Below are 56,993 nucleotides of genomic sequence, written 5' to 3'. Positions count from 1 at the left end.
GCCTTTGCGTTTTCCGCCTCTTAGGGTCGCGCTAGCAGTAGCGTTCGACCGATTTCCACTGGTCTTCGGAATAGCGGTCGCCGTGGGCAAAGCCTGCGGGCAGGACGGATTCGATCCGGGCCATGTCCTCGGCTGAAAGGTTTATCCTATCCGCATCGGCCCAGTCTGACAGGTGTTCGGCGGTGCGTGTGCCGGGGATCGGAATCACCCGGTCGCTGCGCGACAAGAGCCAGGCCAGCGCCAGTGCCGAAGGGGTCTGTCCCATCTCTTTGGCAAGGGTGCGGAACCGCTGGATATGGGCAAGGTTGGCAGGGTAGTTCGCGGGCGAAAACCGGGGAATGTCGCGCCGGAGGTCGTTTTCTCCCATGGTCGCCGGGTCTGGCGCGACCCGCCCGAGCATGCCCCGCGCCAGCGGGGCAAAGGCCACAAGACTGATCCCCAGCGTCTCGCAGGTCTGAAGCACGCCCAGTTCCGGCAGGCGGGTCCACAGCGAATATTCGCTTTGCACCGCCAGGCAGGGGTGGATGGCATGGGCGGCGCGGATGGTGTGTGGGGCCACCTCGGACAGGCCATAGCCGCCGATTTTGCCCTCGGCCACAAGGTTGGCCAGCCCGCCGATCGTGTCTTCCAGCGGCACCGACGGGTCGCGCCGGTGGACGTAATACAGGTCCACCCGGTCCACGCCCAACCTGGACAACGATCCCTCCAGTTCAGCCCGGAGGTAGGCGGGGTCGTTGTTGGTGGGCCGAGCCGGGTCGCGGGTAATGCCGCCCTTGGTGGCCAGCGTGACCCGTGCCCCTGTGGATTTCAGCCAGCGACCCAGAACCTCTTCTGACCGGCCCGCGCCATAGATATTGGCCGTGTCCAGAAAGGTGATCCCGGCATCGACAGCGGCGTCCAGACAGTGAAAGCTGTCCTCGTCCCGCGCCGCGCCGAAGGCCCCGGCAAAGCTCATGCAGCCCAGCCCGATGGCGGGGATAGTCGGCCCGTTCTGGCCCAGTGTCCGGGTTTGCATGGCGTGTCCTTTCGTTGGGTCAGGCGTAGCGGCGGTTGGGGGCAAAGCCTGCGATGGGCAGGTTCGGCTGCCGACCTTCGGCAAGGTCCGCGACGATCCGCCCGGTGATCCCGCCCAGCGTCAGCCCAAGGTGCTGATGCCCGAAGGCGTGGATGATCCTGTCGCTGTGCGGCGCGTGGCCGATGACCGGCAAGCTGTCCGGCATGGTCGGCCGAAAGCCCAGCCAATGGCTGGTCGGTTCGGGCAGGGGGCCAAGCATCTCGGCCCCCTTGCGGGCGATATATGCCAGCCGGCCCTGATTGACCCGCTTGCGCAGCGATGCGATTTCAACCGTTCCGGCAAGGCGCAGCCCCTGCGCCATGGGCACCGCGTAGAACCCGCCTTCGGCCCAGCCGACGGGCCGGGTCACGCGATGTTTTTCGCCCTCAAAGATCAGGTGATAGCCCCGCTCGGTCCCCAACGGCAGATGTTCGGCCCCGGACCCGCGCACCGATTTCGCATGGGCCCCGGCGGCGATCACCACATGGGCGGCGTCAATCCGATCCTCGCCGCAGGTCACTTCGACGCCGCCGGTGTAGGCGCGGGTTTCGGTGACAGCGGCCTGTTTCCACTGCCCGCCAAGGGCAAGGAACCGGCGGTGCATTCGGGCGATCATCTCTTGGGGGTCTTCGATGGACCGGGCGGCGTGATAGTGAACCGCCGAATGGATTGGCAGTTTCAGCCCGGGTTCGAGGGCTAGGGCCTCTTCCGGTCCGAGTTCGTGAAACGGAATGCCCTGCGACTTGCGGAACTCCAGCCCGGCGCGGTCCCCTTCTGCCGCCGCGCGGGTGGACCAGACCGACATCTGGCCGCGGGTGTGGATCAGGTCCTCGGCCCCGGCTTCAGTGATCAGGGGGTTTAGCCCCGCCTCGGCATGGCCCATGATATCCGCCAGCTGCCGGGCGATATGGTCGGCGCGGGCGGGGCGGCAATTGGCCAAAAAGGTCAGCATCCAAAGGGGATTGCGCATCGCATGCAGGTAGTCGACCGACAGCGGGCTGTCCGATCCGAACATCAGTTTCGGCAGGTTGCGCAGGATGGACGGGTTGTTGACCGGCATCACCGCATAGGTCGCGAGCGTGCAGGCATTGCCGAAACTGGTGCCCGATCCGGGCGGGTTCGGGTCACATAACAGGACCGACAGCCCCCGCTTGCGTGCCCATAGGGCCGAGGCCGTGCCGACGATCCCGGCGCCCACGACAACAAGGTCAAAGTCCTGCATTTGCGTCCCCTTTGCTGGCGGCAGAACTGGCCACGGGGCGGGGAGCTTGTCAATTGGCCTTGGTTGACTTGGCTTCGGGCGACCCGCATAGGTTTGGCCGAGTGTTCAACGGGGCTTGGCGCATGGGACTTCGTCGCCGGATCGAGAATTCCGATCTGCTGGCCGGGCTGATTGCCCGCGGGCTGGCGGGATACCTGCGCCTGTCGTTTCGCAGCATGTCGTGGCGGATCGAAGGGCGGGATGCCTTTGAACGGGCGGCCCGCTCGGGTCCGGTGGTTCTGGTCATGTGGCATTCGCGCATCCTGCTGGCCCCGGCGATCGTGAAACCCACGGGCGCGCGGCTGATCACCCTGCGTGATCCGTCGCCCATGGGCCGGGTGTCGGGGGCGGTGCAGCAGCGGTTCGGCTTCCTGTCGCTGGCCATGTCCGCGGCGGCGTCGAACCGGGCCACGTCCAAGGCGATCATGCGCCAGTTGAGGGATGGGTATGGGATCGCCCTGACCGCCGACGGGCCGACTGGCCCGGCGCGGGTGCTGAAGGCGCCGCCGCTGGAATGGGCGCGGATCAGCGGCGCGCCGGTCTTCACCTTTGCCTTTTCGACCACGCGGCAGCGGCGGTTGAACAGTTGGGACCGGATGCTGTTTCCACGTCTGTTCGGTCGCGGTTCGGCGGTGTTTACCCGCTGGGACCGCGAAGTGCCGCGCAAACCGTCCGAGGCGGAGCTGGCCTACCTGACCGAGGCGCTGACCGGGGCGCTGAACCAGACGCAGGCGCGGGCCGACACGCTGTTGGACCTGCCGCCGGGGCCTTAGGTGGTTTTCTTTTTTGCCGGGTCGCGCAGCGGCCCGGCACACGCCCGCCCGCCCCCAAGGCGGGCGTGTTCCACGCCCACCCGGTCGGGCGCGTGCCGTTTGTGTTTCGACCGTTTCGGGCGCTAGTGGAAATCCCGGCTTTTGGGGATGATCCTTGCGTTGCGCGGGTGCCGGTGGGTCGGGCCGGGGATCGGTTTGACCACCTCGTCGGCATGGGACAGGGGCGGCGCGATCCCTTCGGGGGCCAGCCGCATCAGCGCATCGGTCCGGTCTTCCAGATGCTGGGCGATGACATGGATGATCTCGGCATCGCGCTGCACATAGCCTTCGATCATCAGGAGGCGCGACTGCATCACCACCTTGCGATACCCCTCCATCACCTTGGGCCAGACCACAAGGTTGGCGACGCCCACCTCGTCCTCGATGGTGATGAAACAGACGCCCTTGGCGGTGCCGGGGCGCTGCCGGATCAGGACCAGCCCGGCCATGCGCACCTTTTGCCAGTTCTGCGTGGATTTCAGCGCGGCGGTGTCGATGAACCCCTGCTTGCGCATGCTTTGACGCAGGAAGGACATCGGGTGCGCCTTCAGGGACAGGCGCAGGGTCTGGTAATCGGCAACCACCTGTTCGCAGACCGGCATGACGGGCAGGGGGACGGGCACCTCGTCCCCTTCATCGCGGGAGGTGCGGAACAGGGGCAGGTCGGGGGCATCGCGCAGGGCCTTCGCCTCCCACAGGGCCTGACGGCGGTCGATGAACAGGGACCGCATCGCGTCGGCCTCGGCCAGCCGGCGGATATGGGGGGCGGACAGCCCGCCCCGGTCCTGCAGATCCTTCACGTCGCGATAGGGCGCGTCGCGGGCGGCGATCAGCCGGGCGGCGGCCTCTTCCCGGAACCCGCCGATCTGCCGCAGCCCCAGCCGCAGGGCAAACCGGGGCGGGCCGGCCGCCCGGCGCGGGGTGGTGTCGTAACGGTCGGCGATGGGTTCCAGCGTATTGTCCCAGTCGGAATAATTCACATCCGGCGCGCGCACCTCGACCCCGTGGTCCTGCGCGTCGCGGACGATCTGGGCCGGGGCGTAAAACCCCATCGGCTGGGAATTGAGAAGGGCACAGGCAAAGGCCGCCGGGTAATGCCGTTTCAGCCAGCTTGAGACATAGACCAGATGGGCGAAACTGGCGGCGTGGCTTTCGGGAAATCCGTATTCGCCAAAGCCCTTGATCTGGTCGAAACAGCGGCGGGCGAAATCGGGGTCATAGCCGCGGGCAACCATGCGGCCGACCATTTTGTCTTCCAGCAGGCCAATCGTGCCCTTGGACCGGAAGGTCGCCATGGCCTTGCGCAACTCGTTCGCCTCAGCCGGGGAAAACTTGGCCGCGTCGATGGCGATCTTCATCGCCTGTTCCTGAAAGATCGGCACGCCAAGGGTGCGGCCAAGGATGTTCTTCAGTTCCAGCGGGTCGTGCGGCGGCGCGGGCGCGGGGTATTCGACCGCCTCTTCGCCGTTCCGGCGGCGCAGGTAAGGGTGGACCATGTCGCCCTGGATCGGGCCGGGGCGGACGATGGCGACCTCGATCACAAGGTCGTAAAACTCGCGCGGGCGCAGCCGGGGCAGCATGTTGATCTGGGCCCGGCTTTCCACCTGAAACACGCCCACGCTGTCACCCTTGCACAGCATGTCATAGACGCGCGGGTCCTCGCGCGGGGTATCGGCCAGCGTCAGCGGGCGGTGGTAATGGGCCTTTAGCAGGTCAAAGGCCTTGCGGATGCAGGTCAGCATCCCCAGTGCCAGAATATCGACCTTGAGTATCCCCAGCGCGTCGATGTCATCCTTGTCCCATTCGATGAAGGACCGGTCGGCCATGGCCCCGTTGCCGATGGGCACGGTTTCGGTCAGCGGGCGTTCGGTCAGGATGAAGCCGCCCACGTGCTGGGACAGGTGGCGGGGCATCCCGATCAACTGGCGGGCGACGATCAGGGTGCGGCGCAGGGTCCGGTCGGACAGGTCCACGCCCGCCTCTTTCGCGTGGCTTTCATCGACGGTGGTGCCCCAGCTGCCCCAGACGGTTTTCGCCAGCGCCCCGGTCACATCCTCGGACAGGCCCATGACCTTGCCCACCTCGCGGATCGCCGAGCGGGGGCGGTAATGGATCACCGTGGCGCAGAGCCCCGCCCGGTCGCGTCCGTATTTCTGGTAGATGTGCTGGATCACTTCCTCGCGCCGTTCATGTTCGAAATCCACGTCGATGTCGGGCGGCTCTTTCCGTTCCTCGCTGATGAAACGTTCGAACAAAAGCTGGTGCTGGGCCGGGTCCACGGCGGTGATCCCAAGGACAAAGCAGACGGCGGAATTTGCCGCAGACCCGCGCCCCTGGCACAGGATCGGCGGGGTCGCCTCGTGCCTGGCATAGCGGATGATGTCATGGATGGTCAGGAAATAGCGGGCGATGTCGAGTTTCGCGATCATCGCCAGTTCCTTTTCCAGAACCGCGCGGGTGGGCAGGGGGATGCCTTCCGGGTAGCGTTCTGCCGCGCCATCCCATGTGAGCTGCTCCAGATAGGCCTGCGGGGTCATGTCCGCGGGCGTCACCTCGCGCGGGTATTCATAGGACAGGTCGGACAGATCGAACGTGATCCGGTCGGCGATTTCGCGGCTGGCGCGGATCGCGTGGGGCCATTCGGCGAACAGGCGGACCATTTCGGCGGGCGGGCGCAGGTGGCGTTCGGCGTTGGGTTCAAGCAGGCGGCCGGCGCGGGCCAGCGTGGTCTTTTCGCGGATGCAGGTCATCACGTCCTGAAGCGGGCGGCGGTCGGGCGCGTGATACAGGACATCGCCGGTGGCCAGCAGGGCCAGCCCGTGGCGGGTGGCCAGCCGGTCCAGCCGGGTGATCCGGGCCCGGTCTTCGCCCCGGAACCGGTGGGCGGCGGCGATATGGGACAGGGTCGGCAGGCGGCGGATCAGCCGGGGCAGGGCGCGGGCGAACCCTTCCAGATCCTCGGGTGGAACCGCGATCAGGATCAGCCCCTCGGCATGGGCGGCCAGATCCTTCAGCGTCAGGTCGCAGACCCCCTTGGCCTGCCAGGTGCCGTCGGGATCGTGCCGCTTGCCCTTGGTCAGCAGGCGGGACAGGCGGCCATAGGCCTCCCGGTCGGTGGGATAGGCAAGGAATTCCTCGCCCCCCAGAAGCCGCAGGCGGCAGCCGGTCAGCGGGCGCAGGCTGGCCTTGCGGGCCTCGGACCACAGGCGCACCACCCCGGCCAGCGTGTTCAGGTCGGCGCAGCCGATCGCGTCATAGCCCTGCGCCCAGGCCTCCTGCGCGATGTCCACCGCGTCCGAGGCGCCGCGCAGGAAGGAAAAACAGGTGGCCAGTCCCAGCTCGACAAAGGGCGCGCGCGGGTTGGGGGGGAAGTTGCCGTCCTCGGGCAGGGTGCGGCGGGGGATCGCATGGTCATTTTCCGGCATCACGGCCCCCACCGGCGGGCCATGGGTTGAAACCCATGGTGACTGGGTGCGCAGCGGTCGGGATGGCGCAGGTCGGCGGGCCGGGCAGGGGGGCGCTGCCCCCCGTCCGCGTGCCGCGGCCTCCCCCCGGGATATTTGTAACCCAAAGAAGACAGGGGACAGGTCCAGCCCCCCGTGCAGGTCAACGCTGCCGGGGGGCCTTCTCCGGGTGCGGCCATCGGCGTCCCCGCCTGTTCCGCACCTTCTTCATGGCCCATTAAGGTTAATGGTTCCTTGCTTCTTTGGGTCAATAAATATCCCGGGGGTGAATTCGCGTAGCGAAGAGGGGGCAGAGCCCCCTTTTCTCCGGTGCCGTCCTGCCGCCCGCGGGTCATCGGAACACCCCATGCACGAACCATTGCGGCATGTGTCCCCGCTGGTCCCCCAATACCCCGTCCCGGTAAATCCAGAGCCGCAGCCCATGGTCGCTTTCGATCTTGTAGTAGTCCCGCAGCCGGGTGCCGGGGCTGTCGGCCCACCATTCCGGGGCGATCCGTTCGGGTCCGGAAAACCGCGCCACCCGGCGCGGCACCCGGCGCCAGACGAACTGCGCGGGCGGCCCTTCGGGCACGGCGTAGAGCACCCGGATTTCCTCGGGCGTGTCGAACAGGTGCAGCGGCCGGTCCGGCCCGGCGGGGGCGGTGGGGGTGGCCCGCCCGGCGGGGGCATGAGGCCAGCGTTCGGCCCGTTCGGGGATATGGCTGTGCGACAGCGCCGGAGACCGCAGCGTGCCCGGCCCCAGCCGCGCGCCGATCCGGTCCATCAGCCGCGCCACCTCGGTCCCGTCGTCGCTGCCGCCCTCGATCCGGGTCTGCACCCGGTCCACCGGTTCGGTCAGCCCGGCCTCGAGTGTGATCAGATCAAAGCCGAAGCCGGGGTCGATCCGGTCCAGCCGCCCGTCGAACAGCCGCGCCATATGCGCCCCATCCCGGCTGGCCTGCGCCAGCCGCAGGCTGACCGAGGAGACCTCTCCATCCGTGCGGTAGACCGTCAGCCGGACCTGCCGCGCGCCCATCCCCGCCGCCGCCAGCCCGCCGCATAATTCGTCGCACAGCCCCGGCACCCAGTCCGAGGGGTCGGCCACGGGATCGGCCAGCCGCGATTGCACGGCAAAGCGGGGCGGCTCTTCGGGCGGGCTGACCGGTTCGGCCAGCCGTCCCATCATCTGGTCCAGCCGCAACAGGGGATTGTCGGGCAGTTCTGCCCGGTTGAATCGCCGCGCCAGCGACAGCCGGGGCACGGCGGCAAGGTCGCCCACCGTTTTCAGCCCCAGCCGGTTGAGGAGTTGCACCGCATCGCCTCGCAGCCGCAGCGCCCGGACCGGCATCGGCCCCATCCGCAGGGCCAGCCGGTCCGGGGCGCAGACCTCGCGCACCCGGCCGAACCGCGCCAGCGCCCAGGCCGCCCCATGGGTGGGCGCCACCGCCAGCGCGGCGCTGAGCCCCAGCCGCGACAGCTCCTCCTCCATCCCGCGCAGCATCGCCGCCTCGCCGCCCATCAGGTGATCCGACCCGGTGGTGTCCAGCACCAGCCCGTCATCGCCGTCCACCGCCGTCCAGGGGCACCAGCGCCGCGCCCAGAGCATCAGCCGTTCCAGCGCGGCCCGGTCCCCGGCGAGATCGGCGTAATCGACCCGCAGGTCGGGGCAGAGCGCGCGCATGTCCACCACCCGCGCGCCCCGGTGCACCCCGGCCTGTTCGGCGGGCCGGTTGGTGGCATGGATCACCGGCCCGTGCGGCCCTTCCACGGCCAGCGCGACGGGCAGGTCATCGGGCGGGGCATCGTTGCGTCCGGCGGCCCATTTCTGCCAGCGTTCCATCGCGAAGCGGGGCAGGTGGATCGCGGTGATACGCCGCCCCAGCGGATTGCGTTCGTCCCGGTCCCGGCCTTCGCGCTGGGCGGGGGTGGCGGCCCCGGCCCGGTCGGCGCGGGCCTTGCCGGGATCGCCCCCGGCCCGCCAGGCGGGGCGCGCGGCGGGGCTGTCCTGCCGGGGCAGTTGGTGCAGGTCCGCCACCAGCGCGTCGCGCAGCACGGACAGCGCCTCTTCAAAGGCGCTTTTGTCGCCCGTCTGCGGGGCCTGCTGGGCAGTCTGCGAGAGGACGGGCAGCTTGTCCTCGTGTTTCATCGGGTTCGTGTCCTGCGTTAACCTGTCCGTTCTTCGGGTGGGGCGGCGTTCTGTTCCATGCCGTGGTCAAGGTGCAGCCCGCCGTCCTGCATCGGCCGGGCCACCCATTGTCCCGGGGCCCGCCAGCGGGCGCGGAACAGGTCGGCCTGCCAGACCGGCGCGCCGGGGGCGCGGCTGTCGTCGGGGTGTGTCAGCGATTGCAGCGATCCGACCCGCCAGCGTTCCCGCGCCGCCGACAGGTTTGCCTGCCCGCCCCGCCGGATCAGCCAGCAGGGCACGCCATGCGCCTCGGCCCGCATCGCCAGCCGTTTCGTGGCGGTGAAATCCAGCGCGGGCGGATCGCCCCAAAGCTCTCCGATCACGGCGCCAAGGCCGGGGCAGCCGACCCCCTGTTCCAGCACCCATAAAAGATCGGCGGCCTTGCCGACGCAGGCATAGAGGATCGGCCGGTCGTGCCCGGCCTGCGCCAGCCCGTGCAGATAGGGGCGGCCCATGTCGCGCCGGGTCACCCGGTCCTGCACCCAGAGGATCGGCTTGTCCGCCGCGCCCTTGCGCCCGGTCTGATCGGCGCGCAGCCGGGCCAGCACGAATCCCGTCGCCGCCCCGTCCATCGGGCTGTCGGCAAAAACCTCGGCCAGGGTGGGGGCAGAGATGGGGGCCTCGTCCGTCCTGTCCGTCTGTCCGGGGCGCGTGGCGCGCCCCCGCAACAGCTGGGTCGCGGTTTTCGGAGGGGGAGGGGCGCTGTGCATGAGTCTCCTCGCCGGTTTATGTTCTCTTTTTGTTCTAGCCCGGAAGGAGGGGTTGGTCAAGAAAAGGGAGGGGCGATCTGACCGGAGCGGGTGTGGCCCTCAACAGCGCGGGCAGTTCGCTTCTCAGGCTGCGACGGCCTTGCGCACGAGGTTGAGGTAGATCTCTTCGATCTCGGCAAGGTCAAGGCGGCCGCCCTTGCGATACCAGTTCGTCACCCCGGTCAACAGGGCGATCACCGCCATAGTGGTCACCCGCAGATCGGTGACGCTGAAATCGCCGGTTCCGACGCCGGCCTGCAAAATGGCCTCCAGCCGGTCCTCGTAGGCGCGGCGCATCGCTTCGACACGGGCAAAATTACCGGGCTCCAGATTGCGCAATTCCATATAGGCGATGAACACCTGATCGGCCCGGTCCATGTGAAACCCGATATGGTGGCGCACGAAATGGTCCAGCCGGGCTGGGGGCGGGGCAGAAGGATCGGCCGTGCCATCGAAAGCGGTCAGGAGTTCCGACAGGTGCTCTTCCATAAGGTCGAACAGCAGGCTTTGTTTGTCGGGGGTGTAGTTATACAGCGCCCCGGCCTGCACCCCGACCTCTGCCGCGATCTGGCGCATCGACACGGCGGCATAGCCGTGGCGGGCGAACAAGTGCCGGGCGGCCTCGCGCACCTTGGGGCCGGTGATGTCAGAATGGGAACCGCGTTTCCGTGCCATACCCCCATCTAACTGAACGAATGTTCATTTGAAAAGGGGGCGGTGTCGGCGGGCGGGCCTTGCGGGAGGGGGCGGGCTGACTGTATCGTCGGGCCAAACCACGGGGCCGTCACGCCGGATGAAATTCAAGTATCTGATACCATTGGCACTTCTTGCCGCTTGCGCCGAATTTCCGGCCCTCGACCGGGTCGATGTCACATCGGCAGAGCGGGCCCCCTATCCGGCGATCATTCCGCTGGGTCCGGTTCTGGCCGGGCTGGACCAGACCAGCGGCCAAAGCCCGCTGACGCCGGAGTTTGCCGCGAGCCTGACCGCCCGGCTGCGGGCGTTGCAGGCACGGGCGGCGCGGCTGCGGGGTCCGGTGATCGACGGCACCACCCGCGCCCGAATGCGGGCCGGGGTGAACAGCACCGCGTTGCAGTAGGGCCGACTTCCGGGTAACAGCCTTTCGAACTTCAAAGAAACCTACGGGAATCCCCATGTCCGAACCCCTTCGTCTTGGTATCGCCGGTCTTGGCACTGTCGGCGTGGGCGTCGTCAAGATCGTCCGAAAACACGCCGCCCTGCTGGAGGCCCGCGCGGGCCGTCCGGTGACCATTTCGGCGGTCTCGGCCCGGTCGCGCGGCAAGGATCGTGGCGTGTCGATTTCCGACTTCGCATGGGAAGACGACCCTGTTGCGCTGGCCAAGCGGGACGACGTGGATGTCTTTGTCGAACTGATGGGCGGGGAAAACGGCCCGGCCAAGGCCGCGACCGAGGCGGCGCTGGCGGCGGGCAAGGACGTGGTCACCGCCAACAAGGCGCTTCTGGCCCATCACGGGCAGGCGCTGGCCGAACAGGCCGAGGCCGCAGGCCGGTCGATCCGCTACGAGGCCGCCGTCGCGGGGGGCATCCCGGTGATCAAATCCCTGCTGGAAGGGTTGGCCGGGAACCAGATTTCCCGCGTCATGGGCGTGATGAATGGCACCTGCAATTACATCCTGACCCGGATGGAAAGCGCGGGTCTGACCTACGATCAGGCCTTTGCCGAAGCTGACGGGCTGGGCTACCTAGAGGCGGATCCGCAGCTGGACGTGGGCGGCATCGACGCGGGCCACAAGCTGTCGATCCTGTCGGCCATCGCCTTTGGGACGCAGGTGGATTTCGACGCGGTCGAGTTGGAGGGGATTGGCGCGATCACCATCGAAGACATCCGCGCTGCCGCCGACATGGAATACAAGATCAAGCTTCTGGGCGTGGCACAGATGACGGGCCGGGGGCTGGAACAGCGCATGTCGCCCTGTCTTGTGCCCGACAGTTCGCCGCTGGGCCAGTTGCAGGGCGGGACCAATATGGTCGTGCTGGAAGGTGACAGCGTGGGCCAGATCGTGTTGCGCGGCGCGGGCGCGGGCGAAGGTCCGACCGCCAGCGCGGTGATGGGCGACATCGTCGATATCGCGCGTGGGATCCGGTTGCCGGTCTTCGGCCAGCCCGCGACCGGGCTGCGCAATGTGCCCGCCGCCCGCGCCGCCGTGCCCGCCCCCTATTACCTGCGTATCCAATTGCAGGACAAACCCGGCGCACTGGCCAAAATCGCGCGGGTTCTGGGCGAAAGCGGCATCTCGATCGACCGGATGCGCCAATATGGGCATGAAGACACCACCGCCCCGGTTCTGATCGTCACGCATAAGACCACGCGGTCGGCATTGGAACAGGCGCTTGCCGGGTTCCGCGAAACTGGCGTGGTCGAGGGCGAACCGGTCGCGATCCGCATCGAAGCGGTCTGATCGCGGCCCCGGACCGGTCTGTTAACGTTATCATCGGCTTGAGGGCCATGCCGGGCTTGTCAGTCGGACGCGCGGGGCGCTAGGTGACCCTGAACGCATTCCAGAACGAGGGACATCCCATGGCAAAGGCCTCTGAATTTCACGACCGCATGTTGTCCCTGGGCCTGGCCCGCGTGTCCGAGGCGGCGGCGCTTGCCTCTGCCGGGCTGATCGGGCGGGGCGACGAAAAGGCGGCGGATCAGGCGGCGGTCAACGCCATGCGCGAACAGCTGAACCTGCTGGACATCGCCGGTGTCGTGGTGATCGGCGAAGGCGAACGGGACGAGGCACCGATGCTGTTCATCGGCGAAGAGGTTGGCACCGGCAACGGCCCGGCGGTGGATATTGCGCTGGACCCGCTGGAAGGGACCACCCTGACCGCCAAGGACATGCCCAACGCGCTGACCGTCATTGCCATGGGGCCGCGCGGTTCTATGCTGCATGCGCCCGACACCTATATGGACAAGCTGGCCATCGGGCCGGGGCTGAAGCCGGGCACTGTGACCCTTGCCATGTCGCCGTCGGAACGGGTGTCGGCACTTGCCGCCGCCAAGGGCTGCTCGACGGAAGACATCACCGTCTGCGTCCTTGACCGCCCCCGCCACGAAGAGATGATCGCGGAAATCCGGTCCACCGGCGCGGCGATCCGTCTGATCACCGACGGCGATGTGGCCGGCGTGATGCATTGTGCCGAACCGACCACGGGCATCGACATGTACATGGGGCAGGGCGGCGCGCCCGAGGGCGTTCTGGCTGCCGCCGCGCTGAAATGCATGGGCGGGCAGATGTTCGGCAAGCTGGTCTTCCGCAACGACGATGAAAAGGCCCGCGCCGCCAAGGCCGGGATCACCAATTTCGACCGGGTCTATACCCGCGACGATATGGTGACGGGCGATGTGATCTTTGCCGCGACCGGCGTGACCGATGGGTCGATCCTGCATGGGATCAAGCGCGATCCGGGACTTTTGACCGCCGAAACCATCCTGATGCGGTCCAAGACCGGGTCGGTGCGGCGGATGACCTACCAGCACCCCACCGGGAAATGACAGCGCCCGCGCTGATCCTGATTGACATCCAGACCGGTTTCGACAGCCCGGTCTGGGGCGACCGGAACAACCCGGACGCCGAGGAGAAGGCGGGCGATCTTCTGGCCCGCTGGCGAAGGGCTGGCGCGCCGGTTGTCCACATCCGCCACGTCAGCATCGAACCGGGCAGCCCGTTGGGCCCCGCGACAGGCGGCACCGCGTTCAAACCGCAGGTCGCGCCTGAGGCCGGAGAGGTGATTTTTGACAAATCGGTCAATTCTGCCTTCATCGGAACCGGGCTAGAGGCGCATTTGCGCGACATCGGCGCGACGGATCTTTTGATCTGCGGTCTGACCACGCCGCATTGCGTGTCGACCACCTGCCGGATGGCGGCGAACCTTGGGTTCCGGGTCCGCCTTACCCATGATGCCTGCGCCGCCTTTACCGGCAATGCGAATGGCGGCTGGGCCAACCTGCCCGCGATGACGGCGACAGAGATTCACGCCAGCGCCGTGTCGCATCTGCATGGCGAGTTCGTGACGGCGGTACGGGCAGAAGACGCGCAACCCTAGGCCCTATTCCGCCGCCAGCGCATCGGGCAGGTATTGGGCCACGATATGGCGGACAAGTCGGCGGACGATGAATTGCGACACATGCACCTTGTCCGCGTCATAGGCCACGATCCCGGCGGTGCGCACCGTTTCGTAGATCGGGACATAATCCAGATGGGAATGCGCCTGCCAAAGCTCCTCGGCCACGATGCGCAGCACCGATTTCGAATATTCATTGGCAGTGACGCAATCCATCCCGGTAAAGCTGTTGCCGATGGGGACGGGGGACACCGTCAAGATCACATTCACCCCCAGATCGCCCAGACGTCCGATTGCGGGGTCGAGGAGCGAGAGCGCCGCGTCTGGCCCAAGACGGCGAAAGGTGAACCGGGTCGGGTCACGCTCGGCGATGCGCGGGTCCGGCAATCGGTTCAGGTAGCATTGGGTCAGATGGTCGAACCAACTTTCGACATGACCCAACGTGATGATCGCGGTCGAGGATTGCGGCAACCAACGATACAGCTGGGCGACCTCCGCGCGCCGGGTCAGCGCGCGTTCGCGCGTCACGGTCTGGCCCCCGGCCAAAAGCAGGTCGGAAAACGCCGCCGGTTCGACCTCGACAATGGTTTCTGCCGGAAATTCAGTGCCCTGCACCGCCCAGTTGATCCGTTGCGCCATGGTGCCGGGGGTGAATTCGTTCAGGATTCCATTGGCGCGGGGCCATGGCCATTCCGATTTCGGAACGGCGTATCCGGCAACCGGGACATTGGCGCCGTGCTGTTCCAATTCGGTTTCCACATTCCGTGCAAAGCAGGACCCGAGGGTAAAGACCGGACGTCCATCGGTCAGGTTCATCGTAAACCTTGGCGACAGTTTCGGCAGGATCAAACCATCCAGTTCCCGCGGGTCATTGCGGCCCGGATACTTGCGAGCCGCTCCGATTTGACGCATCCGCGCCATGGCGGTTTCGAATGAAACCTCGGGGATTCTGGTGGGGCTGCTCACGAGATCCTGTGTCTTGTTGCTTTGGGTCACCCTCAGGATTTGTGGCCTTTATGTCAACGTGCACAATAGGTGGTAGGCGCGTGGCGCAGGTCGTGCCGCGCCAAGCCGGACCTCATCCAAAGCGTCAAGGTTGCGACCTAAGCCCCCCGGATATCAAAACTTTCCAAAATCGAACATTTGGATGCACAAGAATTAACCATCTGTGGGTAACTCGGGGGAGGAATCGGCGGACCCTGCACTTAGGGTCAGGGTCAACAGATTTTTCCTACATCTAGTCTAAAAATAACCGTTGACCCCCTAGGGGTAGATACGCCAGTTTGTGCGAGCCGGCCGATACGATACAACATTTAGTGGCAGGGACGGCGCAAACAGAACGAAAAAAGGGTTGCCCCGACGACGGGTGATTCACACTGACGCGGTTCGTCTGCTGGGGCGGGCCGCGACCGGGATCGGTTTGCGCGGACGCCACCTGATATCGCATCGGCCACGAGAGAGGGCGGCATCTGGGTGTCGCAGGATGAGGGATCAGCCGCAACGTCGGCAACCAAGGGGCAAGGCGCGATGAAGATCGAACGCAACTTCACGAAGGCAGGCAAGGACGCATATGCAGAGGTCGAATTCCGGACCACGTCGTCCGAGATTCGCAACCCGGACGGCACCGTCGTCTTCAAGCTGGACAACTGCGAAGTCCCGGTGAAATGGAGCCAGGTGGCCTCTGACGTCATCGCGCAGAAGTATTTCCGCAAGGCGGGCGTCCCGTCCGAGATGAAGAAGGTCAAGGAAAAGGGCGTGCCCGAATTCCTGTGGCGGTCGGAGCCGGTCGAAGGCGCGACCTTCTCGGGTGAAACATCGGCCAAGCAGGTGTTCGACCGTCTGGCCGGGGCCTGGGCCTACTGGGGCTGGAAGGGTGGCTATTTCTCGACCGAGGAAGACGCCCGCGCCTATTACGACGAAATGCGCTACATGCTGGCCACCCAGCGCGCCGCGCCCAACAGCCCGCAGTGGTTCAACACCGGCCTGCATTGGGCCTACGGCATCGACGGCCCGGCGCAGGGTCACCACTATGTCGACTACAAGACCGGCAAGCTGACGAAATCGACCTCGTCCTACGAGCATCCGCAGCCGCACGCCTGCTTCATCCAGTCGGTCAGCGATGACCTGGTGAACGATGGCGGCATCATGGACCTTTGGGTGCGCGAGGCGCGCCTGTTCAAATACGGCTCTGGCACCGGCACCAACTTCTCGTCCCTGCGGGCCGAGGGCGAGGGCCTGTCCGGCGGCGGCAAGTCGTCCGGCCTGATGGGCTTCCTCAAGATCGGCGACCGCGCCGCGGGCGCGATCAAGTCCGGCGGCACCACCCGCCGCGCCGCCAAGATGGTGATCGTCGACGCCGACCACCCGGATATCGAGGATTTCATCGACTGGAAGGTTCTGGAAGAACAGAAGGTCGCCAGCATCGTCGCCGGATCAAAGATGCACGAGCAGAAGCTGAACGGCATCTTCAAGGCGATCAAGACATGGGACGGCAAGGCCGATGACGCCTATGATCCCTCGGTGAACGACGCGCTGAAAGAAGCCGTCCGCGATGCCAAGCGGGTCGCCATTCCGGAAACCTACATCAAGCGGGTGCTGGATTACGCCAAGCAGGGCTATGACAGCATCGAATTCCCGACCTACGACACCGATTGGGACAGCGAGGCCTACAACTCTGTCTCCGGTCAGAACTCGAACAACTCGATCCGCGTGACGGATGCCTTCCTTCAGGCCGTCCGGGATGACGCCGATTGGGACCTGATCAACCGCACCAACGGCAAGGTCGCCAAGACCGTCAAGGCCCGCGACCTGTGGGAAAAGGTCGGCCACGCCGCCTGGGCCTGTGCCGATCCGGGCATCCAGTTCCACGACACCGTCAACGCCTGGCACACCTGCCCCGAAGACGGGCAGATCCGCGGGTCGAACCCCTGTTCGGAATACATGTTCCTTGACGACACGGCCTGTAACCTTGCGTCGATGAACCTGCTGACCTTCTACAAGAACGGCGAATTCCAGGTCGAAGACTACATGCACGCGACCCGCCTGTGGACCGTGACGCTGGAAATCTCGGTCATGATGGCGCAGTTCCCGTCGAAGGAAATCGCGCAGCGGTCCTATGATTTCCGGACCCTTGGTCTTGGCTATGCCAACATCGGCGGCCTGCTGATGAACATGGGCTTTGGCTATGACAGCGACGAGGGCCGTGCGCTGGCCGGTGCCCTGACCGCGATCATGACTGGTGTGGCCTATGCCACCTCGGCCGAGATGGCGGGCGAGCTGGGGGCCTTTGCCCAGTATGAAAAGAACAGCGCCCACATGCTGCGGGTGATCCGCAACCACCGCAACGCGGCCTATGGCAAAACCGAGGGCTATGAACAGCTTGCGGTCAAGCCGGTCGCGCTGGATCACGCCAACTGCCCCGACCAGCGTCTGGTCAAGCTGGCCATGGAAGCCTGGGACGAGGCGCTGAGCCTTGGGGAAAAGCACGGCTACCGCAACGCCCAGACCAGCGTGATCGCCCCCACCGGCACCATTGGTCTGGTGATGGACTGCGATACCACCGGGATCGAACCGGACTTTGCGCTGGTGAAGTTCAAGAAGCTGGCCGGTGGCGGCTACTTCAAGATCATCAACCAATCGGTGCCCGCCGCGCTTGAAAAACTCGGCTATGGCAGCGCCCAGATCGAAGAGATCATCGCCTATGCGGTCGGCCACGGCTCCATCGGGCAGGCCCCGGCGATCAACCACACCTCGCTGATTGGGCATGGCTTCGGTCAGGCTGAACTGGACAAGGTCGAGGCGGCGCTGAAGTCCGCCTTCGACATCCGCTTTGTCTTCAACCAGTGGACCCTGGGCGAGGCGTTCTGCCAGAAGACGCTGGGTATCCCGGCCGAAAAGCTGAACGACCCGACCTTCGACCTTCTGCGCCACCTTGGCTACTCCAAGGCCGAAATCGACGCCGCCAACGATCACGTCTGCGGGACGATGACGCTGGAAGGGGCGCCGCACCTGAAGGAAGAGCACCTGAACGTGTTCGACTGCGCCAACCCCTGCGGCAAGAAGGGCAAGCGGTATCTGTCGGTCAACAGCCACATCTACATGATGGCCGCCGCGCAGTCCTTCATCTCGGGCGCGATCTCCAAAACGATCAACATGGCCAACCATGCCTCGATCGAAGACTGCCAGAAGGCCTACGAGCTGTCCTGGTCGCTGGGGATCAAGGCCAACGCGCTCTATCGGGACGGCTCCAAGCTGTCGCAGCCGCTGGCCGCCGCGCTGGTCGAGGATGACGACGAAGCCGCCGAGACCCTCGCAACCGGGTCCGCACAGGAAAAGGCCGCCGTTCTGGCCGAAAAGGTGGTCGAAAAGATCATCGTCAAGGAAGTCCTTCGCACCCAGCGCGAAAAGATGCCGGAACGCCGCAAGGGCTATACCCAGAAGGCGATCGTCGGGGGCCACAAGGTCTATCTGCGGACGGGCGAATATCAGGACGGCAGCCTTGGCGAGATCTTCATCGACATGCACAAGGAAGGCGCCGGGTTCCGGGCGATGATGAACAACTTCGCCATCGCGGTGTCCGTGGGCCTGCAATACGGGGTGCCGCTGGAAGAATTCGTTGACGCCTTCACCTTCACCAAGTTCGAACCGGCCGGGATGGTGCAGGGCAACGACTCGATCAAGTCGGCGACCTCGATCCTCGACTATATCTTCCGCGAACTGGCAGTGTCCTATCTGGACCGGACCGATCTGGCCCATGTGAAGCCCGAAGGCGCCTCCTTCGACGATCTGGGCCGGGGCGAGGAAGAGGGCGTGTCGAACGTGGCCGCCCCGTCCGAAAGCGCCGCCTCCAAGTCGCTGGAAGTGCTCAAGCAGATCAGCTCCACCGGCTACCTGCGCAAGCGTCTTCCGCAGGAACTGGTCGTGCTGCAAGGCGGGATCGGGGCCACGGCATTCGCCGGGGCAGCCGATGCATCCGCCGCGCTGCAAACGCTGGTGCCCGAAGTGGCCACGGCACAGGTCGCCGTTGGCGGCAGCACCGCGCTCTCGACCGGGTCGGTCAGCATTTCGGCCCGCGACAAGGCCAAGATGCAGGGCTACGAAGGCGATCCCTGCGGCGAATGCGGCAACTACACGCTGGTGCGCAACGGCACCTGCATGAAGTGCAACACCTGCGGCGGGACCAGCGGGTGTAGCTAAGAAGATTGGCGGGGCGGACTCCAGTCTGCCCCGTCGGAACGCCTTGTGCGTTCCAACGTGGTCCGGCGCGGGTGCGCCCGCGCCGCCGACGTTCAGGCCGCAGGCAGAAACCGGGCGGTACACGAAAATGAGCCTGAACGGCGAAACTTTCAGAGGGGCTTCGGCCCCTCTTTTTTCTTGTTTCACAGCGAGTTGCCGGGCGTTGTTCAGGTGGCGCTCACGGCCCCGTCGATCCCTTCGAAGACCTTCAGGAAGCTGTCGGGCAGCGGCATCTTTCCCGACCCGTCAGGATACATCGCAACCATGATCCCGCGGAACCGGCTACACAGCCTGCCGCCCGCCCAAAGCTCGTTTTCAAGGGTAAAGCTGGAGGTGCGGAAACCGACGCAGCGGCAGGTGATGACATAGTCCTGTTCCGCGAAGAGCTCTGCCAGATAGTCGATCTCGGCCCGGAAGATGACAAGGCGTGGCTCGTCCGGGCCAAAGCTGGTCAGCCCATGATGCCGCAGATATCGAACCCGCGCGGTTTCATACCAGACCGTGTAGGCGGCATTGTTCGCGTGCCCCAGCGCGTCGATCTCGTTAAAGCGGACCCTGTCGGCAAGTGCATAGGCGGCGGGGGTCGCCACCCCGGCGGCGCGCTGTTCTTCTTGGCTCAGGCAATCGTGGTAGCGCATGGTCAGCTGTCCTGGATGGGAATGTCAAAGTCGGGCGGGGCCAGTTCAAAGCCACTGAACTGAAAGCCGGGCGACACGGTGCAGCCGACCAGCGTGTAGTCGCCGGTTGTCTGCGCGGACTGCCAGAACCCTTCGGGAACAATGGCTTGTGGCCCGATGTTTATCCCGATCTCAGGGGAAAGCCGGTGCCGCGTGGCAGGCCCCGCCGCTGTTTCCGCGATGAACAGGTCCAGCGGCGCGCCTGCGTAGAAATGCCAGATCTCGACCGCGTCGACCCGGTGCCAATGGCTGCGCTCGCCCGCCTTCAGCAGGAAGTAGATGCAGGTGCCGGCGGGGCGGCCCGATCCCCCAGCAACCCATGTCTGGCGATAATGGCCGCCTTCTGGATGCGGCTCCAGCCCCAATTGGGCGATGATATCATCTGCCGTGCTCAAACCTTGTCCGCCAGGTCATTGAAATCATGTGCAATAACGTCCCAGTCGGCATCGGCGGACAGGTCGGTGGTCTGGGCCGGGCCGTATTCCGTCGGGCGTGGAATGAACCCGGTTTTCAGCCCCGTGGCCCGGGCCGCGTGCAGGTCGCCATTGTGGGCGGCGACCATCATCACCTCGGACGGGTCAAGGCGCAGTGCGGCGCAGGCAGCTAGGTAGACCGCCGGTTTCGGTTTGTAATCGCGGGCAATCTCGGCCCCAAGAATGCAGTCCGATGGCAGCCCCGCATAGCGCGCAAGGCGGGTCATCAGGGCGATGGAGCCGTTGGAGCACGGTGCGATGATTGCCTTTTGTTTCAAACGGCTAAGGCCCGAAGTTACATCGCTCCACGGGTCGAGCCTTTCCCATGCCGCGTTCAGGTTGTCCGGGGCCACCACCCCAAACCGCGCAGCCACAGTCTTCAGGTTTTCAAGGTGCAGATCGTCGAGCGCGATATAGCCCCGGTTCCCCTCGCGCACCCGCGCCATCGCCGGGTCGTATTCCGCGCGCCAGGCATCGGCAAAGGCCAGCGCGTCAACCTGCGGCAGCACGGCCGCGACCTCGCGCGCGACGGAGGTGCGCCAGTCCACGCAGGTGCCGAAAACATCGAAGATGAACGCCTTGATCATGGGGGCAGAGTGCCTGCGCACCCGGCCCCCTTCAAGGTGAAAAGATCAGCCGCGCAGGATCGAACGGCCGGCAAATTCGGCCGAAGCGCCGAGCATTTCTTCGATCCGGATCAGCTGGTTGTACTTGGCCAACCGGTCGGAGCGGGCAAGCGAGCCGGTCTTGATCTGGCCGCAGTTGGTGGCAACTGCGAGATCCGCGATGGTCGCATCCTCGGTTTCGCCCGAGCGGTGGGACATGACGTTGGTCATGCGGGCGCGGTGGGCCATTTCGACGGCCTTCAGCGTCTCGGTCAGGGTGCCGATCTGGTTGACCTTTACCAGCATGGAGTTGGCGCAGCCGCGCGCGATTCCGTCGGCCAGACGGGCGGGATTGGTCACGAAGAGGTCGTCGCCGACCAGCTGCACCTTGTCACCCAGACGGTCGGTCAGGGCCTTCCAGCCGTCCCAGTCGTCCTCGCTCATCCCGTCTTCGATCGAGATGATCGGATAGTCGTTCACCAGCGCGGCGAGGTAGTCGACGTTTTCGTCGGAGGAGAGGGTTTTTCCTTCGCCTGCAAGGACATACTTTCCGTCCTTGAAGTATTCGGTCGCCGCGCAATCAAGAGCGAGGAAGATCTCTTCGCCCGGCTTGTAGCCAGCCTTTTCAATGGACTTCAGGATGAAATCCAGCGCGTCGCGGGTGGACGACAGGTTCGGCGCAAAGCCGCCTTCGTCGCCGATCCCGGTGGAAAGGCCCGCGGCAGAGAGTTCTTTTTTCAGGGTGTGGAACACTTCGGAGCCCATGCGCACGGCCTCGCGGATGTTTTCCGCAGCCACCGGCATGATCATGAATTCCTGAATGTCGATCGGGTTGTCGGCATGTTCGCCGCCGTTGATGATGTTCATCATCGGCACCGGCAGGACGCGGGCCGAGGTGCCGCCGATGTAGCGGTAGAGCGGCTGGGCGGTGTAATCGGCGGCGGCCTTGGCCACGGCCATCGACACACCGAGGATCGCGTTGGCGCCCAGCCGGCCCTTGTTCGGAGTGCCGTCCAGTTCGATCATCAGCTCGTCGATCTCGACCTGATCGGTGGCGTCCGCGCCGATGACGTTCTCGGCAATCTCGCCATTCACGGCGGCCACGGCCTCGAGCACGCCTTTGCCCATGTAACGGGCCTTGTCCCCGTCGCGGCGCTCGACCGCTTCGTAGGCGCCGGTGGAGGCGCCGGACGGCACAGCGGCGCGGCCCATGGTGCCGTCTTCCAGCGTCACGTCCACCTCAACAGTGGGGTTGCCGCGGCTGTCGAGGATTTCGCGGGCGTGAATGTCGATGATGGTGCTCATGGGATGCTCCTATCGGGCAGGGGTGTTAGCGATAACGGGCGCTCTATAGCGTCTCGGGATTGGAAAGGGAAGCGCGGCGCTTTGCCTGGGTTTCGCGCCAGAAACTGTAAAGGCCAGAACCGACGATGATGGCAGCCCCCAAAAGGGTCCAGCCATCGAGGGTTTCGCGGAAGATGATGACGCCAAGGGCAAGGCCAAAGACGATCCGCGTGTAGCGGAAGGGGGCGACAAAGCTGACATCGCCGACCCGCATCGCGGCAACCATCGCATAGACCGCCGGGATGAACAGGAAGCAGGCCCCGCCAAGGTAGAGCCATGCCATGCCTTCGGGCCGCAGGGGCGGGGTGTTCTGGGCCACACCCTGAATGAAGCCCGCAACGATCAGGGCCACGAAGGCCGCGGCCGACAATTGCAGCGTGTGAATATCCCGGTTGACCACGCGGGTGATCAGATCGCGCGAGGCTTGCAGGATGACGCCCAGAACCACGAGGATTGCGGCGGGTGTAAAACTGTCGCCGGTCGGGCGAAGCACGATCAGCACACCGCACAGCCCGATCAGGATCGCGGTCCAGCGGCGCCAGCCGACCGGTTCGCCCAGAAAAATGGCGGCCCCAAGGACGACCAGAAGCGGGTTGGCCTGAACAATCGTGGTGAATAGCGACAGGTCCACATCCCGCAGGGCAAAGACGAATAGGACCGATGCACCCGCATCAAACACCCCCCGCATTAGCGCAGCGCCCTGAAAGACCTGCAGGGGCAGTGGTTTCAGCCCCTTGGATTTCGCCGCGAGAGAGAAGGCGACCAGACCGACAATCCCGATCGCCACAAGCACCTGCGCCTTGGGCAGGGTTTCGGTGGCCAGTTTGATGCAGCTGTCCACGATGGCATAAAGCCCCATGGCCAAGGTCATCCATCCCGCGCCCTTGAGGTTGCCCACCTAGGATTTCCTGTCTTTCAGAGGGACGCCGTAGAGTTCCAGCCGGTGCCCCTTGATTTCATAGCCAAGCTTGCGGGCGATCTTTTCCTGCAGCGCCTCGATCTCATCGTCGACGAATTCGATGACGTCGCCGCTATTGAGGTCGATCAGGTGATCGTGGTGGGCCCGGTCCGCCGCCTCGTAGCGGGCGCGCCCGTCGCCGAATTCGTGCTTTTCAAGGATGCCGGATTCTTCGAGCAGTTTGACGGTGCGGTAGACCGTGGCGAGCGAGATTCGGTTATCCCGGTCGCTGGCCCGGCGATAAAGCTCTTCGACATCCGGGTGGTCGTCGGAATCCTGCAAGACCGAGGCAATGACCCGGCGCTGGTCGGTCATGCGCAGGCCCTTTGCCTCGCAACGGTCAAGAATGGTCTCGGTCATCTCGGGGGTGTCTTTAGGGGAAAGCGGCGCGTGGCTCCACACCCAATTTCGGGGCTTTGCGCTAACATGTGAGGGTTCCGGACATGGTGCGGACCGCATTGCCGGCCACGGTCACCATCCCGTCGCCGGTTTCGGTGCGAATGACCGAGGGGCGGCCCATGTCATCGCCCTGATGGATGCTCAGCGTTATGTCAGCCTTGCCGATCCGGGCCAGCAGGGCGGTCAGGGTTGCCGCCGCGCTGCCGGTGGCCGGGTCTTCGGGGATGTTGTCCAAGGGCGCGAACATGCGCGCATCCACCCGGTTCCCGTCCCGCACATAGGCATAGATCGCGAAATCCAGCGGGGTGGGGAACCGGCGGGCGCCCTCGCGGAAGGCGTCGGTCACGGGCAGGCAGGCGGACAGGCTGTCGCGGCTGTCCAGCCGGACAAAGGTGAAGGGCAGGCCAAGAGAGCATTGAATCGGCGCATGGGCGGTGCAATCCACCGCGGCAACCGGCAGGCCAAGGCAGGCGGCGATAAGCTCCGGGTCAGGTTGGCCGAAATCCTCCAGTTTCGCCGTGACACTGAATTCGGCGGCGCCGGCTTTTGCGTGGGCGGGCAGGGGGCCGATGTCAAGCTCCAGAATCATCTCGGGCCCCTTGCCAAGATCAGACAGGGCCACCGCCGCGCCGATGGTCGGGTGGCCGGCAAAGGGCACCTCCATCGTCGGGGTGAAGATCCGCAGGCGGGAGGTGTGGTCAACGGATTGGGCGGGGTAGAGGAATACGGTTTCCGAGAAATTGAATTCGCGGGCGATCTTTTGCAGCTTGTCTTCGGGCAGGGACGTAGCATCCGGGATCACTGCAAGCTGGTTGCCGCCAAATGGTGCGTCGGTGAAGACGTCATAAACGAAGAACTCAGTCATGGGGCAGCTCCGGTGCGCGGCCAAACCGTTCGGCCACCCGCGTTACGGTCAGACCCTGCACGATGATCGAAAAGACCACGACGATATAGGTGCAGGTCAGGATCAGTGGTTTCCATTCCGTGTCGGGCAAGGACAGGGCCAGCGCGACCGAAATCCCGCCCTTCAGACCGCCCCATGTCATGATCGGGATCACGCCGGGGCTGAAATCGCGGAACGGGCGCAGGACAAGGATGGGGATTGCCACGGCGGCCAGTCGCGCGATCAGTGCCAGACCGATGGACAGGACGCCCGTCATCAGGAAACTGGTGTCGAAGGCGACCGCGAAGACCTCGAACCCGATCATCAGAAACAGGACGGCGTTCAGGATCTCGTCGATCAGTTTCCAGAAGGCGTCGACGTATTTGCGGGTTTCTTCGGACATGCCGTACTTCGCGCCGACGTCGCCGATCAGCAGGCCTGCGCAAACCGCCATGATCGGGGCCGAGACATGCAGCCAGACGGCCAGTTCATAGCCGCCGAAGGCAAGGCCAAGCGTGATCAGCACCTCGAGCGAATAGTCGTCGATCAGGCGCATGACCCGGAAGGTCAGCCAGCCCAGGACGATCCCCAAAAGTGCGCCGCCAATCGCCTCTTGCACAAAGAGGGTCAGCGCGGCGGAGACGCCCGATGCGTGGTGGTCGTCCGCGGGAAAGGCCAGCCCGATCAGCACAAGGAAGACCACGTAGCCGACCCCGTCGTTGAACAGGCTTTCGCCCGCGATCTTGGTTTCCAGCGATTTGCGCAGGTCGGCTTCGCGCAGGACGCCCAGAACGGCGACAGGGTCGGTTGGCGAAATCAACGCGCCGAAGACCAGCGCGACCAGCAGCGGCATCCCGGTGATCCAACTGAACCCGACCCCGACGATCAGGGTGGACAGACCGACCCCCAGCGTCGCCATCAAGAGGACGGGCAGCCATTGCGCCCGAAGGTCCCCCAGTTTCACATGCAGCGCACCCGCGAACAGCAGAAGGCCCAGCATCCCTTCCAGAAGAGCATCGGAAAACTCGATCTCCAGCACCTCGGCGCGGATCGCCTCTTCGACTGTCAGGGCGGGAAACAGCGCATCGGTCACGATCACCGCGAAAGAGGCCAGAAGCGCCACCACGAGGATGCCGATTGCAGAGGGCAGTTTCAGGAACAGGTAGTTGATGGCCCCGAACGCCCCGGCGAGGACAATCAGGAGAGAGGCGATCTGCAAAAGCGACATGGGGTGGCCCGGCTGTTTCGTTTCACCCGTTATAGCGGCCTGCGGGCCGCCGGGGGAACCGCAAACCGTTCCCGACTCATCCCGCGCGGGTCAGGCGCAGCCAGCTTCCGCCCAACGGGATCGCCTTTGCCCCGCTGCCCAGTTTGAACCGGGCGAGGCCGGGCGCGGCTTCGGTGTCGATGGTGCCAAGGTCGATCCGGCGAATGCCCCGATCCGCCAGCCAGTCCGACGCCCGTGCAAGTAGCAGGTTATGGGCGTGCATCTCTCGCCCGATTGGCCCGTTCCAGCCGATCTGGTAGGTGGCGACCGGCCCGTGCATCAGGAACAACATCGCGGCCACCCGTTCGCGCCCGTCATAGGCCACGAACAGCCGGGCCCCACCGGGGCTGTTCACGGCCCAGGCGGCAGAGAAACAGGGCGGCATCCCTTTGTATTTCTTGGCCTTCTGTTGCCGGGCCTCCTCTGCAAGAAGCCAATGGTCGGGTTCACCTTCATACCGCAGGGACCGCCAGCGCAGCCCGCTGCGCTCAGCCCGCGACAGGCGGTTGCGCCATTTGATGTCCATTCGGGCGCGTCGTGCTTCTTCGCCGCCGCGAATGTCCAGTTGCGCGATATGGGCCGCGGTCATGACCTTGCGAAACCCCGCCTGGGTCAGCGCCCCGTCTTCGCCGTTGTTCGCGTTGATCAGGTGGACGCCCTGCGCGGACAGCCCGCGGAATCCGTCAACCCGGTCCGCCATGCTGGGCGGACTGGTCCAATAGGGGCCCTGCGATACCAGGCCGATGCGGCCAAAGATCATGCTGTTGCGCGCGATCATCACCGCATGGCCCAGCCGACGCGGACCCGTCCGCAGGGTCAGGCAAGTCGCATCCCGCCCCATCGCGCATAGGGTCTGCGCGAACTGCGGATGCTGTTGCAGCGGCAGTGGCAGAAGGGGGTCGGGAAGGGCATCGGTAATCATCATCCCTGCCGTTAAGGCAGAGGAAACCTAAGTCCCGGTTAATGGGGGCATGACCCGACGCGATTCTCGATCCGTTCGAACCGTCTATGGCCGGACCGCGCCCTCGGTGCGGCTTACCGTCCGGGGCGCGGCTCTGTTGGCCGCGGCGGCCGCCCTTGCGGGCGGCGCGCTTCTGTTCGTCGGAGAGGTGGCGGTGCGGCTGATCTGGTGATCAGCCCAGCTGCACCAATGCGTGCCGTTTCTTGCCCGCGCTCAGCTTGACCGGGCTGGCCAGATCGGCGGCGCTGAACATCCGGCCCGCGTCGGTGCAGGTCTCGTCGTTCACCTTCAACCCGCCCTCGGCGATCAGGCGCTTGCCATCCTTGCCCGACTTGGCAAGGCCCGAGCGGACGACAAGCTGGGCCAATGAAATGCCCTCTGCCGCCTCGGATGCGGGCAGGGTCAGGGTGGGCAGGTCATCGCCCACGCCACCCTTTTCAAATACCTCGCGCGCGGTGGCCTCGGCCGCGGCGGCGGCATCGGCCCCGTGCAATAGGGTCGTGACTTCATTCGCCAGAACGATCTTGGCGTCGTTGATCTCGGACCCTTCCAATGCGCCCAGACGGTCGCACTCCTCGACCGGAAGCTCGGTATAGAGCTTCAGGAAGCGGCCCACGTCGGCATCGGTCGTGTTGCGCCAGAACTGCCAGAATTCGTAGGGCGAGCGCATGTCGGCGTTCAGCCAGACCGCGCCATCGGCGGATTTGCCCATTTTCTTGCCGTCCGAGGTGGTCAGAAGCGGCGAAGTCAGCCCGTAGATTTCATGATCCAGCACCCGGCGGGTCAGGTCGATCCCGTTGACGATATTGCCCCACTGGTCCGACCCGCCCATCTGCAACAGGCAGCCATACCGGCGGTTCAGCTCCAGAAAGTCGTAGGCCTGCAGGATCATGTAGTTGAATTCGAGGAAGGACAGGCTCTGTTCCCGGTCCAGCCGCGATTTCACCGATTCAAACGACAGCATCCGGTTGACGCTGAAATGCCGCCCGATGTCGCGCAGGAAATCGAGGTAGTTCAGCCCGTCCAGCCATTCGGCATTGTTCAGCATCAGGGCAGGGTTCTCGGCGCGGTCATAGTCGATGTAGGCGGCGAAAACCTTCTTGATCCCGGCAATGTTGTCGTCAATCTGGTCCGCCGTCAAAAGCGGACGTTCATCAGCCCGGAACGACGGATCGCCCACCTTGGTGGTGCCGCCGCCCATCAGGGTGATCGGCTGGTGGCCGGTCTTTTGCAGCCAGCGCAGCATCATGATCTGGATGAGAGAGCCTACGTGAAGGGACTTGGCGGTGGCGTCAAAGCCGATATAGGCGGGAACGACACCCTTCACCAATGCCTCGTCGAGGCCCTGGTAATCCGTGCAGTCAGACAGGAACCCGCGTTCCATCATGACGGCCATGAAATCGGATTTGGGATGGTAGGTCATCGTCTTGTCCTTCGGCTTCGGTCGGGGCACTCTATAAGCGGCAGGAAGCGCAAGGAAAAGCAGATGTTGAAGGGTGAACCGGTTCGGGTGCTTGGGGCCATGTCCGGGACCTCGCTGGATGGGGTGGACGCGGCGGTGCTGACCACCGATGGCGAGCGGATTCTGGGCTTTGGCGAAAGCCGGTTTCGACCCTATTCGACAGAGGAACAGGCGATCCTGCGTGCGGCCCTCGGGAAATGGGAGGGGGCCGAGGTCGCGGCGGCGGCCGATTTGACGCTGACCGCCCATGCCGAGGCATTGTCTGGGTTCGAGGATGTAGACCTTGTTGGGTTTCATGGGCAGACGGTGGCCCACGACCCGGCCGGACGCGGCACCCTGCAACTGGGCGACGGGGCGGCCCTGGCCGATGTGCTGGGCCTGCCGGTGGTTTGGGACTTTCGCAGTGCCGATGTGCGTCTGGGCGGGCAGGGGGCGCCGCTGGCCCCCTTCTATCACTTCGCGCTGGCCAAATGGATCGGCGCCGATGCGCCGCTGGCCTTTCTGAACCTTGGCGGGGTGGGGAACCTGACATGGGTGGACCCGGGCAAGGATCGGCCCGAGGCAGAGGGCGCGCTTCTGGCCTTTGACACCGGCCCGGCAAACGCACCGATCAACGACCTGATGCAGGAACGGCGCAGAGAGCCCTTTGACCGGGATGGGGCGCTGGCCGCCACCGGGCAGGTGGTGGATGGCGCGCTGGAACTGTTTCTCGATGAAGGGTATTTCCTGAAGGTGCCGCCGAAGTCCTTGGACCGGAACGATTTTTCACTGATGCTGGACCTTGTGCGGGAGTTGGGGGATGCGGATGCCGCCGCCACCATGACCGCGATGAGCGCGGCGGCGGTGATGCAAGGGATGCAATTCTGTCCGCGCCCACCGGGCCGGGTTCTGGTGACTGGGGGCGGGCGGCAAAATCCGGTTATGATGGAAATGCTCGCCGCCGGTCTGGATTGCCCCGTCGAACCGGTAGAGGCGGTGGGGCTGGACGGCGATATGCTGGAAGCGCAGGCCTTTGCCTTTCTTGCCGCACGGGTGGCGCGGGGATTGCCCACCTCGGGCCCTGCTACGACAGGCGTGCGGGCGCTGGTCGGCGGCGGCACGATCAGCACCCCCGGCGGCGCGTAATCCAATTGCGCGGCTGCCGCCGCATTCCGTTTTCTGAAATCGGCACCGCGACGCGATGGTTTTGACGTTGCGAGGGCTGAGGCGGCGGATGCCTCCGGTGGGAGTATTTGGGGCAAAATGAGAGAGACCTCACTTTGCCCCAAACGGTGGGTCTGAACCCTCACCTTGCACGGTCATCGGCTCTCCAGCCTGTACCGTGTCTCTTTCATGAGCCGTTAACCCTAATTTTGGATTAACGGCTCTCATTTTGCCAGAAATACTCCGGGGGTGAGGCCCGGCACGGGTCGAGGGGGCGGCGCCCCCTTAGCCCGGCAGGTGAATGCGGAACCGGGCCCGGATCGCCGCGTCGGTGGCCGGGTCGAAGCGGGCCGCGGCCCGTTCGGACAGGATCCGCTCTTTCCGCGCGGTGGCCTTTTCGATCAGGTCGGGTTTGCCCTTTTCCGCCCATTCTTTGGGTGAGGTTCGGTCGCCAAGTGTGGGATAGACATGGTCTTTTTGCATCCGGCTGAGCGTTGCGTCGGTTCCAAGATAATGCCCGGTTCCGCCAAGGCAGACCTCGCGCATCTGTTCCAGCGCAAGGGTGGTGTCGTCCACCTCGATCCCGCGCACGCAGCGCAGCGCCTGCCCGATCAGGTCGTCGCCGAGAATCAGGCTTTCGTGGCAGAACCCGAGGAGAGAGGCATGCATCCCTGCCGCCTCGTAGACCATGTTCAGACCGGCCAGACCGGCCATCACGTTGGAACACATCTGTTCCCAGCCCGCCTGCATGTCCGGCAGTTTGCTGTCGGCGATCCCGGCGGCGGCCCCGCCCGGCAGGTCATAGAATTTGTGCATCTGCGCACAGCCTGCGGTCAGGAGGGCCTGTTCCCCGGACCCGCCGGTCATCGCGCCAGTCCGCAGGTCTAACCCGAAGGGCCATGTGCCGAAGATCGCCGGGTGTCCGGGCTTGATCGCGTTGACATAGACGACCCCCGCAAGACATTCGGCCACGGCCTGCACGATCGCCCCGGCCACCGTCGAGGGCGCGGTGGCCCCGGCCATGCCCGCGGACAAAAGCAGCACCGGCATCCCGCCCGCGATGCATTCCTCCATCACCTTGCAGCTTTCGGTGGCGAATTTCATCGGCGGCACGACGAAGCAGTTGGAGTTCGACACGAAGGGGCGGGCCCGCCATTCGGCCTCTCCCCCGGCGATCATGTGCAGCATTTCCATGGCGTCGCCGACATAGTCGGGATCGGTGAAGGAGACGCCCACGTGTTTCGTGGTCCCGGCACAACTGGCATAGACCGAGTTGAGGTCCATTTCCCGGTTGTCGGCGATGTCCCGGCACACCATGGGCCGTTGCAGGAAGTGGATGTTGTCCAGCTGGTCGACGATCCGGGCGGCGTCGTGCAGGTCCTGCACGGTGCTGTCGCGGTAGTTTTTCCCCGCCACGTCAACCATATGCACCGCGGCCCCGGCGGTGCCGTAATGCACGTTCGCGCCCGCAAGGTGCAGGTCGTGGCGCGGGTCGCGCCCGTGCAGGGTGATCCCGCGGGCGGCCTTGGCCAACATGTCTTCGACCAGCGCGCGGGGGAAACGGATGCGCCCGTCATCGCCCAGGATCGCGCCTGCGCCGGTCAGGATCTCGACCCCGCTTGGCGGTGCGTCGGCCAGGCCGATCTGTTCGAGCGCCTGAAGCGCGGTTTCATGGATGCGTGCCACCTGCGCGTCGGTCAGGGGCTTGTATTGGCCACCGGGCATACCGGGCCGGACCGGGCGCATATCATCGGACAGCGGGGCGGCGCGGGCGGCCTTGCGGGCGGCGCGACCGCCAGAGCGGGTGCCCCGCGCGCTGGTGTTGGACGGGACTTCGGATTCGATTTCAATCGACATGGATCAGCCTGTAGCAGGACAAGGGAAAAGGGATAGGCGGGCAGATAAGATCGAGGGGGCCGATTACGGACGGCCGCGCGCAGCACGACCCCGCCGCGCACCGATGGTGCGGGTCACGAGGTCTAGGATGCTGGTTTCGCTCATCTTGATCCTGCGGAAGGGCCGGTTGGGCCGTTAATCCGACTATTCAAGTGATTCATCCGCCATTCTTTCCCAATTGCGACAGGGCGTCGTTTTTGGTGGGCCGGTTGTCGCCAGCCCGTCGGCGAAACGCTGCCTTGGGTGGGGTTGGATGGGGCCGCCGCGTGCCCTCCGGCAGAAGTTTGCCAGTGGTATCCGGGTGTTTCAGCAGCTTTGCGCCGCGATTTTCCGGGGGGCTTGGAAAGTAGCTGCGGCGGTTTCACCTAGGGTCCGATCACAGGATCACCCGTCGCCACCCCGCGGCGGGCAGGACTCGAGACAGTAAGGATAAGCCTCATGAAGAAGACACTTCCGACCGTTTCCGCGGTGGCCCTGACCACCGTTCTTGCCGCTCCCGCCTTTGCCGGTGGGCCGACCGAGCCGGTTATCGACCCCGCCCCGGCGCCTGTCGCCACATATGCCCCTGTCGCAACGGGCGGCGATTGGACCGGGTTCTATGCCGGTGGGTCGCTGGGATACGCCGATGTGACCGGATCGACGACCCTTGGGGACGAAGTCAACGGGCTGACCTATGGTGTCCACGCAGGGTATTTGCAGGACCTTGGCAGCATCGTCCTGGGCGGCGAACTGGAGCTGTCGGGGGCCGATATCACCGACGATGTCAGCGGGCTGTCGGTGGACAGTGTGGCACGGGCCAAGGCACGCGTCGGGTATGACGCCGGCCAATTCATGCCCTACCTGACCGCCGGTGTGGCGCAGCTGACCACCTCGGGCGCGATTGATGACAAGGACACCGGGTACTTCGGCGGGATCGGGCTGGATTACCAATTGTCCGACCAGTTGACCGTCGGGGGCGAGGTTCTTCAGCACAAGTTCGACGACTTCGCGGGCAGCGGCATTGACGTTGAAGCGATGAGCGTCAGCGCGCGGGTCAGCTTTCGCTTCTGATGGACGCAGGGCGGGCGGGCGCTACCAGCTTCCGCCCGCGCCACCGCCGCCCGAAGACCCGCCGCCGAAACTGCCGCCAGAGCTGGAGCTGTTGGACGAGGAAATCGCGGCGATGGTGTAGGTGCTGGTGGCGATGTGGCCGCAATGCGGGCAGGTCAGGGTCAGCCTGCCTTCGCCCTTGCTGCGGCGCGTTGCCTTGGTCAGCACCTCTTTGTGGCGGTGGAGGCCCTTTTGGCCGCAGCTTTCGCAGGGCTGGTTTCGGCGACGCCAGGCGGCAAAGCCAAAGCCGCCCGCGACCAAAGCAATTGGGATACCGAGAAAGGCGGCCATGATCGCAAAGGCGTTTGTCCCGCCACTGCTGCGTTCAGGGGCATCGGCCCCGGCCTTGAAGGGGGTCACGATCCGGCGGATCAACCCATCGACACCGGATTCAATCCCGGCTGGATAGCTACCATCGCGGAAGTGGGGTAGGATGTCGGTGTTGACGGTGCCCTGCGCCTCGTAGTTCCAGTTGTTGTCATATCCGAGGCCAAGTTCGATCCACAGTTCGCGGTCATCGCGGAAGATCATCATCAGGATGCCGTCATTGGTCGCGGCCTTGCCCACCCCCCAATGGTCGAACAGGGCGCGGGCGTATTCCTCGACCGTCATATCCTCGGCATAGAAGGCGACAGAGGACAGGGTCACGACTGTCAGTTCTACGCCGGTATCAGCCTCCAGCTTGGTCAGGGTTTCGACGAGACGTGCCTCTGTCGCGTCATCGATCATGTCGGAAAAGTCGTTGACGGTCGTGCTGTCCGGGTCCGGGAACAACTGTGCCTGCGCCATGGCAGGCACAAGCAGGGCTAGAACGAAAGCAGCAATTCTGATCATGTCAAATCCCCATTCCCGGAATGGGCCCCCAATTGAAATATGGGGGAAGTCTGCATGATCGGGGGCGGTTCGGGCAAGGCCCGCGTTGTCAGACCCGTTCGACCGCGACCTTGGAGGGGTAGAAGGCCAGATATCCGGCGATCTCTTTCACCACGTCTTTCGGGGCCTCATAGCTCCACGCCGCGTCGTTGATCGGGCCGCTTTTGGCGATGATGTTGAAATAGACCGCGTCGCCCTTGAACGGGCAATGCGACCCGGTGGCCGAGGCGTCAAGGAAGGCCATCGCGATATCGTCGCGCGGGAAATAGATGACCGGCGGGTAATCGCCTTCGACCAGTTCCAGCGCCGCCTTGCTTTCGCCGATCACGGCGCCGCCGGCGCGAACCACCCATGTGCCATCTGCCGGGCGGATCTTGATATGGTCGGTCATTGTCGTCTCTCCCTCGTCGTCTGTCATAAGAACCCCGTGCCACGAAGGCGGGTCGCCATCGTGCGGGGCATTCTAAACCGTTTTCGTAACGGTGGTGCGTCAGAGCGGCGCGCAGGCCGCCTTCAGCCAGTCGGAGGCAGCGCCATCCAGCCGCGGTCCGATCCGCGCCAACGTATCCGCATGATAGGCATCAATCCAAGCCTTTTCGTCGGGTGACAGCAGGGATGCGTCAATCAGCCCCCGATCCAGCGGCACGAAGGTCAGCGTTTCAAAGCCCATCAGCGCCCGATGTGCGTCCCCGCCGGGGAACGGGGCGGGGTCGGTGACGGCGACAAGGTTCTCGATCCGGATGCCAAAGGCCCCGTTGCGGTAGTATCCGGGTTCGTTCGACAGGATCATGCCGGGCTCCAGCGCGACCTGCGATCGCCGCGACAGGCCCTGCGGCCCTTCATGGACGCAGAGGTAAACCCCCACCCCATGCCCGGTGCCGTGGTCAAAATCCATGCCATCCGCCCAAAGTGGCGCGCGGGCCAGTGCATCAAGATGCTGCCCGCCAACCCCCTTGGGAAAGCGGGCGCGGGAAATGGCGACCATCCCTTGCAGGACCCGGGTGTAGCAGCGCCGTTCGTCCGCCCCGACCGTGCCGATCCCCATCGTCCGGGTGATGTCGGTCGTCCCGTCGATGTATTGCCCGCCGGAATCCACCACGATCAGGTCGCCGTCTTTCAGCATGCGGTTGGTGCGGTTGGTCACCCGGTAATGCATGATCGCCCCGTTCGGCCCGGTTCCGGCGATGGTATCGAAAGAGATATCCAGAAGCGCGTTGGTGTCCCGCCGGAAGCCTTCCAGCGCGGTGACCACGTCGATCTCGGTCAGGGTGCCCTTGGGCGCGGCCTCGGACAGCCAGTGCAGGAACCGGCACATGGCCGCGCCGTCGCGCAGGTGCGCCTCGCGCATGCCCTTCAACTCGGTCGGGTTCTTGCGGGCCTTGGGCAGGGCGCAGGGGTCTGCGCCGTCTTTCGTGGCCACATGTGCCCCCGCCAGCGCATCGGCCAGCGCGCGGGGGGTGGATTTCGGGTCGATCAGGACCGGCCCGGTCAGTGCGGCAAGGTCGCGGATCAGGTCGTCCAGCAGGTGCACCGTGACCCCGGCACCAAGGTGGTCGCGGATCGCGTCGGCCCTGCCGTCGCGGGCATAAAGGGCGCAGGTGCCGTCCGCGCGCAGGATCGCAAAGGACTGTGGCACCGGGTTCTTTTCAATATCCGCGCCGCGGATGTTCAGCAGCCAGGCGATGGAATCGGGCTGGCACAGAAGGGCGGCAGTCTGGCCGTTCCCGGACAGGGTCTTGGCCAGACGTGCCCGTTTGTTCGCGCTGGTTTCGCCCGCGTTTTCAATCGGGTAGGCGAAGAAAGGTGCATCGGGCGGCGCGGGGCGGTCTGGCCAGATCGGGTCGATCAGGTTGTCGGTCGTGCGCAGCGACAGCCCCTTCTTTTCCAGCGTGTTCCGCAGGGTTTCGACCTCGGCCACGGTATGCAGCCAAGGGTCAAACCCGACCACCGCGGCGGGGGACAGGCGTTCGGTCAGCCAGTCGCCCAGCTGCACCTCGGGCCAGTCGACCGGGGTGAAGACGTCTGCCACCTGATCGCGGACCTGAACCCGGTAGCGGCCATCGACGAAGACCCCCGCCCGATCGGCCAGAACGGCGCAGAACCCGGCCGATCCGGTGAAACCGGTCAACCATGCCAGCCGTTCGTCGCAGGGGGCCACATATTCGCCCTGCCATGCATCGGCCCGCGGCACGATGAAGGCGTCCAGCCCCGCCGCTGCCATCCTGGCCCGCAACGCGGCAAGCCGCTCTGGCCCTTTGGACCCATCGGCCTTTTCCTCGAAGGTCTGAAACATCTGTGGTCTCCCGCCGCCCGAAGGCCCTTATCCGACCTTGCGCATCCCCAGCACACGGGCGCGTTTGCGCGGGTCGCTGTCGAACAGGCTGGCCAATTGTTCGGTCATTGCCCCGGCAAGCTGGTCCACATCGGTGATCGTCACCGCGCGGTTGTAGTAGCGGGTCACGTCATGGCCGATGCCGATTGCGATCAGTTCGACGAACTTCTTCTTTTCCACCATGGCGATTACGTCGCGCAGGTGTTTTTCCAGATAGTTGGCCGGGTTGACCGACAGGGTGCTGTCATCGACCGGGGCGCCATCGGAAATGACCATCAGGATCTTGCGCGCCTCGGGGCGGCCCATCATCCGGCGATAGGCCCATTCCAGCGCCTCGCCGTCGATGTTTTCCTTCAAAAGCCCCTCTTTCATCATCAGCCCAAGGTTGGGCCGGGTCCGCCGCCACGGGGCGTCTGCGGATTTGTAGATGATATGGCGCAGGTCGTTCAGGCGGCCCGGTTGCAGCGGACGGCCATCGGCCAGCCATTTTTCGCGGCTTTGCCCGCCCTTCCATGCGCGGGTTGTGAACCCAAGGATTTCCACCTTCACGTTGCAGCGTTCCAGTGTCCGCGCCAGCACGTCGGCGCAGATCGCGGCGATGGAAATCGGGCGGCCCCGCATTGAGCCGGAGTTGTCCAGCAGCAGCGTCACCACGGTGTCGCGGAATTCGGTGTCCTTTTCGACCTTGAAGGACAACGGCGTCGTCGGGTTGGCGACCACGCGGGCAAGGCGGCCCGCGTCAAGGATGCCTTCCTCGCGATCGAATTCCCAACTGCGGTTCTGCTGGGCCTGCAAGCGGCGCTGCAGTTTGTTGGCCAGCCGGGACACCGCGCCCTTGAGCGGTTCCAACTGCTGGTCCAGATAGGCGCGCAGCCGTTCCAGCTCTGCCGGTTCGGCAAGGTCTTCGGCGCCGATCTCTTCGTCGAAGTCGGTCAGCCAGGCGCTGTAGTCCGGGTCGGCGTCGGAAATCGGGGCGGGCGGCGGCGGCTCCAGCGGGGCCTCGCCCTCGGGCATTTCCGCCTCTTCGTCCAGTTCCGCATCGGCCATGTCATCGGCAGAGACCTCGGCCTGACTGTCGTCCTGGGTTTCTTCCTGGCTTTGCTCGGGGCTGGCCTCGGTCTGCTCTTCTTCGGACTGGTCCTCGCCGGTCGAGTCCGGGTCGTCCTCTGCCGCCTCGTCACTGGCGTCGTCGGGGGCCTCGTCGTCTTCGGTGTCCGGGTCATCGCCCAGCTGATCGCCATAGCCGAGGTCGGAGATGACCTGCCGCGCGAATTTCGCGAAGGCCTTCTGGTCGTCCAGCGCCTCGGCCAGACCGTCCAGCGTGCCGCCTGCCTGATCCTCGATGAAGCCGCGCCACAGTTCCATCACGTTGTCGGCGCCACGGGGCAGGGGGCGGCCGGTGGCCAGATGCCGGATCAGGTAGCCCGCGGCCACCGACAGGGGCGCGTCCGAAGCCTGGGTGATCTGGTCGTATCCTTTGCGGGCGGCCTCGTTCCCGATCTTGGCGTCGATGTTGCCCGCGGTGCCGGGCATGTATTTCGCGCCCACGGCCTCGACCCGGGCGGCCTCCATCGCGTCGTAAAGGTCGCGGGCCATCTGGCCCTGCGGCATGTAGCGGTTGGCGACGGCCGCGTCATGGAACTTGTGGCGCAGCGCAAAGGCGTCCGCCGTGCCGCGGGCCAGAAGCACCTCATCGCGGGTCATGCGGCGGCTGACCTGCGGCAGGCGCACGCTGTCGTTCGACAGGCCGGGCGGATCGACCGAATAGGTGACCGACAATTCGGGATTATCAGCCAGAACCTTGGTCGCCTCGGCCAGCGCCTTCTTAAACGGATCGGCGGGGTTGTCGCTGGGTTTGCTCATGGCAAGAGGCCCGCTGTTTCGTCATAGCCCGCCGCCAGCCCCTCGCAGAAGGCGCGGGACTGGTCGATCATCGCCTGCGCCGAGGGGTTGCTGTCGTAGGTCTGGAAGAAGGGAACAAGCATCGGGGTCGTGCCCTCCAGCTTGGCCGCGACATCCGCCTCGGCCTGAGCAGAGGTGCGGGCGGCCAGTGCGACAAAGCCCGCCGCCAGCGGCTGGTCCGAGCCCAGATGCGCACCTTCGGCAAGGTAGAAGCCCGCGCAATAGCCGATCTGCTGATCTTCGGGCAGGGTGTCGAACCCCTGCGCCTGCGCGGCCCCGCCCAAAAGGGCAAGGCCAAGGGCGATATGAAGCGCCTTAGCCAAGGCTGACGCTGGCTGCCGACTCGGGCAGTTCCTCGTCAAAGCAGCGCTGGTAGAATTCGGCGACCGTCTGGCGCTCCAATTCGTCGCATTTGTTCAGGAACGACAGGCGGAAGGCATAGCCCACGTCGCGGAATATCTGGGCATTCTGGGCCCAGTTGATCACGGTCCGGGGCGACATAACGGTGGACAGGTCGCCGTTCATGAAGGCGGTCCGGGTCAGGTCGGCGACGGTGACCATCTGGCTGACGGTCTTGCGCCCCTCGGCGGTGTTGTAGGTCGGCGATTTCGACAGGACGATCGCGGCCTCGGCGTCATGCGACAGGTAGTTGAGGGTGGACACAAGGCTCCACCGGTCCATCTGAGCCTGGTTGATCTGCTGGGTGCCGTGATAGAGGCCCGTCGTGTCGCCCAGACCCACGGTGTTGGCCGTGGCGAACAGGCGGAAATACTTGTGCGGGGTGATGATCTCGTTCTGGTCCAGAAGGGTCAGCTTGCCGTCATGTTCCAGAACCCGCTGGATCACGAACATCACGTCGGCGCGGCCCGCGTCGTATTCGTCGAACACGATGGCAACGGGGTTGCGCAGCGCCCAAGGCAGGATGCCTTCGTGGAACTCCGTCACCTGCTTGCCATCGCGCAGCTTAATCGCGTCCTTGCCGATCAGGTCGATCCGGCTGATGTGGCTGTCAAGGTTGACGCGCACGGCGGGCCAGTTCAGCCGGGCGGCAACCTGTTCGATATGGGTGGATTTCCCGGTGCCGTGGTAGCCCTGGATCATCACCCGGCGGTTCCAGCCAAAGCCCGCAAGGATCGCCAGCGTGGTTTCGGGATCGAACTTGTAGGTCGGGTCGATCTCCGGCACCCGGTCCGACCGCTCTGCAAAGCCCTTGATGGTCATCTCGGTATTGATACCAAATACCTCGCGAACCGAGATTTCCTCGGTCGGTTTCATCTGCGGGTCAAGCGTAAGGTCGGACATGCGGCAGGCTTTCCTGAAATATCTTTCGTCGGATTCGGGATGCAACATAACGGGCGGGGCGGCAAGGGAAAGGCCAAGCGGCGACATTTGCCGGGGAAATTCGCCTGATCCGCGGCGGAACCTTCACGCCCTGTCACAAGGACGTGCGTCACGGGCTTGCGACTGGGCGGGGCGGGGGTGGACCTGATAGTGCTGCCACGAACAGGAAAGGACCCCGTTATGAACCGTCGCATGTTTACCCGTCTTGGCCTTGCCAGCCTTCTGGCCCCCGCCGCCACCGCCCTGCGCGCCCAGAGTTTCGAAGTGACGCGCACAGACGCGGAATGGCAAGCGATGCTGACCGATCTTGAATACCGGGTCATGCGGCACGAAGCGACGGAACGGGCCGGGTCCAGCCCGCTGGACAAGAACTATGCCGCGGGCGTCTATCATTGCCGCGGCTGCGATCTGCCGCTCTACTCCTCGGCCCACAAATTCGACAGCGGCACCGGCTGGCCCAGCTTCTGGCAATCCCTGCCCAACGCCATCGGCACGAAAGAGGACAACACCCTGTTCACCACCCGGACCGAGTGCCATTGCCGCCGCTGCGGGTCGCATCTTGGGCATATCTTCAACGATGGCCCGGCCCCGACCGGCAAGCGGCATTGCATCAATGGTGTCAGCCTTGTGTTCCGGGCCGCCTGATGTCGGGGCAGGGAGCGAGGCGATTCTCGGCCCGCGCCAACAATACGGTTGAGGTGTCGGTATTGCACTTGGTGCGGCGACAATTTCGGGTGAAATTGGTCGAAAATCTGATATAAATCCAGAACCGCTGGATCGGGCTTGGCAAATGGCGCATTCATGGGGCGCTACTGGCCGCTACCGGATCTGATGAAACAAATTGTGGAAATGCTGACAGGGGCAAGCGACGGCGAAAAATGCCGCTGGCTTGCCTATGCCTTGATCGCCGTCTTCGGCGCAGGGATCAGCTTTGTCGCGGTTGCGCGGATCGGGCATGGGGCGGGGCTGTCGCATGCCATGTCGATCTATGAGCAATGGATCGTGGTCGCCGGGGCAATCGGTGCGGCCGCCGGGCTTTATCTGGCGCGGGACCGGTTCGGGTGGCCCGGAACACAGGGCGCGATTCGGGCGCTGCGCGGCGGGCTCATTGCGACCGTCACCGGCCCCGTCGTCGCGGGCACCTTGGCGCTGCCACTCTATGGAACGATGTTTGGCCCCTTTACCTTTTTGGTGATGCTGGCGGGGGCGCCAATCCTTGCGCTCTTATGGGTGCTGAACCTGTCGGCCATCCACGTCCTGTTCCGGGCGTGGCGGCGGGAAAGGAATACAATTTTCGGTGAAACGCCCGACGCGCCACAAGGTCGCCAGCCCCGAATGGGACGGCTGGCGCGTGGGCGGGCCTGACCCTAGTCTTTGAAGTTTCGGCTGACCTTGATCTGGTCCCAGGCCCAGACAACTTCAGTCAACTGCTCTTCCTGGCTGCGGTCGCCGCCGTTCATGTCCGGGTGCAGCACCTTGATCAGCGACTTGTAGACCTTGCGGATTTCCGCCTTGGTCATGCTGTCCTTGGCGTCCAGGATTTCGATCGCCTTGCGTTCGGTCGGAGGCAGCTTGCGGCCCGCCCCGGCAGACCGACCGGGGTTCAGCGTCGCGTTTTCGCCCAGCACTTGATGCGGATCATCCACGCCCAGCCGGGCCCAGGCCCGTTCCTCTGCTGACCGTTTGAACGGCTTTGTCTCGCGTTCCCAAACCCGGTCCTTGTCGACCTGGGCCATGTATTCCGCCTCGGTCGCGCCGTCGAAGAAGTTCCACTTCAGGTTATATTCGCGCACGTGGTCTTTGCAGAACCAGAAGAAATCGTCGAGGATATCGGGGCTTTTGGGTGCCCGGTATTGCCCCGCCTCTTCGCATCCGTCGTGATCGCAGACGCGGGTCGAGGTTTCGAAGGCACCTGACATGCCCCGGCGACCGCGCGGATTTTTCTTCTTCGACGCGGATACCGACATATCGAACCCGAAGGGATCTGGTTTGGGCATTTGCAAAGCCTCGCTTTTCGACTCGGACGCAGGAGTTTAAGCGATGTGTCACGAGATTGAAGGGGGTCAGGAAAAATAATGGGACTTGCGGAACAGATCGAAATGCGCCTGCGCGAGGCGTTCGCGCCAGAACTGCTTGAGGTGCGCAACGACAGCGCCCGTCACGCGGGCCACGCGGGCGATGACGGAACTGGCGAAAGCCACTGGCACGTCACCATCGTTTCGGCGGGCTTTGCCGGGCAATCGCGGATCGCCCGCCACCGGGCTGTTCACGCCGCGCTGGGCGCCGACATCATGGGCCGAATACATGCGTTGGGGCTGGACCTGCGCGAAGTGTAGGCGGGGCGTCAGGCCTTTTCCTGCTCGGGCAGGGGGGGCTCTTCGTCTGCGTCCTCCCCGGCCTCCGGTTCGGGGTCTTCGGCCTCTGCGGGGGGCAGGGGCTCGTCCTCATCGGCGGTCGGGTCATCGGCAAGCTCCGGGCTCTCGTCATGGGACTCGGCAAGGATCTGATCGAGGATCTCGTCATCCGAGGGCGGCAAGGCCCGGCGGAACACCAGAAGGTTCTGGTAAACGGTCGTGCGCCCGGTCAACCCGCTGCGCTCTTCGGACGGCAGGGTGTCGGCGCGGATGTATTCCCAGCCCTCTGCGGCCAGCCCGTTGATGACCTGCTCCATCGACAGCGCAAAGCGGTCTTCGGCGGTCTTTACCCCACGTGCCTTGGTGCCGCGTTTCGGGGCAGGCACGATCTTGTACTCGAACATTCCCATCTTGGACTTTCCTTCAGGTTGGCCGCTGTTGTCCGCCGCCGCGTATAGCAACCGGGGGGGCACAGTCCAAGCCCGCAATGAAAAAGGGCGCCTTCCTCGTCGAAGGCGCCCCGGAAACTGTCGTGATACCGGCCGATTATTCGGCTTCGGCCTCTTCTTCCCCTTCCCCGGCCGAGAAGGTTGCGAGGTAGGCGTAGATGTCTTCCGCATCGTCTTCCGAGCGGACGCGGAACGACATCTTGGACCGCGCGCGGCGGTCATCAAGGGTCACGCGCAGCCAATCGGTCGGGTCCTGCACATAGGCGACAAAGGTATCTTCGTCCCAGATCGCCCCAGCCTCACCGGCGGCAACGATCGCCTCGCCATAGTTGTAACCTTCCACGGCCCCGACGGGTCCGCCGACGATCCCGAAGAGGTTCGGGCCGGTGCGGGCATTGCGCCCGGCCAGCACCTCGCCCTCGGCATTGGCGACGACGTGGCAGGATACGCATTGGCGGCCGAACAGCTCTTCCCCGGCGGCGGCATCCCCTTCGGCAAGAACAGGCGTTCCCAGAACGGCGACAAGGGCGGCGAGTTTCAGCTTGGTCATGATCGACTCCTGACTGTTTGGCCGGGTGGTCCGGCCCGGATGGGTTCTGGGCAGACCATAGTCCTGTCGCCGGACGGGGAAAAGGGGCCGCGCCAATTCGCCACGGTTCCGGGGGGAAATCGCCGCCGGGGACTTCCCAAGGCGCGCGGTTCGGGGCAAGAGGCGGCCATGACTGGACAAGACCAACAGATGATCCCGACCTGGGTGGACGGGGTGTTGACCCCGGTGGACAAGCTGGAGGCGCATATCCGCGGCCTGCGGCACCGCGCGGTCAGCGTCTTTCTGCGCGATCCCGCCGGCCAGTTGCTGATCCAGCGCCGGGCGCTGGGCAAGTATCACACCCCCGGTCTGTGGGCGAATACCTGCTGCACCCATCCCCTGTGGGACGAGGCGCCGCTGGACTGCGCAAACCGGCGTCTGGATCAGGAACTGGGCATCACCGGGGTGGCCCCGGTCTGGCGGCAACAGGTGGAATACCGGGCAGATGTGGGCGGCGGGCTGACCGAACATGAGGTCGTGGACATCTTCCTTGTGGACGCGCCAAAGGGCGTGGCCGTCACCCCGAACCCGGAGGAGGTGATGGACACCGACTGGCTGATGCTGGCAGAACTGGAACAGCAGATCGCGGCGCGCCCTGACCAGTTCACCCCCTGGCTGCGGATCTACCTGGACCAGCACAAGGCGGCGATCTTCGGATAGGATGGTGGGTTGAAACCCACCTTACGTAGGGGCGCAGTCCCGGAGCCACGCAAGGTCTGTCTGACCCGATGACGCGCGGAGGGTCAGATGGGCGCGCGACGGGGGATCAGGCCTGCACAGCCTCATTGCGTTGCTGACAAGGATGACCAAAACATCGGGGACGGTCGTGCCGGAGCGTGGGCACTCTATTCAATCTGGTTCCAGACTTGTCAGAACCCGACGCGCAAGTGACAAGATCAATGTAAATTCGATCTCACTGCACGGCTCACAGACATAGTCTTCACCAGTCTGGAACCAGTTGGACAAATCCACTCGTTCCAAGAATTCAACGCCCTCCTCGTCAGCCGAGGCCAATCGAACGTCGCCACTCTCTGCAAGCATCAATCCAACTTTGATCAACCCATCCTCAGTAATGGCGTTGTAACAAATGATTCCTCCGTGTCTGCCCAAAGTCCCAAAGGTTCTACTGTAGATCATTCTGGTTCAGCTCCGGCTATCGCACGGCATAGTTGTCTACGCCCGGCCCGTGGTGGGTCAAGACCCACCTTACCCCGGCGCGCGTCGCCCGCCGGACCCCCGGAGGATATTTCTAACCCAAAGAAGAGCGGGCGCTGGGTTGGCCGGGGGGGGATCTGCCATGACCGCGCCGCACCTTCACATCGCGATGATCGCAAGAACGCCCAGTAACTCAACAGGGGGAGCGCCAGAGCGGGGGGGCTAGTTGGTTGTTCCGATGCAGCCATGACCCCAAATCCCGTCACGACCTGCTTCTTGAAGCGCTGTTGAGAAAGCAGCGGCGGCATCATCTGAAATCATGCTGCAGGGAATTGCGGCAAAGGACCCGTCGAGAAACAGGTTCCTCCCTTTCTCTCCTTCGAAAAAACCACAGCGACGACTGCTTAGCACCTGCAAGGTTTCGCGAGGGAAATCCGCTTCCATCATTACGGAATCGCCCGGTCTTACTTCCAAAATCTCACTTGGCGAGCTAAGTCGATCATCCGAAACTCTGGAAAATCCGTCATAATTTGGGTCGTGTATGTCGCTTGCACAGGTTGCCGAGCGATCTCCTTCACCATTTCTCAGATGGACGAAACCAAGTCCGGCAAACCCTCCCGAGGTCACAATACAAAGCGGCTCTGACAATTCGTTCGTCAGGCGAAGCTCAAATCTTAGTCCAGTGCTGATCGATCCGAAGACCCTTTCAACAACCAGCTTTCCTGGCAATCGAGAGGCAGACTCCACTGTTGAGGGACAATCCGCAGCGTAGGAGCCGGTTCCTGCCAGCGCCAGAAGAATGGACAAAAGCTTCACCATAGCTGACCTCAGAAAACTCCAAACAAATACAGCCTATTGCCATTTCGGGCAGGGAAGAAGAGCCATTTTCAACCGGCGGCTGCGCGTTTGCCAGACTGTAAATCGCTATCTCGTGCGGCTACGCAAGAGTCCGCCAGCATAGTTGGCCACGCCCGGCCCGTGGTGGGTCAAGACCCACCTTACCACCAGCGCCGCCCCCGTAAGGTGGGTTTCAACCCACCGCCCCCATTGATTTTCCCGCCCCTTTGCCGCAAACCGCTGCGAGGACCGCAGAAGGGAGCCCCGCATGACTCGGATCGACGCAAAATTCGCCGCCCTGAAGGCCGAGGGCCGCAAGGCGTTCGTCGCCTATGTCATGGCGGGTGACCCGGACTATGACACCTCGGTCGAGATCGTGAAGGGTCTGCCGGGCGCGGGCGTGGATATCATCGAACTGGGCCTGCCCTTTACCGACCCGATGGCCGATGGTCCGACGATCCAGCTCGCCGGGCAGCGGGCGCTGGAGGGGGGGCAGACCCTTCTCAAGACCCTTCAGATCGCGCGCGAGCTGCGCAAGGAGGATGACACTACTCCGATCGTCCTGATGGGCTATTACAACCCGATCTATTCGCGCGGCGTGGACCGGTTCCTGGCCGAGGCGAAAGAGGCCGGGATCGACGGTCTGATCGTGGTGGACCTGCCGCCCGAAGAGGATGCGGAGCTGTGCATTCCGGCGCAGGCGGCGGGGATGAACTTTATCCGCCTCGCCACCCCCACGACCGATGACAAGCGCCTGCCCAAGGTGCTGCAGAACACCAGCGGCTTTGTCTATTACGTGTCGATCACCGGGATTACCGGGGCCGCGAATGCCGAAGCGGGCGATGTCGGCCCGGAAGTGGCCCGGATCAAGTCCCAGACCGACCTGCCGGTGATCGTCGGCTTTGGCATCAAGACCCCCGAGGCCGCCGAGACCATCGCCAAGGTGGCCGATGGTGCCGTGGTCGGGTCCGCCATCGTCGACCGGATCGGCAAGGGCGACAGCGTGGCCGATGTGCTGGCCTTCGTCAAAGGGCTGTCCGACGGTGCGCACCGCGCCTGACGCCCCGTGGCGGGGCCGGGGGCGCGACAGGCTGTCCCCACCCCTTGCCCAAGGTGCCGCCCCGCAATAGCTTGCGCCGCAACCCATGCAAGCTGACAGGTGCCCGATGGCCGACAAACCCCGCTCCATTTTTGAAGATGTCCAGACCAGCCAGAAACCGGCCGCCGCGCCGGGCGCGATTGACCGCGCAGGCGGGCAGGGGGCACGGGGCGCGATCCGCCGCTGGCTAATGGTGATCTTTGCCCTTGTGGCCCTGATGATCGCCGTGGGCGGCATGACCCGCCTGACCGACAGCGGGCTGTCGATCACCGAATGGAAGCCCGTCACCGGGGCGATCCCGCCGATGACCGCCGCCGCTTGGGAGGTGGAGTTCGAAAAATACCGCGCCATCCCCGAATATCAGTTGCAGAACGCCGGCATGACCCTGTCCGAGTTCAAGGCGATCTACTGGTGGGAGTGGGGGCACCGGCAGTTGGGCCGCGTCATCGGACTTGTCTGGGCGCTGGGCTTTGCGTGGTTCTACCTTGCCCGGAAAATCCCCACCGGTTGGACCCGCCGCCTGCTGCTCTTGGGGGCTTTGGGCGGCCTTCAGGGCGCCATCGGCTGGTGGATGGTCCATTCGGGTCTGCAAGAGGGGATGCTGGATGTGGCGTCCTACCGGTTGGCGACGCACCTTGGACTGGCCTTCGTGATCTTCGGGTTCCTCGCCTGGTATGTGTTCCTTCTGGGCCGGCGAGAGGCCGACCTGATGCAGGCCCGCCGCGCTGGAGAGCCCCGCCTGTTCGGGATGAGCACCGGGCTGATGCATTTCGCCTTTCTGCAAATCATCCTTGGCGCACTCGTGGCCGGGATCGACGCCGGCCGGGCCTTTCCCACATGGCCGCTGATGGGCGACGGGTTCCTGCCGCCCGATCCCTTCACCCTGACGCCCCTGTGGCGGAATTTCTTCGAAGATGCCGGGCTGGTGCAATTCGTACACCGGATGGTGGCCTACGGGCTGTTCGCCTATGGCATTTTCGTCTGGACCCGTGCCCGGCGCAGCCCGAACCACCGCACCCGTTTTGCCTTTAACGCGATGTTGGTTGTGATGTTCCTTCAGGTCGTTCTGGGCATCGTCACAGCGCTTTACTCTGCCCCGGTTCAGATCGCGATCCTGCATCAGATCGGCGCGGTGGCCCTGTGGGTGCTGATCCTGCGGGCCCGTTACCTTGCCCGCTATCCGCTGGTGCAATCCATCCGCGAAGGGGCCTAGAATGTCTGCATATGATGAGTTGATGGCCTTCCAGCGCGAGACCGAGGCGCTGGGCCAGATCGCGGGCCGCCTTGGCTGGGATCAGGAAACCATGATGCCCGAAGGCGCGACCGACCAGCGTGCAGAAGAACATGGCGCGATTGCCAATGTCCTGCACGCGCGCCGGACCGATCCGCGCATTGGCGACTGGCTGGACCGGGCCGAGGCCCCGGATGACGCGGGTGCCGCCCAACTGCGCCTGATCCGCCGCAGCTTTGACCGGACGATGAAGGTGCCCGCCGCGTTGGCCGCCGAGATCGCCCGCACCACCAGCCGGGCGCACAGGGTCTGGGCCGATGCCCGCGCGACCGAGGACGTCGCCGCCTTTCTGCCGATGCTGGACAAGGTCGTGGCCCTGCGCCGGGAAGAGGCTGCGGCGCTGGCACAGGGCGGCGATCTTTATGATGCGCTGATCGACGATTACGAACCGGGCGGCAGCGGCGCAGAACTGGCCGCGATGTTCGACGCGATGCGGCCGCGCCTTGTCGCCCTGCGAGCAGCGATCCTTGACCGCCCGCAGCCCAAGGGGCTGTCCGGCAATTTCGACGAGGCGGGGCAATTGAAACTGTCCACCTTGCTGGCCCGGACCTTTGGCTATGACATGGACCACGGGCGTATCGACAAGGCCGTGCATCCATTTTCGTCCGGGTCCGGTCTTGATGTGCGCATCACAACGCGGACCGCGCCAGAGGACCCGTTCAATTGCTTTTATTCCACCATTCACGAGGTCGGCCATGCCGCCTATGAACAGGGGATCGACCGGGCCTATCTGCTGACCCCGCTTGGGTCGGGCGTGTCGATGGGCGTGCACGAAAGCCAAAGCCGGATCTACGAAAACCAACTGGGCCGCAGTCGCGCCTTCACCGGCTGGCTGTATGACCAGATGCGCGAGACTTTCGGGGATATCGGCGTCGATGGGCCGGACGCCTTCTATGCCGCCGTCAACGCGGTGCGGAACGGATACATCCGGACCGAGGCGGATGAGGTGCAATACAACCTGCACATCATGCTTCGGTTTGATCTGGAACGCGCCCTGATAGCGGGCGACCTTCAGGTCGGCGATCTGGAAGCCGCGTGGAACGACAGGTTTGCCGCCGATTTTGGCTATGCGGTGGACCGGCCATCGAACGGGGTCTTGCAGGATGTGCATTGGTCCGAAGGGCTGTTTGGTTATTTCCCGACCTACAGCTTGGGGAATGTTTATGCCGGGTGCCTTTACAAGGCGCTGACCCGCGACGTGCCGCAGGTAAACGAACGCTTGGCCAAGGGCGATACCGGCCCCGCCACCGGCTGGCTGCGGCAGAACCTGCAACAGTTCGGCGGGTTGCGCGACCCGAAGGCCACCATCGAACACGCCTGCGGCGAAGCACCGTCGGAAGCGCCGCTTCTGGGCTATCTCGAAGCGAAGTTTGGAGAGCTTTACGACCTTTGAGACGCGATGTGGCGCAAGACCGTCCAGCCCCCCTTGGCGCGTCCGGTGGGGGGCGCTAAGACAGGCGTCCGACCCCAGTTCAGACGGAGGCCCCCTTGGACATCGCAGCCCGTATCGCCGCCACCATCGCCACTGAAATCGGCGCAAGGCCGCAGCAGGTTTCCGCCGCCGTGGCCCTCTTGGATGAAGGGGCGACCGTGCCCTTCATCGCGCGCTACCGCAAAGAGGTGACGGGTGGGCTGGACGATACGCAGTTGCGCAAGCTGGCCGACCGACTGACCTATCTGCGCGAGATGGAAGACCGCCGCGCGGCGATCCTCCAGTCGATCCAATCGCAGGACAAGCTGACCGACGATCTGGCCAAGGCGATTGCGCAGGCCGAAACCAAGGCGGCGTTGGAAGACATCTACCTGCCCTACAAGCCCAAACGGCGGACCCGCGCCATGATCGCCCGCGAAAACGGGCTGGAGCCGCTTCTGGAAGCGATCCTTGCGGACCGCGCGGCAGAGCCTGAGGCACTGGCGGCGGACTATGTGACAGAGGCCGTGCCGGGCGTGAAAGAGGCGCTGGACGGTGCCCGCGACATCCTTGCCGAACGGTTGGCCGAGGATGCGGGCCTTTTGGGCCAGCTGCGCCAGTTCATGCAGGCCGAGGCGCTGGTGACGTCGCGCGTGATCGAGGGCAAGGAGCAGGAAGGCGCGAAGTTTTCCGACTATTTCGCCCATTCCGAACCCTGGTCGAAGGTGCCGTCGCACCGGGCGTTGGCCATGCTGCGGGCCTCGAAGGAGGGCATCGTCACGATGGATATCGCGCCCGAGCCCGAGGCTGGCGCGGCGCGGGCCGAAGGGATCGTTGCCGCCCATATCGGCATTCCGGGGCAGGGTGCGGGGGACCAGTGGCTGCGCAAGGTCGCGGGCTGGACCTGGCGGGTTAAGCTATCCACCTCGATGATGTTGGACCTTCTGTCCGACCTGCGGGCGCGGGCGCAGGAAGAGGCCATTCAGGTCTTTGCCCGCAACCTCAAGGATCTGTTGCTGGCCGCCCCCGCCGGGGCGCGGGCGACGCTGGGCCTTGATCCCGGGATCCGGACCGGGGTGAAGGCGGCGGTGGTGGATGCCACAGGCCGGGTTCTGGCGACGGACACGCTTTATCCCTTCCAACCGAAGAACGACCTGCGGGGCGCGCAGGCGGCGGTTTTGCGGCTGGTGCAGGCGCATGGGGTGGACCTGATCGCCATCGGCAACGGCACCGCCAGCCGGGAAACCGAACGGTTCGTCGCCGAGGCGCTGAAGATGTTGCCGCAGGGGGTGAAACAGCCGACCAAGGTCGTCGTGTCCGAAGCGGGGGCGTCGGTCTATTCGGCCTCCGAACTCGCCGCGCGGGAGTTTCCCGATCTGGACGTGTCGCTGCGCGGGGCAGTGTCCATTGCCCGCCGGTTGCAGGACCCGCTGGCCGAACTGGTCAAGATCGAACCGAAATCCATCGGGGTCGGCCAGTATCAGCATGACGTGGACCAGCACCGGCTGGCAAAATCGCTGGAAGCGGTGGTCGAGGACGCGGTGAACGCGGTGGGGGTGGACCTGAACACCGCCTCGGCCCCTCTGCTGTCCTATGTCTCGGGGCTGGGCCAGAGCCTGGCGGAGGCGATCGTGGACCATCGCAACAGCCACGGGGCCTTCACCTCGCGGCAAGAGCTTTTGAAGGTTGGGCGTCTTGGGCCACGGGCCTTTGAACAGGCCGCCGGGTTCCTGCGAATCCGGGACGGGGCCGAACCTCTGGATGCCTCCTCCGTCCACCCGGAGGCCTATGGCGTCGCCCGGCGGATCGTGGCGGCCTGCGGTCGCGACATCCGCAGCCTGATGGGCGATGAAAAGACACTGCGGGGGCTGCGCGCGGACCAATTCGTCGATGAGACCTTTGGCCTGCCGACGGTGCGCGACATCCTGTCGGAACTGGAAAAGCCGGGGCGCGACCCGCGGCCCGAATTCAAGACCGCCAGCTTTGCCGACGGGGTCGAGGACATCAAGGACCTGAAGCCGGGCATGGTGCTGGAAGGGACAGTGACCAACGTGGCGGCCTTCGGGGCCTTCGTGGACATCGGGGTGCATCAGGACGGGCTGGCGCATGTCAGCCAATTGGCCGACCGCTTCGTCAAGGACCCACATGAGGTGGTCAAGGCCGGTGATATCGTCCGCGTCCGGGTGACGGAGGTGGACGTGCCCCGCAAACGGATCGGGCTGTCGATGAAGAAGGACGGCGGGGCCTCGGCCCGCGAAGACCCGGCCGCACAGGGGCAACCGCGCGGGCAGGACCGGCCCAAGGGGCAGGGCGGCAAACCCCGCCACACCGCCAAACCCGCCCCGCAAAAGGGCAGCGACACCGGCGCGCTGGGCGCGGCGCTGCTGGACGCGATGCGGAAGACATGACAGGCGCGGGCGAGTTCGGTAACATCAGACCGATTGATCCTCAAATAAGGTTGTCCGACCAATCACGTTGGCGTTGGAGTGCTATGGAATAGAAGGCAGGAAGATCAACAAAGTGGGTTTCAAGCACAAAGTCTTGATCGGAATCATTGCCGTTGCGGCCTGTATCGTAGTTGCTTTGAGGTTCGTTCCAATCGTGACCTCTGCAGATGTAGCAAAGGTAGATGGGGTTCCGCCCACTGTCGCGCGACCACTCCTATTCGATTTCAAAGTGGAAAGGTATCTGATCCCAAGAGAGTTGGTCTGGGCAGGGTGGCCATGGACGCCCTATTTTGGGTTCTACACTGATCCACATATTGAAACGAGTTCTTCCACGACGAAAATTTATGGCTGGACCCTTCAGCTCGTGTCCATCAACCCTCATTTTGGAAATTCGAGCTACCTTCTCTTGGCCACATATGAAGACGCGGTGTTTCTGGTTCAACACAACAATCTGAACCTTCGGGGTGTCATGAACGCTGAGTTGTTGGTTGTGGATGCAGACCCGGCCTCAGTTCTCTTCCTCCGACCAGACGAGGGCTATAACGACCAAGGCGTAGATATCTTCCTCCTTGACGTGTCGGGCGAAGACTTCAAGCTTTCCGGAGGGATATTGGCAGAGCTTGAAGTCGATGACCCTGTTCTTGCGAAGCTGTTTCACGCAGAACTGTCATCAGAGGCGATGGTGGCAATCTGCCAAGACGAAAAGGCTGTTCAACGTCTCGAACCGGTTGCCCGGCAATTGAACTTGCGTTGTGACTAGCGGCCCGCTGCAAGGGGGCGCGCGCAAGTTGTGGATGGCGGTGCAGCGCTGCTGAATGCGATGCGGAAGACATAGGAGGTTCGGATCAACCGGTATTACTCACGGCCAGATCACGCGAGTCTATGACGATGGGGGCTGGGGCGGTTTCGTTCGGGGACTGTGGCGATGTGAAGCCGATGCTCAAAGTTTGAGTGATCTGACGAGCTAGTTCCTGGTATCTCTTAGTTGGAGGAAATTTTTGTGGTCGTGATAAGAGAAGGTAACGTGCTTGACGCTTTGATCGGCAAGCGAGGTCGCCGCATTGGATACCTTCCGGAAACCATCGAAGTGACTTCGGATCGGCTCCAATTACCAATATTGCAGACGGGAACTGATCAAGAGATTCTGTTCTTAATGGGTGAATATGGATTGGTCATCGTCGGTGTAAGAATTGGCGATTTGATGAATCCCAACAGCTACCCCGAAGTCTTCGTAGGATTTGGGTTGGACAAGGATCGCCTAGAAGACGTGGCCACAGCGTTGATGCGCAGACTAGGCGATAATTTTGTCAAAGAAATTGACTTTGACTTGCCGCCAACCGAGGTCCGGATCAGGTAGCATTGCTTTTGCTCTCATTCGGCACCCATAGGCCCTTTGTGCCGTCCTGATGTTCGCGGCGCGTAGTCGCTAAGTTTTCAGGGAACGTGAGTGCTTGCCCCACCCTACAGTCAAAACTCGATCTGGGCGGGCAGGGCGCGGGCGATGACCCGTTCGGCGTTGGGGATGTCGTTGCCTTCGGCCCGGCGGGTCGCGGCGGTGCGGGACAGCCCGTGAGTCAGCCAGCGCTGGATCAGCCGTCCGCGCAGTTCGGAAATCGGCGGGCTGATCCGGGCGGTGACGTCCCACAGCGGCGCAAGGTCGGACCACGGGGCCTCGTTGAACAGCAGGTAGTTGCCTTCGATGATCACCACCTCCAGATCGGCGGGGATGATGACGGCCCCGGTGATGGCGATGTCGCGGGCGCGGTCAAAGACCGGCACGGCGACCTCTTCGCCCGCTTTCAGGCGGCGGATCATGTGGACGAAGCCCGCGGCGTCAAAGGTTTCCGGCGCGCCCTTGCGGGGCAGCAAACCCCGCGTCTCAAGGACCCGGTTGTCCAGATGGAACCCGTCCATCGGCACGACCTGCGCTGGATGCTTCTGGGCGTTCAGACGGCGGGCCAGTTCCTCAGACAGGGTGGATTTACCGCTGGCAGGTGCGCCGACGATGGCCACGAGCAGGCGCTGACCCTCGATCCGGGCTGCGTCGACGGCCTCGGCCAATCTGTTGATTTGCGGTGTGAGATCCAACATCTGCTGCCCCTTGTCCGACTCGCGCGGACAATAGCCCCAAGGGGCGGGGGCGGGTAGCCCCCGGCGGCCAGTTTTCCGCCGGGGGCAGGCGGTCAGCCGCGCATATTGCCGCCGTTGGGGTCATAGGCGGGGGCGCCCAGAATGGTGGCGGGATACATCTCGCCCAAAATCTCGACCGACAGGACCGTTCCCGGCGTGGCGGCCTCGGTCGCGACATAGCCCATGGCCATGGACTGCCCGGTCCGGTGCGCATAGCCCCCCGAGGAGACATAGCCGACCGCTGCGCCGTCCTGCAGCACGGCCTCGTCGCCGGACACGTCGATCCCGTCGACCTCGATCACCATGGTGACCAGCTTGCGGGCCGGACCCTTGGCCCGTTGTTCTTCCGCGGCGGCTTTGCCGACGAAATCCTTGTTCCAGTTGATGAAGGCATCCATGCCGCTTTCCACGGCGTTGAAATCGGGCCGGAATTCCAGCGTCCAGACGCCCCAGCCCTTTTCCAGCCGCATCGACATCAGCGCCCGCGCCCCATACCAGCGATAGCCCAGATCGGCCCCGGCCTCTTCGACCGCCTCGGCCAGACGCAGCAGGTATTGCGGCTTGCAATAGATCTCATAGCCCAACTCGCCCGAGAAGCTGATCCGGTTCAGGATCACCGGCACCCCGCCGACGAAGGTCTGGCGCAGGTCGCGGAACTTGAAGGCCTCGACGCTGACATCCTCGCGGGTGATCCGCTGGAGCAGCGCGCGCGATTTTGGCCCCGACAGGGCGATCCCGTGCCAGTCGTCGCTGACATTGGCATAGGTCAGATCGGCGGGCAGGTCGCGGGTGAACCAGCGTCGATGCGCCTCTTGCATGGCGCCCGACCCGAACAGCATGAAATGATCCTCGGCCAGACAGGCGACGGTCAGATCGCCATAGAGCCGCCCCTTGGGGGTCAGCATCGGGGTCAGGGTCAGGCGGCCCGGTTTCGGCACATAGCCCGCAAGGATGCGGTCAAGATAGGCGCGCGCGCCCGCCCCTTTGAATTCGTGCTTGGCGAAGTTGGCGATCTCGATCCCGCCCACGGCCTCTTGCACGGCTTTCACCTCGCGCGCGACATAGTCGTGGCTGCGGTTGCGTTCGAAAGTGGGTTCTTCGTGCGCATCCTCCGGTCCGTCCGCGAACCAGAGTGCGTTCTCAAGGCCAAAGCCCTGACCCATCCGCGCGCCCTTGGCGACCAGCCGGTCATAAAGGGCGGTGGTTTTCTGCAGCCGCCCCTTGGGCAGGGTCTCGTTGGGGAAGGTCATCACGAAGCGGCGTTCGTAGTTCTCGGTCGATTTGACGGTGCCCCAGTCGGGGGTCGCCCAATCGCCAAAGCGGGCCACATCCATCGCCCAGACGTCGATGGATGGTTCGCCGTCGATCATCCATTCGGCCAGCGTCAGCCCGACGCCACCCCCTTGGCAGAAGCCCGCCATGACGCCCACAGCGCACCAGTAGTTGCGCATCCCCGGAACCGGCCCGATCATCGGGTTGCCGTCCGGGCCAAAGGTGAAGGGGCCGTTGATCGCGTCCTTGATCCCGGCTTCGGCCAGCGCGGGCACCCGTTCGAACGCCAGTTCCAGACGGTCGGCGATGTTTTCCAGCTTCGGCGGCAACAGTTCGTGCCCAAACTCCCACGGGGTGCCGCCGACCTTCCACGGCGTGCCGACGGGTTCATAGGTGCCCAGAAGCATCCCGTCGCGTTCCTGCCGGAAATAGATGTTCGCCTCGTAGTCGATGCCGCAGGGCAGGCGGCGGCCGGCGTTGGCGATCTCGTCGATCCGGTCGGTGATCAGGTAGTGGTGTTCCATCGGCTGAACCGGGAAATTCAGCCCGGCCATATGGCCGACTTCCCGCGCCCAAAGACCGCCGCAGTTGACCACATGTTCGGCGATGACCGTGCCGCGTTCCGTCTTGACCTCCCACTGGCCATCGGGGCGCATGGTGGTGCCGATCACCGGGGTATGGGTGAAATACTGGCCGCCGAAGGTGCGGGCGGCCTTGGCAAAGGCATAGGTGGTGCCCGACGGGTCAAGATCACCGTCCTGATCGTCCCACAGCGCCGCGTAATAGTGTTTCGGGTCGATCAGCGGATGCCGGTCGGCGATTTCCTTCAGGTCGATCCATTCCTGGTGCAGGCCCATATACCGCGCCTTGGACCGTTCCCGCTTGAGGTAGTCATACCAGGTCTTGTTGGAGGCCAGATAGAAGCCACCGGTCATGTGCAGGCCGACGGACTGGCCCGACAGTTCCTCGATCTCCTTGTACAGGCCGATGGTATAGCTTTGCAGGCGGCTGATGTTGGGGTCAGAGCTGATCGTGTGGATCTGCCCGGCGGCGTGCCAGGACGACCCGGAGGTCAGTTCGTTGCGTTCCAGCAGGATCACGTCCTTCCAGCCGAACTTCGACAGGTGGAACAGGATCGAACAGCCTACGACCCCGCCGCCGATGATCACGGCCTTGGCGTGGCTGGGCAGGGGCTTGCCCCGGCTGCTGTCGTCTGTCTGCTTGTTCAGCGTGGATTGGACAAGGTTGTCATCGGTCATTGGGGTCTCCTGATCTCTGCGCGGGCCGGTCAATACCAGGCGTCGGGCAGCGCTTCCTTGCGTTTGGCGACAAAGGCGTCGAGCGCCTCTTTCTTCGCGATATCAATGGCGGGCGCTTCATAGTCGCGCAGCAGCTTGGTCCAGCGGGCATGGGCGCGGGCGCGCATATCCAGACTGCCGCCCTCTTCCCAGCTTTCCACGTTTTCGCTGTCCGACAGGGCGGGTTCATAGAACGCCGTCTGGTAGTTGCGCATGGTATGGGCCGAGCCAAGGAAATGGCCGCCTGCGGGCACCTCGGCATAGGCGTCCCGGGCAAAGGCCTCGTCCGAGCAATCAAGCCCCTGATCCAGCACCTTCTGATAGCTGCCCAGCCGGTCGGCATCCATCACCAGCTTTTCAAACCCGGTGCACAACCCGCCTTCCAGCCAGCCCGCCGAATGGAGCACGAAATTCGCGCCGGCCAGCATGGTCGAATGCATACTGTCCGCGCTTTCATAGGCGGCCTGCGCGTCTTCGATCTTGGAGGCGGTCAGCGACCCGCCACAGCGCAGGGGCAGGCCAACCCGCCGGGCCAGTTGACCGATGGCATAGTTGGACATGACCGGTTCGGGCATCCCGAAGGTGGGTGCGCCGGATTTCAGCGACATGGAAGACAGGAAATTGCCCAGAACGAAGGGCGCACCGGGCCGGATCAACTGGGTGAAGGCGCAGACCATCATCGCCTCGGCCATGGCCTGCGCGACGGATGCGGCGGTGCTGACCGGACCCATCGCGCCGGACAAGATGAAGGGCACGACCACAAGCCCCTGACCGCGTCCGCAATAGACCCGCGCGGCCTCGGTCACGACCTTGTCCACCAGAAGGGGCGAGTTGGTGTTGACGTTGCCCATGATGACGCAGTTGCTGTCCATCACCTCCCGCCCGTGCAGGATTTCGGCCATATCGACGCTGTCCTGCGCCCGGCTCATTTCCGTGATGGCGCCAAGGTGGGGCTTGTCGGACAGGGTCATATGGGCGTGAACCATGTCCAGATGCCGCTTGGACACGGGAATGTCGGTCGGTTCGGCGATGACCAGCCCGGTATGGTGCAGCTGCGGCAGCATATAGGCCAGCTTCACCAGTTTTTCGAAATCGTCGAAAGTGGCGTAGCGGCGGCCGCCTTCCAGATCGCGCACGAAGGGCGCACCATAGATCGGGGCAAAGACCTGATTGTTGCCACCAATGACGACGGACCGGGCGGGGTTGCGGGCCACCTGGGTGAATTCGCGCGGGGCCTTGGCGCAAAGCGCGCGGATCATCTGCGCGTCGGCCTTGATCAGGTCGCCATGCTCGCCCGTGGGCATGACGCCCGACTTGCGCCAGATCTCCAGCGCCTCCGGATCGTCCCGGAAGGCGATGCCGATGTTTTCAATGATCCAATCGACCTGCGCGTCGATCTTTTCCAGCTGGTCTTCGTCCAACGGGTCGAAGAAGGGCAAAACCCGCCGGATGTAGGGCGAGGCGGGCGCAGTTTTCGGGCCGTTGTCTGCGTCGCGGTCACGGCGACGGGCGGAACGGGTGCGGCGGGATTCGGTCATGTGGGACTCCGTGGAACGGGTGCCAAAGTATGACCTTTTCAAAACCGCGTATTCCCCCTATTTTCTTTTGTAGATCATAATCAGGAATTATGAATTGAAAGACGGGTTGTCGCATAGTCTGCCGCATCTTCTGGCGTTCGAGGCCGCGGCGCGTCACGGGTCGTTCACCCGCGCGGCGGAAGAACTGGGCGTCAGCCAGCCCGCCATCAGCCAGTCGGTGCGCAAGCTGGAGGACCGGATCGGCGTGGCCCTGTTCACCCGCAACCGCAAATCTATTGCCCTGACCGAGGCGGGCCGGATTCTGGGCGAAGACGCTGAACGGGCCTTTGGCCGCTTGGGCAATACCCTGCGCCAGTTGCGACAGATGGGGCGGCCGGATCACGTGACCCTGTCGGTCTCTTCCGCCTTTGCGCATTACTGGATGGTCCCGCGGCTGCAATCCTTTCACGCCGCCCATCCGGGCATCGACCTGCGGATGCAGCAGACGGACAAGGACATCGATCCGGGGCAGGAGGGTGTGTCGCTGGCGGTCTGGCGCGGGCAGGGGGACTGGAAAGGCTGCCGGTCACATCTGATCGCGGCGGAACAGGTCTGGCCGGTCGCTTCGCCTGGCGTGCCCCCATCGGGTGGTCCGGTTTGATTGTTAGTGCATCGTGGGCCTCTGGTCCATCGGAACGATGCTTT

The 56,993-nt window shown here is 64.5% G+C and carries 52 protein-coding genes (1 of these 52 running past the window's edge); 21 read left to right on the top strand and 31 right to left on the bottom strand.

The genetic code is table 11. The features are described from left to right. A protein-coding gene (locus U3648_RS14610) for a proteasome-type protease (RefSeq protein WP_420859974.1) crosses the window boundary here: on the top strand, positions 1–24 show its end. It extends 717 nt beyond the left edge of the window; the window shows 24 of its 741 coding nt (coding positions 718–741); its start codon lies beyond the left edge, outside the window; it ends in the stop codon at positions 22–24. Positions 25–31: 7 nt separating this feature from the next. On the opposite strand, the gene U3648_RS14605 is transcribed toward U3648_RS14610, so the two are convergent. Together U3648_RS14605 and U3648_RS14600 are read right to left on the bottom strand one after the other, a co-directional pair. Next, on the bottom strand, positions 32–1,015 hold the full coding sequence (locus U3648_RS14605; RefSeq protein ID WP_420859973.1) for an aldo/keto reductase: 984 nt from the start codon (positions 1,013–1,015) through the stop codon (positions 32–34). A gap of 19 nt (positions 1,016–1,034) precedes the next feature. Continuing rightward, positions 1,035–2,276, bottom strand: coding sequence for an NAD(P)/FAD-dependent oxidoreductase (locus U3648_RS14600; protein ID WP_420859972.1), 1,242 nt, complete (start codon positions 2,274–2,276; stop codon positions 1,035–1,037). A gap of 122 nt (positions 2,277–2,398) precedes the next feature. Here U3648_RS14600 and U3648_RS14595 point away from each other — a divergent pair, with 122 nt between their 5' ends. Beyond that, positions 2,399–3,088, top strand: a complete 690-nt coding sequence (locus U3648_RS14595) for a lysophospholipid acyltransferase family protein (RefSeq protein ID WP_420859971.1) — start codon at positions 2,399–2,401, stop codon at positions 3,086–3,088. A gap of 122 nt (positions 3,089–3,210) precedes the next feature. Here the strand turns inward: U3648_RS14595 and U3648_RS14590 are convergent, their stop codons facing one another. The 4 genes from U3648_RS14590 to U3648_RS14575 all read right to left on the bottom strand — a co-directional run bounded on the left by U3648_RS14590 (position 3,211) and on the right by U3648_RS14575 (position 10,179). Further along, positions 3,211–6,552, bottom strand: coding sequence for an error-prone DNA polymerase (locus U3648_RS14590; protein WP_420859970.1), 3,342 nt, complete (start codon positions 6,550–6,552; stop codon positions 3,211–3,213). Between the two features lie 370 nt (positions 6,553–6,922). After that, the gene (locus U3648_RS14585; protein WP_420859969.1) at positions 6,923–8,716 is read right to left on the bottom strand and encodes a Y-family DNA polymerase; all 1,794 of its coding nucleotides are present in this window, start codon (positions 8,714–8,716) and stop codon (positions 6,923–6,925) included. A 17-nt stretch (positions 8,717–8,733) separates the two neighbouring features. Beyond that, on the bottom strand, positions 8,734–9,465 hold the full coding sequence (locus tag U3648_RS14580; protein ID WP_420859968.1) for an ImuA family protein: 732 nt from the start codon (positions 9,463–9,465) through the stop codon (positions 8,734–8,736). A gap of 123 nt (positions 9,466–9,588) precedes the next feature. After that, positions 9,589–10,179: a TetR/AcrR family transcriptional regulator gene (locus U3648_RS14575; protein ID WP_420859967.1), complete on the bottom strand. Its 591-nt coding sequence runs from the start codon at positions 10,177–10,179 to the stop codon at positions 9,589–9,591. 118 nt (positions 10,180–10,297) lie between these two features. On the opposite strand from U3648_RS14575, the gene U3648_RS14570 reads away from it, so the two are divergent. The 4 genes from U3648_RS14570 (at position 10,298) to U3648_RS14555 (ending at position 13,581) form a co-directional block, all read left to right on the top strand. After that, positions 10,298–10,603 carry a hypothetical protein gene (locus U3648_RS14570; RefSeq protein WP_420859966.1) on the top strand — a complete coding sequence of 102 codons (306 nt, stop codon included), beginning with the start codon at positions 10,298–10,300 and terminating at the stop codon, positions 10,601–10,603. A 55-nt stretch (positions 10,604–10,658) separates the two neighbouring features. Then, entirely contained in the window at positions 10,659–11,945 is a 1,287-nt protein-coding gene (locus tag U3648_RS14565; RefSeq protein ID WP_420859965.1) for a homoserine dehydrogenase, read from the top strand. 119 nt (positions 11,946–12,064) lie between these two features. Continuing rightward, positions 12,065–13,030, top strand: coding sequence for a class II fructose-bisphosphatase (gene glpX, locus U3648_RS14560; RefSeq protein WP_420860049.1), 966 nt, complete (start codon positions 12,065–12,067; stop codon positions 13,028–13,030). After that, a complete protein-coding gene (locus U3648_RS14555; RefSeq protein ID WP_420859964.1) occupies positions 13,027–13,581 on the top strand; it encodes a cysteine hydrolase family protein in 555 nt (184 codons plus the stop codon). Before glpX ends, U3648_RS14555 begins: the two co-directional genes overlap by 4 nt. A gap of 3 nt (positions 13,582–13,584) precedes the next feature. On the opposite strand, the gene U3648_RS14550 is transcribed toward U3648_RS14555, so the two are convergent. Continuing rightward, positions 13,585–14,565 (bottom strand): GSCFA domain-containing protein, encoded by a 981-nt coding sequence (locus U3648_RS14550; RefSeq protein ID WP_420859963.1) that lies wholly within the window; start codon positions 14,563–14,565, stop codon positions 13,585–13,587. Positions 14,566–15,126: 561 nt separating this feature from the next. Here U3648_RS14550 and U3648_RS14545 point away from each other — a divergent pair. Then, the gene (locus U3648_RS14545) at positions 15,127–18,795 is read left to right on the top strand and encodes a vitamin B12-dependent ribonucleotide reductase (protein ID WP_420859962.1); all 3,669 of its coding nucleotides are present in this window, start codon (positions 15,127–15,129) and stop codon (positions 18,793–18,795) included. Between the two features lie 206 nt (positions 18,796–19,001). Here U3648_RS14545 and U3648_RS14540 read toward each other — a convergent pair whose 3' ends face one another. The 9 genes from U3648_RS14540 to U3648_RS14500 all read right to left on the bottom strand — a co-directional run bounded on the left by U3648_RS14540 (position 19,002) and on the right by U3648_RS14500 (position 26,362). Further along, the gene (locus U3648_RS14540) at positions 19,002–19,472 is read right to left on the bottom strand and encodes an acyl-CoA thioesterase (RefSeq protein ID WP_420859961.1); all 471 of its coding nucleotides are present in this window, start codon (positions 19,470–19,472) and stop codon (positions 19,002–19,004) included. Between the two features lie 2 nt (positions 19,473–19,474). Then, on the bottom strand, positions 19,475–19,906 hold the full coding sequence (locus tag U3648_RS14535) for a cupin domain-containing protein (protein WP_420859960.1): 432 nt from the start codon (positions 19,904–19,906) through the stop codon (positions 19,475–19,477). Beyond that, complete coding sequence (locus tag U3648_RS14530; protein WP_420859959.1) at positions 19,903–20,571, bottom strand: haloacid dehalogenase type II; 669 nt, start codon at positions 20,569–20,571, stop codon at positions 19,903–19,905. Before U3648_RS14530 ends, U3648_RS14535 begins: the two co-directional genes overlap by 4 nt. Before the next feature lie 45 nt (positions 20,572–20,616). Continuing rightward, positions 20,617–21,894: a phosphopyruvate hydratase gene (gene eno, locus U3648_RS14525; RefSeq protein WP_420859958.1), complete on the bottom strand. Its 1,278-nt coding sequence runs from the start codon at positions 21,892–21,894 to the stop codon at positions 20,617–20,619. Positions 21,895–21,937: 43 nt separating this feature from the next. Further along, complete coding sequence (locus U3648_RS14520; RefSeq protein ID WP_420859957.1) at positions 21,938–22,831, bottom strand: DMT family transporter; 894 nt, start codon at positions 22,829–22,831, stop codon at positions 21,938–21,940. Further along, positions 22,832–23,251: a Fur family transcriptional regulator gene (locus tag U3648_RS14515; RefSeq protein WP_420859956.1), complete on the bottom strand. Its 420-nt coding sequence runs from the start codon at positions 23,249–23,251 to the stop codon at positions 22,832–22,834. 61 nt (positions 23,252–23,312) lie between these two features. After that, the gene (locus tag U3648_RS14510) at positions 23,313–24,155 is read right to left on the bottom strand and encodes a PhzF family phenazine biosynthesis protein (RefSeq protein WP_420859955.1); all 843 of its coding nucleotides are present in this window, start codon (positions 24,153–24,155) and stop codon (positions 23,313–23,315) included. Next, the gene (locus tag U3648_RS14505) at positions 24,148–25,401 is read right to left on the bottom strand and encodes a cation:proton antiporter (RefSeq protein WP_420859954.1); all 1,254 of its coding nucleotides are present in this window, start codon (positions 25,399–25,401) and stop codon (positions 24,148–24,150) included. Before U3648_RS14505 ends, U3648_RS14510 begins: the two co-directional genes overlap by 8 nt. Positions 25,402–25,477: 76 nt before the next feature. Next, positions 25,478–26,362: a GNAT family N-acetyltransferase gene (locus U3648_RS14500; protein ID WP_420859953.1), complete on the bottom strand. Its 885-nt coding sequence runs from the start codon at positions 26,360–26,362 to the stop codon at positions 25,478–25,480. Positions 26,363–26,411: 49 nt separating this feature from the next. Between U3648_RS14500 and U3648_RS14495 the strand changes: the two genes are divergently transcribed. Beyond that, positions 26,412–26,573, top strand: coding sequence for a hypothetical protein (locus tag U3648_RS14495; protein WP_420859952.1), 162 nt, complete (start codon positions 26,412–26,414; stop codon positions 26,571–26,573). Here the strand turns inward: U3648_RS14495 and tyrS are convergent, their stop codons facing one another. Next, the gene (gene tyrS, locus U3648_RS14490; RefSeq protein ID WP_420859951.1) at positions 26,574–27,824 is read right to left on the bottom strand and encodes a tyrosine--tRNA ligase; all 1,251 of its coding nucleotides are present in this window, start codon (positions 27,822–27,824) and stop codon (positions 26,574–26,576) included. Positions 27,825–27,887: 63 nt separating this feature from the next. Between tyrS and U3648_RS14485 the strand changes: the two genes are divergently transcribed. Further along, positions 27,888–28,988 (top strand): anhydro-N-acetylmuramic acid kinase, encoded by a 1,101-nt coding sequence (locus U3648_RS14485; RefSeq protein WP_420859950.1) that lies wholly within the window; start codon positions 27,888–27,890, stop codon positions 28,986–28,988. Positions 28,989–29,291: 303 nt separating this feature from the next. Here the strand turns inward: U3648_RS14485 and U3648_RS14480 are convergent, their stop codons facing one another. After that, positions 29,292–30,863 (bottom strand): trimethylamine methyltransferase family protein, encoded by a 1,572-nt coding sequence (locus U3648_RS14480; RefSeq protein WP_420859949.1) that lies wholly within the window; start codon positions 30,861–30,863, stop codon positions 29,292–29,294. Positions 30,864–31,340: 477 nt separating this feature from the next. Here U3648_RS14480 and U3648_RS14475 point away from each other — a divergent pair, with 477 nt between their 5' ends. Then, complete coding sequence (locus U3648_RS14475) at positions 31,341–31,952, top strand: outer membrane protein (protein WP_420859948.1); 612 nt, start codon at positions 31,341–31,343, stop codon at positions 31,950–31,952. Positions 31,953–31,973: 21 nt separating this feature from the next. Here the strand turns inward: U3648_RS14475 and U3648_RS14470 are convergent, their stop codons facing one another. The 6 genes from U3648_RS14470 to cobS form a co-directional block, all read right to left on the bottom strand. After that, positions 31,974–32,825 carry a TPM domain-containing protein gene (locus tag U3648_RS14470; protein ID WP_420859947.1) on the bottom strand — a complete coding sequence of 284 codons (852 nt, stop codon included), beginning with the start codon at positions 32,823–32,825 and terminating at the stop codon, positions 31,974–31,976. Positions 32,826–32,913: 88 nt separating this feature from the next. Continuing rightward, entirely contained in the window at positions 32,914–33,255 is a 342-nt protein-coding gene (locus tag U3648_RS14465; protein WP_420859946.1) for a DUF427 domain-containing protein, read from the bottom strand. Positions 33,256–33,354: 99 nt separating this feature from the next. Further along, complete coding sequence (locus U3648_RS14460) at positions 33,355–35,157, bottom strand: aminopeptidase P family protein (protein WP_420859945.1); 1,803 nt, start codon at positions 35,155–35,157, stop codon at positions 33,355–33,357. Between the two features lie 27 nt (positions 35,158–35,184). Beyond that, positions 35,185–37,059 (bottom strand): cobaltochelatase subunit CobT, encoded by a 1,875-nt coding sequence (cobT, locus tag U3648_RS14455; protein ID WP_420859944.1) that lies wholly within the window; start codon positions 37,057–37,059, stop codon positions 35,185–35,187. Continuing rightward, positions 37,056–37,421 carry a hypothetical protein gene (locus tag U3648_RS14450; RefSeq protein ID WP_420859943.1) on the bottom strand — a complete coding sequence of 122 codons (366 nt, stop codon included), beginning with the start codon at positions 37,419–37,421 and terminating at the stop codon, positions 37,056–37,058. The genes cobT and U3648_RS14450 overlap by 4 nt, the downstream gene beginning before the upstream one ends. Next, positions 37,414–38,400, bottom strand: a complete 987-nt coding sequence (cobS, locus tag U3648_RS14445) for a cobaltochelatase subunit CobS (RefSeq protein WP_420859942.1) — start codon at positions 38,398–38,400, stop codon at positions 37,414–37,416. The genes U3648_RS14450 and cobS overlap by 8 nt, the downstream gene beginning before the upstream one ends. Before the next feature lie 219 nt (positions 38,401–38,619). Between cobS and msrB the strand changes: the two genes are divergently transcribed. Together msrB and U3648_RS14435 are read left to right on the top strand one after the other, a co-directional pair. After that, positions 38,620–39,084: a peptide-methionine (R)-S-oxide reductase MsrB gene (msrB, locus tag U3648_RS14440; protein WP_420859941.1), complete on the top strand. Its 465-nt coding sequence runs from the start codon at positions 38,620–38,622 to the stop codon at positions 39,082–39,084. Between the two features lie 186 nt (positions 39,085–39,270). After that, positions 39,271–39,804: a hypothetical protein gene (locus tag U3648_RS14435; protein WP_420859940.1), complete on the top strand. Its 534-nt coding sequence runs from the start codon at positions 39,271–39,273 to the stop codon at positions 39,802–39,804. Positions 39,805–39,806: 2 nt separating this feature from the next. Here the strand turns inward: U3648_RS14435 and U3648_RS14430 are convergent, their stop codons facing one another. Beyond that, complete coding sequence (locus U3648_RS14430; protein ID WP_420859939.1) at positions 39,807–40,436, bottom strand: J domain-containing protein; 630 nt, start codon at positions 40,434–40,436, stop codon at positions 39,807–39,809. 78 nt (positions 40,437–40,514) lie between these two features. On the opposite strand from U3648_RS14430, the gene U3648_RS14425 reads away from it, so the two are divergent. Continuing rightward, positions 40,515–40,775, top strand: coding sequence for a BolA family protein (locus tag U3648_RS14425; RefSeq protein WP_420859938.1), 261 nt, complete (start codon positions 40,515–40,517; stop codon positions 40,773–40,775). An 8-nt stretch (positions 40,776–40,783) separates the two neighbouring features. On the opposite strand, the gene U3648_RS14420 is transcribed toward U3648_RS14425, so the two are convergent. Continuing rightward, a complete protein-coding gene (locus U3648_RS14420; RefSeq protein WP_420859937.1) occupies positions 40,784–41,203 on the bottom strand; it encodes a DUF4177 domain-containing protein in 420 nt (139 codons plus the stop codon). A gap of 136 nt (positions 41,204–41,339) precedes the next feature. Then, positions 41,340–41,792 carry a c-type cytochrome gene (locus tag U3648_RS14415; RefSeq protein WP_420859936.1) on the bottom strand — a complete coding sequence of 151 codons (453 nt, stop codon included), beginning with the start codon at positions 41,790–41,792 and terminating at the stop codon, positions 41,340–41,342. A 168-nt stretch (positions 41,793–41,960) separates the two neighbouring features. Here U3648_RS14415 and idi point away from each other — a divergent pair, with 168 nt between their 5' ends. Next, positions 41,961–42,491, top strand: coding sequence for an isopentenyl-diphosphate Delta-isomerase (idi, locus tag U3648_RS14410; protein WP_420859935.1), 531 nt, complete (start codon positions 41,961–41,963; stop codon positions 42,489–42,491). Positions 42,492–43,208: 717 nt separating this feature from the next. On the opposite strand, the gene U3648_RS14405 is transcribed toward idi, so the two are convergent. Continuing rightward, positions 43,209–43,805 carry a hypothetical protein gene (locus U3648_RS14405; RefSeq protein WP_420859934.1) on the bottom strand — a complete coding sequence of 199 codons (597 nt, stop codon included), beginning with the start codon at positions 43,803–43,805 and terminating at the stop codon, positions 43,209–43,211. A 286-nt stretch (positions 43,806–44,091) separates the two neighbouring features. On the opposite strand from U3648_RS14405, the gene trpA reads away from it, so the two are divergent. From trpA to U3648_RS14375, 6 genes are all read left to right on the top strand, one after another. After that, a complete protein-coding gene (gene trpA, locus U3648_RS14400; protein WP_420859933.1) occupies positions 44,092–44,883 on the top strand; it encodes a tryptophan synthase subunit alpha in 792 nt (263 codons plus the stop codon). Positions 44,884–44,989: 106 nt separating this feature from the next. Beyond that, complete coding sequence (gene ctaA / locus U3648_RS14395) at positions 44,990–46,135, top strand: heme A synthase (protein ID WP_420859932.1); 1,146 nt, start codon at positions 44,990–44,992, stop codon at positions 46,133–46,135. Between the two features lies 1 nt (position 46,136). Beyond that, positions 46,137–47,606 (top strand): carboxypeptidase M32, encoded by a 1,470-nt coding sequence (locus U3648_RS14390; protein WP_420859931.1) that lies wholly within the window; start codon positions 46,137–46,139, stop codon positions 47,604–47,606. 95 nt (positions 47,607–47,701) lie between these two features. Further along, positions 47,702–50,032: a Tex family protein gene (locus U3648_RS14385; RefSeq protein WP_420859930.1), complete on the top strand. Its 2,331-nt coding sequence runs from the start codon at positions 47,702–47,704 to the stop codon at positions 50,030–50,032. A 112-nt stretch (positions 50,033–50,144) separates the two neighbouring features. Continuing rightward, a complete protein-coding gene (locus U3648_RS14380) occupies positions 50,145–50,831 on the top strand; it encodes a hypothetical protein (protein ID WP_420859929.1) in 687 nt (228 codons plus the stop codon). Positions 50,832–51,056: 225 nt separating this feature from the next. Continuing rightward, a complete protein-coding gene (locus U3648_RS14375; protein WP_420859928.1) occupies positions 51,057–51,428 on the top strand; it encodes a hypothetical protein in 372 nt (123 codons plus the stop codon). A 110-nt stretch (positions 51,429–51,538) separates the two neighbouring features. Here U3648_RS14375 and U3648_RS14370 read toward each other — a convergent pair whose 3' ends face one another. From U3648_RS14370 to U3648_RS14360, 3 genes are all read right to left on the bottom strand, one after another. Further along, positions 51,539–52,162, bottom strand: coding sequence for a nucleoside/nucleotide kinase family protein (locus tag U3648_RS14370; RefSeq protein WP_420859927.1), 624 nt, complete (start codon positions 52,160–52,162; stop codon positions 51,539–51,541). A gap of 92 nt (positions 52,163–52,254) precedes the next feature. After that, the gene (locus U3648_RS14365; protein WP_420859926.1) at positions 52,255–54,732 is read right to left on the bottom strand and encodes a GcvT family protein; all 2,478 of its coding nucleotides are present in this window, start codon (positions 54,730–54,732) and stop codon (positions 52,255–52,257) included. Positions 54,733–54,761: 29 nt separating this feature from the next. Further along, complete coding sequence (locus tag U3648_RS14360; RefSeq protein WP_420859925.1) at positions 54,762–56,309, bottom strand: trimethylamine methyltransferase family protein; 1,548 nt, start codon at positions 56,307–56,309, stop codon at positions 54,762–54,764. Between the two features lie 94 nt (positions 56,310–56,403). Here U3648_RS14360 and U3648_RS14355 point away from each other — a divergent pair, with 94 nt between their 5' ends. After that, positions 56,404–56,949, top strand: coding sequence for a LysR family transcriptional regulator (locus tag U3648_RS14355; RefSeq protein ID WP_420859924.1), 546 nt, complete (start codon positions 56,404–56,406; stop codon positions 56,947–56,949). The last annotated feature ends 44 nt before the right edge of the window (positions 56,950–56,993 follow it).

This window comes from Marivivens marinus (assembly GCF_035969385.1).
Taxonomy (GTDB): Bacteria; Pseudomonadota; Alphaproteobacteria; order Rhodobacterales; family Rhodobacteraceae; genus SELP01.
The sequence above is the reverse complement of the archived record's forward strand: the minus strand, read 5'-3'. Positions and strand labels throughout refer to the sequence as shown.

Bases quoted from the DNA above. Each gene is read 5' to 3' on its own strand.
- U3648_RS14420 (WP_420859937.1), bottom strand. From the start codon at position 41,203: ATGGGAATGTTCGAGTACAAGATCGTGCCTGCCCCGAAACGCGGCACC.
- U3648_RS14360 (WP_420859925.1), bottom strand. From the start codon at position 56,309: ATGACCGAATCCCGCCGCACCCGTTCCGCCCGTCGCCGTGACCGCGAC.
- U3648_RS14595 (WP_420859971.1), top strand. From the start codon at position 2,399: ATGGGACTTCGTCGCCGGATCGAGAATTCCGATCTGCTGGCCGGGCTG.
- msrB (WP_420859941.1), top strand. From the start codon at position 38,620: ATGAACCGTCGCATGTTTACCCGTCTTGGCCTTGCCAGCCTTCTGGCC.
- U3648_RS14495 (WP_420859952.1), top strand. From the start codon at position 26,412: ATGACCCGACGCGATTCTCGATCCGTTCGAACCGTCTATGGCCGGACC.
- U3648_RS14415 (WP_420859936.1), bottom strand. From the start codon at position 41,792: ATGACCAAGCTGAAACTCGCCGCCCTTGTCGCCGTTCTGGGAACGCCT.
- U3648_RS14555 (WP_420859964.1), top strand. From the start codon at position 13,027: ATGACAGCGCCCGCGCTGATCCTGATTGACATCCAGACCGGTTTCGAC.
- U3648_RS14430 (WP_420859939.1), bottom strand. From the start codon at position 40,436: ATGCCCAAACCAGATCCCTTCGGGTTCGATATGTCGGTATCCGCGTCG.
- U3648_RS14470 (WP_420859947.1), bottom strand. From the start codon at position 32,825: ATGATCAGAATTGCTGCTTTCGTTCTAGCCCTGCTTGTGCCTGCCATG.
- U3648_RS14370 (WP_420859927.1), bottom strand. From the start codon at position 52,162: ATGTTGGATCTCACACCGCAAATCAACAGATTGGCCGAGGCCGTCGAC.
- U3648_RS14365 (WP_420859926.1), bottom strand. From the start codon at position 54,732: ATGACCGATGACAACCTTGTCCAATCCACGCTGAACAAGCAGACAGAC.
- cobT (WP_420859944.1), bottom strand. From the start codon at position 37,059: ATGAGCAAACCCAGCGACAACCCCGCCGATCCGTTTAAGAAGGCGCTG.
- U3648_RS14540 (WP_420859961.1), bottom strand. From the start codon at position 19,472: ATGCGCTACCACGATTGCCTGAGCCAAGAAGAACAGCGCGCCGCCGGG.
- idi (WP_420859935.1), top strand. From the start codon at position 41,961: ATGACTGGACAAGACCAACAGATGATCCCGACCTGGGTGGACGGGGTG.
- cobS (WP_420859942.1), bottom strand. From the start codon at position 38,400: ATGTCCGACCTTACGCTTGACCCGCAGATGAAACCGACCGAGGAAATC.
- tyrS (WP_420859951.1), bottom strand. From the start codon at position 27,824: ATGACCTACCATCCCAAATCCGATTTCATGGCCGTCATGATGGAACGC.
- U3648_RS14500 (WP_420859953.1), bottom strand. From the start codon at position 26,362: ATGATTACCGATGCCCTTCCCGACCCCCTTCTGCCACTGCCGCTGCAA.
- U3648_RS14600 (WP_420859972.1), bottom strand. From the start codon at position 2,276: ATGCAGGACTTTGACCTTGTTGTCGTGGGCGCCGGGATCGTCGGCACG.
- trpA (WP_420859933.1), top strand. From the start codon at position 44,092: ATGACTCGGATCGACGCAAAATTCGCCGCCCTGAAGGCCGAGGGCCGC.
- U3648_RS14590 (WP_420859970.1), bottom strand. From the start codon at position 6,552: ATGCCGGAAAATGACCATGCGATCCCCCGCCGCACCCTGCCCGAGGAC.
- U3648_RS14570 (WP_420859966.1), top strand. From the start codon at position 10,298: ATGAAATTCAAGTATCTGATACCATTGGCACTTCTTGCCGCTTGCGCC.
- U3648_RS14435 (WP_420859940.1), top strand. From the start codon at position 39,271: ATGAAACAAATTGTGGAAATGCTGACAGGGGCAAGCGACGGCGAAAAA.
- U3648_RS14585 (WP_420859969.1), bottom strand. From the start codon at position 8,716: ATGAAACACGAGGACAAGCTGCCCGTCCTCTCGCAGACTGCCCAGCAG.
- U3648_RS14510 (WP_420859955.1), bottom strand. From the start codon at position 24,155: ATGACTGAGTTCTTCGTTTATGACGTCTTCACCGACGCACCATTTGGC.
- U3648_RS14580 (WP_420859968.1), bottom strand. From the start codon at position 9,465: ATGCACAGCGCCCCTCCCCCTCCGAAAACCGCGACCCAGCTGTTGCGG.
- U3648_RS14405 (WP_420859934.1), bottom strand. From the start codon at position 43,805: ATGGTGAAGCTTTTGTCCATTCTTCTGGCGCTGGCAGGAACCGGCTCC.
- eno (WP_420859958.1), bottom strand. From the start codon at position 21,894: ATGAGCACCATCATCGACATTCACGCCCGCGAAATCCTCGACAGCCGC.
- U3648_RS14480 (WP_420859949.1), bottom strand. From the start codon at position 30,863: ATGTCGATTGAAATCGAATCCGAAGTCCCGTCCAACACCAGCGCGCGG.
- U3648_RS14530 (WP_420859959.1), bottom strand. From the start codon at position 20,571: ATGATCAAGGCGTTCATCTTCGATGTTTTCGGCACCTGCGTGGACTGG.
- U3648_RS14460 (WP_420859945.1), bottom strand. From the start codon at position 35,157: ATGTTTCAGACCTTCGAGGAAAAGGCCGATGGGTCCAAAGGGCCAGAG.
- U3648_RS14565 (WP_420859965.1), top strand. From the start codon at position 10,659: ATGTCCGAACCCCTTCGTCTTGGTATCGCCGGTCTTGGCACTGTCGGC.
- U3648_RS14605 (WP_420859973.1), bottom strand. From the start codon at position 1,015: ATGCAAACCCGGACACTGGGCCAGAACGGGCCGACTATCCCCGCCATC.
- U3648_RS14505 (WP_420859954.1), bottom strand. From the start codon at position 25,401: ATGTCGCTTTTGCAGATCGCCTCTCTCCTGATTGTCCTCGCCGGGGCG.
- glpX (WP_420860049.1), top strand. From the start codon at position 12,065: ATGGCAAAGGCCTCTGAATTTCACGACCGCATGTTGTCCCTGGGCCTG.
- U3648_RS14545 (WP_420859962.1), top strand. From the start codon at position 15,127: ATGAAGATCGAACGCAACTTCACGAAGGCAGGCAAGGACGCATATGCA.
- ctaA (WP_420859932.1), top strand. From the start codon at position 44,990: ATGGCCGACAAACCCCGCTCCATTTTTGAAGATGTCCAGACCAGCCAG.
- U3648_RS14515 (WP_420859956.1), bottom strand. From the start codon at position 23,251: ATGACCGAGACCATTCTTGACCGTTGCGAGGCAAAGGGCCTGCGCATG.
- U3648_RS14465 (WP_420859946.1), bottom strand. From the start codon at position 33,255: ATGACCGACCATATCAAGATCCGCCCGGCAGATGGCACATGGGTGGTT.
- U3648_RS14425 (WP_420859938.1), top strand. From the start codon at position 40,515: ATGGGACTTGCGGAACAGATCGAAATGCGCCTGCGCGAGGCGTTCGCG.
- U3648_RS14575 (WP_420859967.1), bottom strand. From the start codon at position 10,179: ATGGCACGGAAACGCGGTTCCCATTCTGACATCACCGGCCCCAAGGTG.
- U3648_RS14475 (WP_420859948.1), top strand. From the start codon at position 31,341: ATGAAGAAGACACTTCCGACCGTTTCCGCGGTGGCCCTGACCACCGTT.
- U3648_RS14390 (WP_420859931.1), top strand. From the start codon at position 46,137: ATGTCTGCATATGATGAGTTGATGGCCTTCCAGCGCGAGACCGAGGCG.
- U3648_RS14485 (WP_420859950.1), top strand. From the start codon at position 27,888: ATGTTGAAGGGTGAACCGGTTCGGGTGCTTGGGGCCATGTCCGGGACC.